We start from the raw sequence: 57,671 nt of genomic DNA on the forward strand, positions 1-57,671 counted from the left end.
GTCGAGCAGGTGCGAAAGCAGGTCATAGTGATCCGGTGGTTCTGAATGGAAGGGCCATCGCTCAACGGATAAAAGGTACTCCGGGGATAACAGGCTGATACCGCCCAAGAGTTCATATCGACGGCGGTGTTTGGCACCTCGATGTCGGCTCATCACATCCTGGGGCTGAAGTAGGTCCCAAGGGTATGGCTGTTCGCCATTTAAAGTGGTACGCGAGCTGGGTTTAGAACGTCGTGAGACAGTTCGGTCCCTATCTGCCGTGGGCGTTGGAGAATTGAGAGGGGCTGCTCCTAGTACGAGAGGACCGGAGTGGACGCATCACTGGTGTACCAGTTGTCTCGCCAGAGGCACAGCTGGGTAGCTAAATGCGGAAGAGATAAGTGCTGAAAGCATCTAAGCACGAAACTTGCCTTAAGATGAGTTCTCCCAGTCTATAAGACTGTAAGGGTTGTTGGAGACTACGACGTAGATAGGCTGGGTGTGTAAGCGGTGTGAGCTGTTGAGCTAACCAGTACTAATTGCCCGAGAGGCTTAACTATACAACGCTCAAGGGTTTTGGCTTGTTTTTGATTGGAAAGAAAGAGTAAGAATAAAGACACTTAGTCGGATAATGGCATAGAAATAAGAGAAGTTATCGACTAAGAGAAATAAAGTAAAGAATCTAAAGAATTATCTTGGCGGCGCTAGTGCAGTGGACCCACCTAAATCCATGCCGAACTTAGAAGTGAAACGCTGTAACGCCGATGGTAGTGTGGGGAATCCCCATGTGAGAGTAGGACACCGCCAGGTTTTGAATGAGAGAAGAACGCCATTGAGGAAACTCCGTGGCGTTTTTTTATTTGTTTTATTTTATATCTCCTATTTTGGGTTTTAATTACACCGCACTTTGGTTTTATGTTTTTCCAGTACAAGCTGATAACTGGCTGGCTTGAAATTAATTTTTGAAAAGTTAAAGTAAAATCTCTATTTTTCTTAATAAGAAGAAAAAGATTTTATCAGAGCGATTTCGTTATTTTTTAGCAGTCGTGTCTTTATAGATTGATATAACGATTACATTATCCCTTATACCCATTCAAAACCTCATTCCAATCCTGTTCTGTAAATTTTATTGCTAGCTTATTTACTTCTTTACTAAAAGAGCGGTGTAATCTGGCGAGATTTTGGGCTTTCCAGTTATTGCCTGATTTTTCGGTGCATTTGTCAAAATCAATCAGCCAGTATTTTTGTTCTGGTGTGGCGAAATGTTGGACTAAAATATTATGGGCGTTAAGGTCGGTGTGGCAGATTTGTCGGTCATGTAATTGGCGGATTAAGCGGCCGATTTGCTGCCAATTTTCAGCGGATAAAGAATGGTGTTGTAAAAGTGCGGTGAGATCTTGCGCATTTTCGATTTTTTCACTCAGTAAATCTGCTTGATAGCAAATGCCCGCTTTACCTTTAATCACTCTTGCTCCAATGGGTTTTGGCACGGGGAGTCCGTCTTGATGTAATTTATTTAACAAATGAAATTCGGCGAAACTGCGCGTGTGCTGAAGATCGTGGAACCAATAACGATCTTTATTCAACTTACCAAATAAACCACCGCGATAATAATGGCGCAAGGCACAATTTACACCAAAAAGATCCGCACTTTGCACAAACCAAGTTGTCCCCCGCCCTTTGGCTGAACCAAGAATACGCTGCTGTTGCTGCCAAAATTGCGGATCAAAATAAGCGCTGGGATCAACAGGTTGTGTTTCCAGATTAAAAATAAAATATTGGTTTTGCTGTTGCAGTTCAAGCATATTGGGCAGATTTCTTATAGAATAGATCAATGAAAATATTCTACTGAAAATAAAAAAGAATGCTACATTAAGCAGAAAAAGTAAGGTAAATCTATGGCACTTTTTTCCACGCCCCCTAAATCTATTTGTATTTTACGCCTTTCCGCGATTGGTGATGTGTGTAATGCGCTGTCAGCGGTACAACAAATTCAGCGTTATTGGAAAGATACTCAAATCACTTGGATTGTGGGCAAAACCGAAATGCAGTTATTGCAAAATGTGAAAGGGATTCGCTTTATTCCGTATGACAAAAAAACCGGCTGGAAAGGCATTTTAGCTTTGTGGAAAACCTTGCGTGGCGAGCATTTTGATGTGCTATTAAATATGCAAACGGCTTTGCGTGCCTCAATGATTTCCTTAGGCATCAAAGCCACTTATAAAGTGGGTTTTAGCAAAAACCGTGCGCGAGAAGGGCAATGGTTATTTACCAATCGTAAAATTAATGAATCAACTAATCCGCACGTTTTAGCGGGATTTTGGGCATTCGTGGAATGTTTAGGCTTGCCCGTGGAAGCCCCAAAATGGGATTTAGCCATTGGTGAAAAAGAAATTTCCGCCGTTCGGCAATTTATTGATCCGACAAGAAAAAATCTGCTCATTTCCCCTTGTTCAAGCAAATCAGAAAAAGATTGGTTGGCTGAACGCTATGCAGAAATTGCCAATATCGCCCATCGTCAAAATATTAATGTGATTTTATGTGGCTCGCCTGCGCCAAGAGAGCAAGCAATGATCGAAAAAATCATCGCATTGTGTGATTTTCAGCCTGTGAATGCGAGCGGCAAAACCTCATTATTGGAATTAAGTGCTTTAATCGGAATGGCGGATTTACTGCTCGCTCCCGACAGCGGCCCTGCGCATATTGCCACCGCTCAAGGCACACCTGTGCTCGGTTTGTATGCCTATCATAATCCGCTACGCACAGGCCCTTATAACAATTTGCCCGAAGTGGTTTCCGTGTATGAACAAAATGCCCTGCAAGAATTTGGCAAGCCTTCTAGCCAATTACCTTGGGCAACCAAATTGAAAGGCAAAGATTTAATGGTACAAATTTCTGTGGCAGACGTATCAGAGAAAATGCGCCAGATGGGCTTTATTCAATAAAACTGTTAAAAAATAGCCAAGCATTCGCTATAATACGCCGATTTTTGTGTTCGCGAATCGACAAAAATAAAGTGCGGTGGAAAATTCTGTAATTTTTCACCGCACTTATCCTTTTATTTTACCTTGCGAACCTTTCTTTTTATTTCTAGGAAAAACAATGTTTAACAAAATTTTTGAATGGTTTGAAAGCCGCCTAAACGCCTATCCAGAGCAATCACCGAAAACGCCCGAAAAAGGTTTAATCCGCTTTATTTGGTCGAATATGGAAGGAATGCGTGGCTGGATTTTGCTACTTGCGTTGCTCACCGTGGGAACGGGGGTGATGGAGGCCGTGTTGTTCCAGTTTATGGGGATCGTGGTGGATTGGCTTGGTAAGTACACGCCAGCCACCTTATGGCAAGAAAAAGGCCATTGGCTTTTGGCGATGGCAGCTTTGCTGGTGTTTAGCATATTTTGGTCATTCACGGCGTCTGCGGTGCGTTTGCAAACCTTGCAAGGTGTATTTCCAATGCGCTTGCGTTGGAATTTCCATCGTTTAATGCTGGGACAAAGCCTGAGTTTCTATCAAGATGAATTTGCTGGACGCGTGTCGGCGAAAGTTATGCAAACTGCCCTTGCGGTGCGTGATACCGTGCTGACCATTGCGGATATTATGGTCTATGTCGTGGTGTATTTCATCACCTCAGGCATTGTGCTTGCTGCGTTAGATGCGTGGTTCTTGCTACCTTTTGCCTTGTGGATTGTGGCATTTATCACGATTTTACGCATTATCATTCCTAAATTAGCTAAAACGGCAGAACGCCAAGCAGATGCGCGTTCTTTAATGACGGGGCGAATTACCGATTCTTACGCCAATATCGCCACCGTGAAATTATTTTCCCACGGTTCAAGAGAAGCCAGTTACGCCAAGCGTTCAATGGAAGAATTTATGGTTACCGTACACGCGCAAATGCGTTTGGCGACCTCTCTAGATACCATCACTTACGCCACTAACATCACCTTAACACTCAGCACGGCAATCCTTGGCATTGTGCTATGGAAGCAAGGCAGCGTTGGAGTGGGGGCAATTGCTACCGCCATTGCAATGGCATTACGGGTGAATTTTATTTCCCGTTGGATTATGTGGGAATCCGCACGTTTATTTGAAAACATCGGTACGGTAAATGACGGAATGAACACGCTTACTAAACCCCATACTATTGTGGATAAACCGCAAGCCTTGCCATTAAAAGTGAGCAAAGGGGAAATTCGCTTCAATGATGTCAGTTTCTCTTACGATCCACAAAAACCATTGCTAAACCACTTTAATCTCACCATTAAACCGGGGGAAAAAGTGGGCTTGATCGGTCGTTCAGGGGCGGGGAAATCCACCATTGTAAATTTGCTCTTGCGTTTTTATGAAGCCAATCAGGGTGAGATCACTATTGATGGGCAAAATGTGTGTGATGTTACGCAAGAAAGTTTACGCAGCCAAATTGGCTTAGTGACACAAGATACCTCATTGCTACACCGTTCTGTGCGTGAAAACATCATTTATGGTCGCCCAACTGCCAGTGATGAAGAAATGATCTCCGCCGCACAGCGTGCTGAAGCATCAGAATTTATTCCTTATTTGAGTGATTCAGAAGGCCGAACAGGCTATGATGCTCACGTTGGTGAGCGCGGTGTGAAACTTTCTGGAGGACAACGCCAGCGTATCGCCATTGCCCGCGTAATGCTAAAAGATGCACCAATTCTGTTGTTAGATGAAGCCACTAGTGCGTTAGATTCCGAAGTGGAAGTGGCGATTCAAGAAAGCCTCGATAAAATGATGGAAGGCAAAACCGTGATTGCGATTGCCCACCGCCTTTCTACCATTGCCGCAATGGATCGCTTAATTGTGCTAGATAAAGGCCATATCGTAGAACAAGGCACGCACAACGAATTGCTTGCCCAAAATGGACTTTACGCCAAACTCTGGCACCACCAAAGCGGTGGTTTTTTGAGTGAAGAATAGATAACACTAAATATCAAAGCAAGATTGCCCAACAATCTTGCTTTTTTTGTGTTTATATTATTTCAACACTTTCCAAGCACGATAGCCGTAAATTGCAATAGCGACAAAGCAGATAAGTGGTAGTACGAAAGAAACATTGACTGCTGGCATTCCAAAAATTTCGCCTTGGTCAATAAGAATACCTTGCAATGGTGGCATTAACGCGCCGCCGACAATTGCCATTACTAAACCAGCTGCCCCCAAGGTAGCTTCTTCTTTTAAGCCATAAAGTGCGATGCCGTAAATGGTTGGGAACATTAGAGACATAAAGGCTGAAGTGAGAATTAAGCAATATAAACCGCCCACGCCGTCAATAAAGATAACACCAAGGATACTGAAGAAGCCGCCTAATGCGAAAAGGTATAGCATTAGTTCTGCTTTGAGATATTTCATAATGCTGGTGCTAATAAAGCGACTTACGATAAAAATACCCATTGCGATAATGTTATAGTTTTGTGCTTCTGCTTTGGTGAAGCCCAAACGTTCTGCATATTGAATAATGAAAGTCCAACACATAATTTGCACACCAACATAGAACACTTGCGCAATCACCCCTTCGCGATATTTTGCTTTTGCAATTAAGCGGTTAAAGGCTTCACGGAAAGACAGTTTTGTGCCTTGTTCAATTTTAGTTGCAGGCATTTTGTATAAACCAATCACTAACATAATCACGACCACCACAAGTCCCACTACTAAATAAGGATTGCGGATAATTTCTAAATCGTGAGTACGCACGGCGGCTTTTTCTGCTGTGGATAAGGTGTTGAAAATCAGATTGCCTGCAGCATCACGTTTGTCAGATTCCAAATTCACTAACACGATTTGTGAGGCAACAAACATCCCTGTAATTGAACCAAGCGGATTAAAAGATTGCGCTAAATTCAAACGGCGAGTTGCAGTTTGTGGATCACCCATTGAAAGGATATAAGGATTCGCTGTGGTTTCCAAAAATGCTAAGCCAAAAGTTAAAATGTAAAGCGAGAATAAAAAGAAGGTAAATTGTTCATAGCGTGCCGCAGGATAGAACAAAAATGCGCCCACAGCATAAAGAGCTAAACCCAGTAATACCCCCGATTTATAGTTATAACGGCTAACAAATAATGCGGCAGGAATGGCCATTGTGCCGTAACCACCATAGAAAGCAAATTGCACTAATGCAGCTTCTGAGGCGGGAATTTCCATTACAGTTTGGAATACCGCAACCATTGGATTGGTAATATCATTGGCAAATCCCCATAGCGCAAATAGCGTGGTAATGAGGATAAATGGAACAACAAATTGCTTTTCAAGAATTTTTGCACTCATAATGTTTCTCCTTGTTTGAGAGCAAACTCACCGCGACTTCTCTTTGCGGTTATGAAATGAGTTTGCTTAATCATCAACTTTTTGTGAAGCAACTGCGCGATAAACTCGCTACTCCTCAATGCGTAATCCATAGGATTTGAATTTTTCTAACACCACTGCCATATCTTGTTCTGATAACAATGGGATAGGTTGTTGGGTTGAGAGTAATTGGATATACCATTTCGCTAACACCTCCACTTCCTGTGCTAACCATAAGGCTTTATCTAAATTTTCTTCAGCCGCGATTAAACCGTGGTGAGCAAGTAAAATCGCCTTGCTTTGCTTAATGCCTTCCCCCACATATTGGGCTAATTTTGCTGTGCCGAAGGTGGCATAAGGGACACAAGGAATATGATCCGTGCCACCTACCGCAATCATATAGTGAATGGGTGGAATGGGTTTTTCCAAGATTGACACTGCGGCGCAATAAGTCGCGTGGTTATGCACCACCGCATTCACATCAGGGCGTGCTTGATAAACGGCTAAATGGAAATGCCACTCGCTCGAAGGCAATTTACCTTCTTCGTGCTGCCCTTGATTGCTGACAAACACAATATCTTGTTCTGTCATTTGCTCATAAGGCATTCCTGTTGGGGTAATCAACATTCCATCTTGGTAACGCACACTGATATTGCCCGCAGTGCCTTGATTTAAACCTAATCTTGTCATTTCAAGGCAAGTATCAATAATCTTGCGGGAAAGTTGTTGTCTGTTCATTTTATTCTTCTCCTTACTACAATTTTTTAGGGAAATACTGGGGTTACCCCTTTTTTCAAAATAATATTGCCGTATTTTGCACATTCGCCTGTAACCACCACGGCATAGGCTTGTTTGGCCCGATCGTAAAAATCAAAACGGTCAATACGGGCTAATTTCGGCAAATTTTGCACCGCACTTTGAGTTTGTGCAGATTTCTGTAATGCCGTTTCAATCGCGTTGAGATAACGGGCTTCCACGCTAGGGTCAAGGCTATCCCCTTGCACGGCTTGCATCATAATCAGTGGCGCATCTACATAGCTGTCAAATTCAAATAACGGCGTGATCCCCGTTAATAACGTATCAATGCCAAGGCCATCAGCACGCAAAATACGATGGTGGACTTGGTGTGCGGGGAAATGCGCATCAGCAAGCACAATTTCATCTCCGTGTCCCATTTCAGCAAGCACCTTCAATAATTCAGGGGAAAGGGCTGGGTGAATACCTTTTAACATGATTTGTTCTCCATCAGTTGTTGATAAAGTGCGGTGTGATTTGAAGGGAAAATACGTTGTTTGTTTGGCTTCATTTCGCCTTGCGCTTGTTGTACATTGTCATACACACCAACACCCGCTAGGGTAAACATTGCCGCACCTAACACTGTGCTTTCTGCCACGTCCACAATATCAATAGGTAAATTCAGCACATCAGCACGAATTTGATTCCATAAACGATTTTTAGAACCTCCGCCCACGCAAATTAAGCTCTCTGCTTTGAAATGGCTAACTTGCTGCAGAATATCTAAGCCTGCTTTAAGTTGATAAGCCATATATTCCAACGCCGCACGATAAATTTGCCCACGCGAGCTGTGCATTGAAAGCCCGACAATTTGCCCGAAACCTTGTCCGTTATCCGCAGGATTAAACTTGCCACTAAAGCGAATGCCCTGTGATCCCACGGTTGCTGCTGCACCCTCTGCGATCATTGTTGGGTAATATTCCTCAGTACCTTTTACATCGGCAAAGAAAGTTTTGCCCACCCATTCCATCACGCCAGATCCAATCCATTGCACTGCAGGATTAAAGCAACGAGATAGTGCGTCAAATTCCGTGGTTAAGCCTTGTGGTACAAATTCAATGTGTGGCTCGGCTTTTTCGGTGCGCGCCATTAAAATCTCCCAAGTGCCTGAACTTAGCACCGGTTGATTTAGCCCTGCGCCTGAGCCAAAAACCGCAAATTGGGTATCGTGTCCGCAAGAAATAACCGGAATAGGATTTAACCCTAGCTGCTGACAAAGTGCGGTAGATAACACGCCAATTTTTTCACCTGCATTCACCATTGGTGGAAAATGCGTTTCTTGTAGCCCTAATACATTTAGCACCGCCGTATCCCAAGTTTGGCTTTGCAAATCGGTCATCATTGAGGTACCAGCCATTGTGCGATCGGTGCTAAAAACACCTGTTAAACGTTGGTTAAGCATTGATGAAATGAACACAAATTTATCCATTTTTTGCAAAATTTCAGGTTCATTTTCTTTTAGCCATAACAGTTTAAATAGGGTGTTAAAACTGTATTGCCCAATCCCGTTCCGTTGATAAAGTGCGTTCACATCAAGGTATTGTGCAAGATTTTCCATAATGGAAATAGTGCGTGGACATTGCCAAGAAATAATCGGGTAAAGCTGATTTCCAGCCTTATCGAAAGGTGCGCCATCTACCCCAAAGGTGGTGACGCCAATCCCCACAATATCTTGCAAAGAATGGGATTGTTTGAGCTGAGTTAAGGTTTTTTCGGCACAAATTAACAACTTCTGCCAGATTTCTTCAATATCCCAAATATAAAAATGCGGATACTGCGGATCAGGTTGAGCACGATTTGGCTGATGATGAGAAGCCAAAATCTTGCCCTTTTGATCAATAGCAATAGTGCGTAAATTGGTTGCGCCACAATCAAAAATCAGTGCGATTGCCATAAAACCTCCGAGAGTTCTACTTTAAAAGTGCGGTCAAAAAACACCGCACTTTTCCTTTAGCGATTATTTATAAAGTGGCCCAAAGTTTGCGCAAGCACGGTAATCTTGCCCTTCTTTGTCTTGACCAAAGCCATTCCACGCACTTGGGCGGAAAATATCTTGTTCAGCCACATTGTGCATACATACAGGAATGCGCAACATTGATGCAAGGGTAATAAGATCCGCACCAATATGGCCATAAGTGGCAACGCAGTGATTTGCGCCCCAGTTCGCCATAACAGAATACACATCAGTGAATGCACCTGTGCCTGTTAAGCGCGGTACGAACCAAGTGCAAGGCCAAGTTTCGTTGGTGCGTTTCATTAGGGTGTCGTGAACCTCAGCAGGTAAATCAATTGACCAACCTTCCGCAATTTGTAGTACAGGGCCAATGCCTCGAATAATATTTAAACGGTGCATCGTAAATGGCATTCCGCCTTTAGTGAGATATTGTGATGAGTAACCGCCGCCACGGAAATATTCATACACCGCAGGACACCAACGGGTGTTTTCCACACAGCGTTTGCCATCTTCTTCCGTTACTTCCCAAGCTGGCTTAATGACAGGATTGCCTTTGTCATCTGTATGCTGACCTGTGCCGTCTAAGGCGGCAGAACCGGAGTTAATCAAATGGATAAAACCACTTTCTGGGCGGAAGCCAGTGGCACGTTCCACCGCATCAGGACTCCAATAGGTGCGTACATCGGCAAAGATTTGTGCTTGCCCAGTAAGCTGATTACCAAACAGCATACATACGCCATTGAGGGAGTCATTTTCCGTAGCAAGAATGTAAGGTGGGCGAACACCGTTCCAGTCGTAGGTGGAGTTAAGAATAGCTTCCATAAAATCACCATTTGGCATATGGTCTGTCCAATGACGTTGTCCTTGGAAACCTGCCGCAATCGCGTTATGTCCAAGAGCTTCTTCGCCATAATTGAGCTGCGCTAATTTTTCATTGCCCGCCATCAGATCACGTGTGATGATTGCCATTTTCACCACGTTTTCCCAAAGCTTCGCTTTTTGTTCTGGGCTATCTTGATGATCTGGGTGATTGACATCAACACCTTCTTTGCAATAGGTTTTCACCCATTGAAGTGCCAGTTCCACTTCTTCCTCATCATAAATTTTGCGGTCAAGACGGCGTTTAATTTCGCTCATATCCACATATTCATTGCGCATTCCTAAATATTCTTGGAAGAATTTTTGATCCACGATAGAGCCCGCAATTCCCATAGAAACAGAACCGATAGAAAGATAGGATTTGCCGCGAATGGTTGCCACAGTCAGTGCAGCGCGAGCAAAGCGTAGGAGTTTTTCTTTAACGTCTTCCGGAATACTGGTATCAGAGGCTTCTTGCACTTCTGTGCCATAAATAGAAAAGGCAGGTAAGCCCATTTGTGAATGGCCGGCTAATGCGGCAGCTAAATAAACAGCACCGGGGCGTTCTGTACCATTGAATCCCCAAATGGCTTTGGGCATATGCGGATCCATATCAATGGTTTCTGAACCATAGCACCAGCAAGGGGTGACGGTAATCACTGCGCCTACATTGGCAAGTTTAAATTTTTCTGCACAAGCAGCGGCTTCGGCCACGCCACCAATACAAGTATCTGCGATAACACATTCCACAAATGAACCGTCCGTATGGCGAATATGGCTTTCTAATAAATTGGCAACGGATTTTGCCATATTCATCGTTTGATCTTCGAGCGATTCACGCACGCCCATACGGCGGCCATCAATGGTTGGACGAATACCAATTCTAATTGGGGCTGATTTTAATACTGTCATTGTGTTTTCCCTCTATACTAAGCCGAGCTTTATTCCGCTATGGGTATTGTGTTGAATAAAGTCAGCAAGATTTATTGAAAAAGTACGACTTGGGTAAAAATGAATTGCTTTCATCGCGCATACGGCAAGAATGGAACGGTGGAGCAATATCGTTATGCAATGTGCTGCATCAACTTTATTGTTCAATAAATCAGAAAAAGAGAATAGTTTTTTAGCAAGTTTGTGTGATTTTTGCGGAATAGATCACAAAAAATGACCGTTTATAGCAAAATAAAATGCCCGATTTAACATTTGATTATTAAATCGGGCATTTTTTACTTTAAAGAGCGGTCAAAAAGCGAGATGAATTTCTTGTTCTTTACAATAATTTTGTAAACTTTCATTCGGTGCTTGATCGGTGAATAAAATGTCTAACTGAGAAAGCTCACCTAATTTTATAAGATTTTTACGCTCAAATTTAGAGCTATCCAATAATAAGAATTTCTGCGCAGACGCATCAATTAATTTGCGTTTGATGGACGCATTTAGTTCATTAGACTCCCAAATTGCCCCACTGCTGTCCACCCCAGTACAAGAAAAAACACATAAATCAATATGCAAACGAAGCAAAAGCTGCTCCGAAAGTGGGCCATAAAAAGCGGCATATTTTGCTGAATAAACACCGCCTGTGGCAATGGTTGTAACATTAGGTTTATTAACTAACGCATTGATATTATGCATAGAATTGGTAACAACGGTGCAAGGAATATCAGGAATCAGCTGCGCAAAGTGCCAGCTACTGGAACTCGCATCTAAGCCGATTACCGCACCCTCAAACACATAATCCACCACCTGCTGCGCTATATACTTTTTCGCTTCAGAATTTAAACGTTGTCTTGCTTGAAATGAGCGGCCAATATCCTTTGATTGGCTACTCATTGCACCTCCGTGTACTCGATGTAATAAGCCTTTTTGATTTAATGCTCGCAAATCTCGGCGAATGGTTTCCACCGACACACCAAACTGCTGAGCAAGCTCATTAACATTCACTTTCCCTACTGAATTGACAAGCTGTAAAATTTGCGACGTTCTTGTTGGCATTATTCCTCCAAACGGTCAAAACAGTCATTCGGGCATTATAAATTAATACCCATTCCCCTGCGCATTCGTTCCTTTCACAATAGCAACGCCAGCGCTTACGCCTAGACGGGTTGCGCCAGCATTGAGCATTGCTAGTGCGGTGGCGGTGTCGCGGATGCCGCCTGAGGCTTTTACTTCCACCTTGTCGCCGACGGTTTGCTTCATCAATGCAACGTCTTCAACCGTTGCGCCGCCGGTGCTAAAACCTGTGGAAGTTTTAACAAATGCCACCTTGAGCGCTTTGCAGATTTCGCAAGCCTTGACGATTTCTTCTTTGGTTAGTAGGCAGGTTTCTAAAATCACTTTTAAGGTTTTGCCTTGGCAAGCCGCAAGCACGGTGGCAATATCTTGTTCCACCGCTTGCCATTGATGGGCTTTGGCAAGGCCAATGTTGATCACCATATCAATTTCATCAGCCCCCGCATTAATGGCTTGCTCCGCTTCAAAGGCTTTCACTTGGCTTAAATTTGCCCCTAAGGGAAAGCCAACAACGGTGCAAATTTTCACCGCACTTTTCTCTTTGCCATTTTGTGTGAGTGCCTGCTTAGCCAGTGGAATATAGGCGGAGTTTATGCACACGGAACAAAATTGGTGTTCAATCGCTTCTTGGCATAAGTTAAGAATATCTTGTGGGGTTTTATCTGCGCCAAGGGCGGTGTGGTCAATGTATTTGGCAATATCTTGTGGTTGCATTGTTTGTCCTTAATCTTGTCTGGATTTGTGCTATATCATAACCTAAAAGCGGTGGTGAGCGCGAAATTTCTTTAGCCCTTATGCGTAAAATCCTTTAGAATAAACAGCAATATTGAAATCAAATGAGGATTGAAAAATGATTATTGTAACTGGCGGCGCAGGCTTTATTGGCAGTAACATCGTAAAAGCGTTAAACGAGATTGGACGCACAGATATTTTAGTGGTGGACGATTTAAAAGACGGCACAAAATTCGTCAATTTAGTGGATTTGGATATTGCGGATTATTGCGATAAAGACGACTTTATTGCCTCCATTATGGCAGGCGATGATTTAGGCGAGATTGATGTGATCTTCCACGAGGGGGCGTGTTCCGCCACCACGGAATGGGACGGTAAATTTGTAATGGAAAACAATTATGAATATTCCAAAGAGTTATTACATTATTGTTTAGATCGCCAAATTCCTTTCTATTACGCCTCCAGCGCTGCCACCTACGGCGACAGCGATACCTTTGTAGAAGCGCGTGAGTTTGAAAAACCGTTGAACGTGTATGGCTACTCAAAATTCTTGTTCGATGAATATGTGCGTAAAATTTTACCTGAGGCACAATCGCCCGTCTGCGGTTTCAAATATTTCAATGTGTATGGGCCAAGAGAGCAGCACAAAGGTAGTATGGCGAGCGTGGCATTCCACCTCAACAATCAAATTTTGAAAGGGGAAAACCCAAAACTGTTCGCAGGTAGCGAGCATTTCTTGCGTGATTTCGTTTATGTCGGCGATGTGGCAGCGGTAAATATCTGGTGCTGGCAACAGGGCATTTCGGGCATTTACAACTGCGGAACGGGCAAAGCGGAAAGTTTTGAAGCCGTGGCTCAAGCTGTCCTAAAATTCCACGGCAAAGGGCAAATTGAAACGATCCCCTTCCCAGAACATTTAAAAAGCCGTTACCAAGAATACACCCAAGCGGATTTAACCAAACTGCGCGCCACGGGCTATGACAAGCCATTTAAAAGCGTTGCCGAAGGTGTCAGCGAATATATGGCGTGGTTGAATAAATAACATAACTACGCAATTAAATCAGATGTAGGGGCGAACCTATGTGTTCGCCCAAAATAACAGGATTAGTCGTAAAAATTAGCAAAATTTTCACCGCACTTTTATTTTTAGCCAAATAAGTGTGGTGGGAAAAGCATGATTTTGATTGGGCGGACACATAGGTCCGCCCCTACGATATGAAATTATTTCGTGATTAAACAAATAATTTTGACTATTTTTGTAGATAAATATAGCAAATTGTAGGGGCGAACCTGCGTGTTTGCCCAAAATAACAGGATTAGTCGTAAAAAATTAGCAAAATTTCCACCGCACTTTTATTTTTAGCCAAATAAGTGTGGGGAAAAGCGTAATTTTTGATTGGGCGGACACATAGGTCCGCCCCTACGATATGAAATTATTTCGTGATTAAACAAATAATTTTGACCATTTTTGCAGATAAACATAGCAAATTGTAGGGGCGAACCTATGTGTTCGCCCGAAATAACAGGATTAGTCGTAAAAATTAGCAAAAACTTCACCGTACTTTTCTTTTTAGCTAAATATAAGTGCGGTTGGAAATTGGCGATTTTTGAGTGAGTGAGCGAACATAGCGTTCCCCCGACAATTGATATAATTCACACATTAATGAGAACCGCAGAATGAACATCTTAGTAATTGGCCCATCTTGGGTTGGCGATATGATGATGTCGCACAGTTTATATCAATGCTTAAAACAGCAATATCCTGATTGCCAAATTGATGTGCTTGCGCCAAATTGGTGTAAACCCTTGTTGGAAAGAATGCCGGAAGTTAGAGGGGCGCTCACAATGCCCATCGGACACGGCACCTTTGGCTTGAAACAGCGCTATGAAATTGGGAAAAGCCTAAGACATCAATATGATATGGCGATTGTATTGCCAAACTCGCTCAAATCTGCGTTTATTCCTGTGTTTGCCAAAATTGCCCGCCGCCGTGGTTGGAAAGGGGAAAGCCGTTATTTCTTTTTGAATGATTTACGCACCAATAAAAATGATTACCCAATGATGGTGCAGCGCTATGTGGCATTGGCTTATGAAAAAAACGCTGTGCCAACGGCAGCACAAATGACCTTTCCTTACCCTTATTTACAGGTGAGTAGCCAACAAATCGAGCAAACCAAAAACCATTTCCACGCACAACTTGCACAGGCAGAAAATCGCTCTGCGATTGGTTTTTGTCCGGGCGCGGAGTTTGGCCCTGCCAAGCGCTGGCCGCATTATCATTATGCTGCGCTTGCTCAAATGCTGATTGAAAAAGGTTACAGCATTCGCCTGTTTGGTTCAGCAAAAGATGAACAAGTGGGTGATGAAATTCGTGCCAGTCTGCCAGAAAATTTACAGCCGTACTGCTTAAATTTAGCGGGGCAAACCAGCCTTAATCAAGCGGTAGATTTAATCGCAGATTGCCAAGGCGTGGTTACCAACGATAGCGGATTAATGCACGTTGCGGCGGCGGTGCAGCGTCCGCTTGTAGCGCTTTATGGCCCAACTAGCCCGCAATACACGCCACCATTATCCCATCACGCGGTGATTATTCGCCTACAAAAAGGCGGATTAGAAAAAATTCGTCATGGCAAAGACAGCGCCGAAGGCTATCATCAAAGTCTTATCGACATCACGCCTGCGATGGTAATGGAAAAATTAAGCGAAATTTTACCGCACTTTGATCTGGCATAAATAAGGCAGCACGATGCGAATTTGCTTAGTAAAAACCTCTTCAATGGGCGATGTGATCCACACCTTGCCCGCATTGACCGATGCGCAAAAAGCTTTGCCTCATTTACAAGTGGATTGGGTGGTGGAAGAAAATTTCGCCGAAATTCCTACTTGGCATTCGGCGGTCAAACAAGTTATCCCCGTTGCCATTCGCCGTTGGCGCAAACAGCTTTTACAACGCAAAACTTGGCAACAATGGCAAGATTATCGTCAATTATTACAACAAAATCAATATGATGCCGTGATTGATGCGCAAGGCTTAGTGAAAAGCGCATTGTTCGCCGTGCGTCTAGCGCAAGGGGCAAAGCACGGCTATGATAAACATTCCGCACGCGAGCCTTTGGCTGCCTTATTTTATGATGAGCGCTACGCCATTGATTACCAGCAACACGCCGTAGAACGCATTCGCCAGTTATTTGCGCAAGCCTTGGGTTATGCGCTTCCGAGCCAACAAGGGGATTATGGCATTGCACAGCATTTCCCCGTGCAACAAAGCCTGCCGCCTTATGTGTTGTTGATTCACGCTACCACGCGCGCGGATAAACATTGGTGTAATCAAGAATGGAAAAAATTAGCGCAAAATCTCACCGCACTTGGGCTTGCCGTGCATTTGCCTTGGGGAAATGAGAAAGAAAAACAGGCTGCAGAATGGATCGCGCAAGGCATTGAAAATTCTATTGTTCTGCCGAAAATGGATCTCACCGCCTTAGCCCAGCATATCGCCAATGCCCAAGCGGTAGTTTCCGTAGATACGGGGTTGGCGCATCTCACTGCCGCCTTGGATAAACCGAACATCACCCTTTATGGTGCAACTAACCCAGATTTAATCGGTACTTACGGCAAAAATCAATATCACTTACAAGCGCCCACAATGGCACAAATTTCTGCCGAAGTCGTATTGCAGCGCTTACGCCCTTTGCTTTAATTTGATTTTAATGCCCCTTGCAAGCGTCCTTGATTTTCACGCAATAATTGCACCGCACTTGGATAATCCAAATCCGCTAGCAACATTAAGATGGCCACTTTTGCATTGTTGTGCGCAGCGTTAAGGGTTTGTTCTGCTTGTTCAGCGGTGCAATCTGTCGCTTGCATTACGATACGCACAGCACGCGCCACTAATTTTTGATTGCTGACTTGCACGTCCACCATTAAATTTTGGTAGCATTTCCCCATTAGCACCATACTGGCGGTGGTGAGCATATTCAGCACCAGTTTTTGTGCCGTGCCAGATTTCAAACGGCTTGAGCCAGTTAGCACTTCCGCACCTACCGCAGTGATAATGGCAATTTCCGCCACCTGTGCCATCGGTGAATTGGCGTTGCTAGCAATGGCCACCGTGGTCGCACCTAAGGATTTTGCATAATCCAAGCCGCCTAGCACATAAGGTGTGCGCCCGCTGGCAGCAATCCCGACCAAAATATCTTTCTCATTAAAATCAATTTCTTGCAAATTTTTCACCGCACTTTGTGGATTGTCTTCCGCCCCTTCAATGGGGTGACGCAAAGCACGTTCGCCCCCAGCGATAATGCCTTTTACCATTTCACTGGAAACCCCAAATGTTGGCGGACATTCTGACGCATCAAGCACGCCCAAGCGCCCACTTGTGCCAGCCCCGATATAAACCAAACGCCCCCCTTGCTGAAACGCCTGCACGATTTTTTCCACCGCAGCGGCAATTTTTGGCAAGCATTTTTCGATAGCCAACGGCACGTTTTTATCTTCCGCATTCATTAATTGCACGATTTCCAACGCCGAAAGCTCGTCCAAATTCATTGAGTTCGGATTACGTTGTTCCGTGCTAAGTTGCGAAAGTTGATTGAGTAATGGGTTGTTTTTCATTTTTTGTCTCTTTGGTTTTTTGAGAGGATTTGCGTAGGGTGGGCTTTAGCCCACCAATGGGAAAATCACATTAAACGGTGGGCTAAAGCCCACCCTATACTGTATTGGCGTATTATCTCGTAGGGGCGGACTGATGTGTCCGCCCATTTAAAATCGCGGTTTATTTTATTAAAAATAAAAGTGCGGTGAAATTTTGCCAGTTTTTCCTGCGATTAATTCTGTCCATTTTGGGCGAACACATAGGTTCGCCCCTAAGAAAATTATTCTTTATAAAATAATATGTTACAGTTATTTTTGGGTTCTAACCCTATTTATTATTCAACAATCCTTAGGATAAATCACCCCTAAACTCACCGCCTTTGTTGCGCCGGTAACGCTAGGTTCGTTGGAGGGTAAATTTTCCATTCGGCGGTAAGCTAACCACGCGAAGGCGGCGGCTTCTAAATAATCTGTGTCTAAGCCGTAATCTGTGGTGGTGGCGATTTGCCAATCGGGCAGTAAACGTTGCAAGTGAGCCATAATAACAGGGTTTTTCGCGCCGCCGCCGCAGACTAATAATAAACAAGGAAGCGTGTTGTGTTGGCTTAAATGTTGCAGATCTTGCGCAGTGCATTGTGCGGTAAATTCTGCTAGCGTTGCTTGCACATCTTGAGGGGAAAGTGCGGTGTGTTTTTGCAGAATTTTTTCTAGCCACGCCAAGTTAAATAATTCTCGCCCAGTGCTTTTCGGGGCAGGCAAGGAAAAATAAGGATCTGCCAGCAAATCTTGCAACAACGCAGGATTACTTCGCCCAGACGCTGCCCATTTGCCATTTTTATCATAGCTTTTCCCTTGATGTTTGGCGATCCAACTATCTAGCAACGCATTGCCCACGCCGGTGTCGTAACCTAGCACGGGCTGGTTTGGGATCAGCACAGAAATATTGCTAATCCCACCAATATTCAGCACCACGGTATTTCGCGTAGGATCAGCAAACACATTGTGGTGGAATGCAGGCACGAGTGGCGCGCCCTGTCCGCCATAAGCCATATCTTTACGGCGAAAATCAGCCACGGTAGTAATACCTGTGCGGGCAGCAATAATATTGGCATCGCCTAATTGCCAAGTAAAGGGCGATTGCCCTTGCGGTGCGTGCCAAATGGTTTGTCCGTGGCAGCCTACTGCCTGAATTTGTTCCGTTTTAAGAGAATGTTTCGCCAAAAATTGGTTGATGCTTTCTGTATAAAGTACGCCAAGTTGATGATCTAGTTCGCCAATTTGCTGTAACGAGCCTTGCCCTTGCTGGCAAAGTGCGGTGATATTTTGGCGCAAATTTTGTGGCATTGGCACAAAATCCGTGGCGACCACTTGCGCAGGCTGAGTGGAAAAATCCATTAGCGCGAGATCCACGCCGTCAAGGCTCGTGCCAGACATCACGCCAAGGTAATAATGGGATTGCATAAACATTTCCATAGAAAATTTGAATTGGCGATATTCTATTATAAAATAGCGCAGATTTTTATCTTAAACCGACAGAACAAGGATTTTTATGAAAAATTTAAGCGTAGTGATTTTGGCTGCAGGCAAAGGCACAAGAATGTATTCCGATTTGCCAAAAGTGTTACATAAAGTTGCAGGCAAGCCAATGGTGAAGCACGTTATTGATACAGCAAAACAGCTCAATGCCGATAATATTCATTTAATTTATGGCCACGGCGCAGAATTATTACAACAACACCTTGCCGATGAAAATGTAAACTGGGTGCTACAACCTGTGCAACTTGGTACAGGACACGCAATGCAACAGGCCGCGCCATTTTTCGCTGATGATGAAAATATCGTAATGCTTTATGGTGATGCTCCACTTATCACCGCGCAAACCTTGCAAAAACTGATTGATGCTAAACCAGAAAACGGTATTGCCTTATTGACTGCGCATTTGGACGATCCAACAGGCTACGGACGGATTATTCGTCAAGATGGCAATGTGGTTGCCATTGTCGAGCAAAAAGATGCCACGCCAGAACAATTAGCCATTCAAGAAGTGAATACAGGCGTAATGGTTTCCAGTGGTGCGAGTTTTAGAAAATGGCTAGCAAAATTGGATAACAACAATGCGCAAGGCGAATATTATATGACCGATGTGATTAAATTTGCCAACCAAGACGGCTGCAAAGTGGCTGCTGTGCAAGCGCAAGATTTAATGGAAGTGGAAGGCGCAAATAACCGCTTACAACTGGCTGAGCTTGAGCGTTATTATCAACGTAAACAAGCGGAAAAATTATTGCTAGCGGGCGTGAGTTTGCGTGATCCCAGCCGCTTCGATCTGCGTGGCGAAATCCTTCACGGTAAAGATGTGGAAATTGATGTGAATGTGATTATTGAAGGCAACGTGAAGCTGGGCGATCGAGTTAAAATTGGTGCAGGTTGCATTATCAAAGATTGCGTGATTGGCGATGATGTGGAAATCAAACCTTATTCCGTGTTTGAAGATGCCGTGATTGGCGAACAAGCTCAAATCGGGCCTTTCTCACGCCTTCGCCCAGGTACAGAACTTGCCGCACAAACCCATATCGGCAACTTCGTTGAAGTGAAGAAATCACACATCGGCAAAGGCTCGAAAGTGAACCACCTCAGCTATGTGGGCGATAGCGAAATTGGCGCAAATTGTAATATCGGCGCAGGTACTATCACTTGTAACTATGACGGCGTAAACAAATTCAAAACCGTGATTGGTGATGATGTGTTCGTGGGTTCAGACAGCCAACTGGTAGCCCCAGTAACCATCGCCAAAGGCGCAACCATCGGCGCTGGCACAACCGTTACCAAAGATATTGCAGAAAACGAACTAGTGATCTCACGCGTTCCACAACGTAATATCCAAGGCTGGAAACGCCCAGAAAAACTCGAGAAAAAATAACATGGTTACTATCATTGCTGGCTGTGATGATTTTTTAGCCAAAAGTGAAGATGAACGGAACATCTTGCCAATCTTTTTGACTAAGTAGCGATGCCGTTATTCAATGTGCATCAATAATAAGCAATGATGCCCTGCGATAAAGTGCGGTGCATTTTGTCGCAGTTTTTTATTTTTAATGATCTAAAGGAAAGTTTATGACAACTGAAAATGCTCAAGCCGCTGAAAATACAGTGGATATTCAAGCGCAAACTTCAGCGTTGATTGAGAAAGTTCACTCAATGGATATGAACACGCTCTTGAATGATTATGTGATCCCTTATGGCACAAAAATTCTGCTTGCGATTGCCATTTATGTGATTGGTAAAAGTATTGCGCGCTTGCTTAGTCGCCTGCTTGGCAAAGCCGTGTTGCATTCCAGCAAAGATGAAATGCTACAAAGTTTCGTTTCCTCGATCAGCTATTTTTTATTTCTCTTAATGGTGATTATTGCCTCGCTGTCCCAACTTGGCATTAATACTTCTTCACTGGTCGCCCTAATCGGTGCGGCGGGTTTAGCGATCGGCTTGGCATTACAAAATTCATTACAAAATTTTGCTGGGGGGGTGATGATTTTGATTTTTAAACCTTTCCGTAAAGATGATGTAATTGAATCTAGCGGAATAGTGGGAAAAGTAGAGAAAATCGGGATATTATTTTTGGAATTACGCACTGGTGATAACAAAACCATCTTAATCCCAAACGGCAAAGTGTTTGGCGACAGCATTACCAACTATTCCAGCAACGCCACACGCCGAATCGACTTTATTTTCGATATCGCCTACAAATCTAACATTGAACAAGCGAAAGCCATTGTAGCCGACATCTTGGCGCAAGATCCACGCGTATTGAAAGACCCAGAACCCACCATTGCAGTGGGCGCACTTGCCGCAAACAGCGTACAGCTAGTGGTTCGCCCTTGGGTAAACACCGCGGATTATTGGGCAGTGCATTTTGATGTCACGGAAAAAGTCAAACTCGCCTTTGACCAAGCCGGCATCGAAATCCCATTCCCACAAATGGATATTCATTTGCCTGAAAATGCTGAATTAAAAGTGGGGCAGAAGTAATTTCCTTATATTCCGTACATAAAGAAAAAACGTATTTGGGGTTTGCTCAAATACGTTTTTTATTTCGTTGATATTCTACATTAGCATTCCACATTTTTTGCCAGCGTAAATCTCGCCAATTTAGGCATTCTTAATTGAATACGTTCGCGGTTGAGTGTTAAGGCGTTTTTTGTGGGCTGGTAATCTTGCCATAGGCTAGGATTTTGTGGTAAATCTTCTGGCCAGAAATATTGCACCTTAAAGCCGCGCGCTTTGCATTCTTGGTGGAGGAGATCGTAGCGGTTTTTGAGAAATTGCAGTTTGTTGAAAAAGAATCGGACGTGTCCTTCGCCTAATTTGTAATCCGCAGGCTGCCCAGTAAGATTGTATTTTCCTTTCGCAACCGCGTTGGGAATGCGAGTGAGTTCGCGATGTTCGGCGAGCAGGTGTTGATCGCAAAGTTCTTGTGGCGGGACAACATTAATCCTTGTCATTATTTTTCCTTATTTATGAAAAGTTTAGTCCTAAATCTAATTCTTTTAATAATTTGTTTTCTGCGATGAGATCATTTCGCACTAAGGGATTCTGCGCTAAATAACTTGGCTCAAATTGAATTGTCCATTGCGCTAAAGTGCGGTCGATTTTTAATGAAATTTTTTCACTCCATACGGTGGCTTGGCGCGATTTATTCAGCAAAATGGCTAAGCGCAGCAAACGCACAACGCACAAGGGCGAGAATATCTTGCTCGGCATAACGAGAAAACTTCGTAAAATCAGTCTGTTTAATATTGTTGATTTGGTAACGTACCAAGGTGGTGAGCAGGCGTTGTTGCTCTTTATCAAAGCCCGGTAGCTCCATATTTTGCAGAATGTAGGCGGAGTGCTTTTGCAAGCCTTTATGATTGATCACAATGCCCACTTCGTGCAGCCGTGCCGCCCAAAGGAGAATGTCCACCATTTCATCTTGTAGTTGGCTGTTTTGCCAAGCGCTGTATTGCGCAGCAAGGCGTTGAGCGCTTTGATAGACTCGCTCAGATTGTGCCATATCAAGGTTAAATTGTTCGGCAAGGGCAAGGGCGGTGCGTTGGCGGATATTGCTCACTTGGAAGTTTTTTTCTAGGCTGTACATCACCCCTTCACGTAATGCCCCATCAGAATATCGCATTTCCTCAATGCCGAAAACCTCAAACACGGCACTTAAAATAGCAAGCCCCGGCACGAAAACATCAGCTCTGTCTTCATTTAATCCTTCTAGCTGAAGTTGGTCAAAATGCGTGGCTTGTAGCACTTTTTCGCGTAGCTGGGCTAAGCGTTGTGGTGTGATAATGCCGTTGGGATCAAGATTGGCGGCAATCACTTGATAAACGGTTTTAATCGTACCTGATGAGCCGAGTACCGATTGCCAGCCCAATTTTCGATATTCAAAGGCTAAATCTTCAATTTTATTCACCGCACTTTGTTCCGTGCGCTGAAAATTTTCGGCGGAAATTTCCCCATTGGGAAAAAATTTCTTTGCAAAGCTTACGCAGCCCATATGGCGACTTTCAGCAATCAGTGGGTGGAAATCTTCGCCGATGATCATTTCTGTTGAGCCACCACCAATGTCCACCACAAATTTTCGTCCTGTTTCAGGCTGAGTGTGAGAAACGCCAGCGTAAATGGTTTTGGCTTCCATTTGCCCGCTGATAATGTTAATCGGGTAAGGGAAAACCTGTTCCGCTTGGCGTAAAAATGCTTCATTGTTTACCGCGGTGCGTAGGGTAAATGTTCCTACCACATTGACATTTTGGGCAGGAAATCCTTGTAGCCGTTCCGCAAATAAGGCTAAACAATTTACCCCTCGTTGAATGGCTTCTTGGCTTAATACATTATTTTCATCTAGCCCTTCGGCAAGCTGTACTTTCTGTTTTAAGCGCGACAGTACTTGGATTGAGCCATTGATAATACGGGCGATGATCATATGAAAGCTGTTTGAGCCTAAATCAATGGCGGCAATTTCTCGCACTTCGCCACGGTGATGGAGATAAGCAGAGGCTTTAGCCAACAGATTTTCGTTATTCATAATGTTCCCTAAAAGTCAAAGTGATAAAGCAGATCCACGGCTTGGTTTACCCCCGAAACGGATTGTAAATAAAGCTGTGGCAATAATTTATAGCGGACGGTAAATTCTGCCAATCCATCAAATAAACCGACTCCATATTTGAGCTGTAAGCGTGGTGTAATGTTGCCGCTCACCGTAACTTTGGAACTGTCGCCCACCCCTTGCGTGCCTAGACTGAGATCTTGCACACCAAAGGCCTCACCAATGCCTCCAACTAATTTTCCACTCTTGGCTAAGCCCATTCCAAGCAGTGCCGCCCCGATTGAACCGCCTGATCCTGCTTCACCGCTATTTTCCAGCGAACGCCCTGTTAGCAAGTAGGAGAGGGCTTCATCTTGCGAGCTAGCAGGATCGGAGAACACCGTAACTTGCGGGGCTGTGGCAATGCCGATTACTTTTACCCCAGCGGTAATATTGCTGTTTTCCATTGCCGTTGGGTTGCGAATGGCTTCAATATTTAGCATTGGTTGAGATGGCAAGCCAGAAAAACTGATTTGCCCTTTGCGAATTAGTAAGTCTTGCCCATAAGCGGCATAGCGCCCATTTTTCAAGTAAATTTGCCCAAATAAACCCAGTTTGCCTTTGTCTTGTTTGACTGAAAGCAAGCCGTTTAAGCTGGTGTTTAAGCCGTAAGCGTTGAGGGTAACATCATCACCGATATTAATTTTCAGATCGGAGCGAATTTCCATACCGCTTTTCGTACGCGCTTTAATTTCACCGTTTTTTAACCCCACTTTGGTTTTGTCTGGGCCGTCTAAAATCACTTCATCACCGCTTACGGCAACGGCGCTGTCTGGCAATTCTTCAATGGCAATTCTTGCCCAAGGAATATCTACTGTACCAGAAATATCAAGCAGTTTTGGATTGGCCGTGAGTTCCACATTTGGGCTAATTTTTAATTTTGCCATTGACGGAATATTCACATTAAAGCGATCTGCTTTGGCTTGCACACGCGTGTTCCAGTGTTCCACATCTTTCCAATCCGCTTCGCCAGTAATATCTAAACGGCTTTCAGGGCTTTGCACATAGCCTTGCAAGGTGGAACGATTGCCGGCAAAACGCATCGATAAATTGCCGTCTTTAATGGTGAATGGCAGGGATTTCATTGTGGCACTTAAACGATTGACATCAAAATTACCGTGAATAAGCGGTGCATTGAGATTGCCGCCTAAGGTGAGGTTGGCAGCAATTTCGCCATTAATTTTTTCGCCACTTGAAAGCAGTTGTTTGGCTAAATTGAGATTTAAGCGCTGAATGCTAATGTTGCCCCCTAAGGTGCGAGATTTTGCCAAGTCTTGCAATTTAAGTGCGGTGGTAATTCGGCCATTTTCCATTAAATCAATGGCGGAATCCAAATTCAGATTGTTGTTTTCCATTTGGGCTTTAATGTCCACTTTCGGAATAGCCAGGTTGAAGGTGCGATAATCAATTTTCTGCGCCACTGATAAATGATTGCCCGCCACTTGCACATTGAGTTTCAGCGGTTTATCGCTAAACCACGCCACCGTTCCCTGACTTTGTAATTGCCCTTTGATTTGCGTTTGGTTTTGTTCTTTATCCAATAGTTTGTTGATTAAGGCTAAATCCAATTTACGCACTTGGAATGGTACTTCGCCGTTTTTCCCTGCGGTGAAATTTTTGGGGAAACATAGCTCAATATCGCTGTTTAACCAACAATGTGAGGAAATGGCGGCTTCGATTTTGTTTTGATTATAAGTTACTGCAACGCCTTGATTGGTTTGCCATTTTCCCACTGGAGATTGAATATCCACACCGCTAATTTGCCCTTTCCAGATTTGCGAAGTGCGGTCGAAATTTCCTGCAATTTTTAAATTAGCCGCCACAGGTTTACCCTGTGATTGCAGCTGTAATTGGTGATTTTTTTCATCACCCGATAACGCAAGGGTCGCTTGGTTAATTTCTACATCAGCATATTTCAAGCCCGTTACATTGGCATTTAAATCACCGCTAATCACGTTCTGCGAACGGATATCCCCTTTAACGGCGAATTTATTCAGCTGTAATTGTTGGAAGCGAATATTGTTACCTGTTAAATCCACGTTTAAATTTGGCTCGCGAATGTCCCCTTTCAATTTTGCATAGCCAAACAGGGTGGCGGAAAGTTCAGGCAGCAAACCACGTAAATTGGGCGCGTGAATATCAAGAGATAAATCGGATTGCTGGCTGATTTCCCCTTGCATTGCAATGCGGTTTTCACCGTAATTGAGCAACAGATTTGGCACTTGCAGCCATTTGTTGTTATCTGCGCTGAGCTTGCCTTTGAGGCTTAATGGCTGGCGAGAAAGCGTACCGTTAATGTCTAAATCGGGGACGTTAATTGTCCAATTTTGCCCATCAACTTGCCCTTGCGAGCTGAAATGACCAGACAGCACCGCAGGCATTGACGGCAAATATTGAGTGATATTTAATTGTGAAAAATCCACCGCACTTTGCCATTGTACGCCTTTTTGCCAGTTTACTTCACCGCTTAAATTCGCCTTGCCTTGTAAGGTGTTAAGCGCAAATTGTGCAATGTTGGCCTGCCAAAGTTTACCGTTAATTTGGCTGGTAATTTGTGTTTTTGGCGTACTCATTCCAGAAACATCGGCATTCAGTTGCGCTTGGTAAGCCAGCAAATCGCCAGTTAGATTGAGCGTTAAATTTTGTACTTTTAGCGGATCTTTTTCTTTTTTATCAAAAGGATATTGCAAGCTTTTACTGGTTAGCTTGAGATCAAAAGGCGTTTTTTCTTGGTTAAGCGCCACATTGCCCACCAGCTCCGCATTAATATCCCCTTTGCTTTGCAAATGAAGCTGCGTTTGCCCACGCAGTTGGCCTGAAAGTTGTAGGCTGAGATCGCCCTGTGGGATATTCAATGGCGCATAGCCTTTCAGTTGGCTGTTAAGCTGAAAATCAAGGGGGAAATCTTCGTCCAGCTGCATTGTGCCTTGCCCTGCCAGCGTTCCCACTGAACTGGCGATATTCAGGTTGTGCAGTTGCACTTGATTGCCTGTGGCATCAGCATTGATTTGCAAAGAGGACACCTCAATTTGCTGTGCAGGGGCAGGCTCGGTTTCAGTTTTTGGTGCCTTATTTTGTGCATTATCTTGCGCCTTATTTGCGCTGTCGAAATGCTGTTGATATTGCCAATTTTTACCTTGAATATCGGTAATATGGAGATCAAAAGGCAGCTCGATTTTATTTAAATTGCCGAGCAAAGCTGGGGTAAGACGTTGTTCTAACTGTTGCCAATCAATGGCTTGCTCTGTTGGTTGAGTGGCTTTGCTTTCCGTTTTTTGTGCGGTTTTTTCTTCTTCTGGAGAGCTGTAAGTTTGTATTAACAAATCATTAATCTGCGTTGGCGCAAGGGTAAAACCGCTTTCATTGTTTAGGCTAAGTGCGGTGGAAAAGTGGGCCAAATTAATCTGCGTTTGATCGATAGTTAAAGCTAAATCCTGCACTTGTACATTGTCTGCTAGCACTGCTACAGGCAGATGAATTTTTTTCATTGGGCTAGGATCTTTGTCCTTTTCTTCGGACGGCGGCAGCTTTGTCGTGTCAATATGAATTTGTGGTTGTTGAATGCTGAGATCTTGCAGGCAAACTTTGGCTTTCAGCAAGCAAGACAAATCCAGTTGCAAATGGGCCTGCTGAATTTGCGTATCCACACCCTCTGACTGAAATTTGACATTATGCAGGGTTAGCCCATTTTGCAAGCCGCCTTCCACCTGCTCAATAGAAAGGCTATCCATTAGCTTATCCACCAGCTGAATCAAACCACGCTGCCCTTGATTGGTGGCAAGGGTGGCGAGCAAGGCAAAAATCGGCAAAAAAATCACCGCACTTATGCACAGCAGTTTTTTCCATAATGGACGTTTTTTCTTCACGGCAGGGGAGTGTTCCGCCTGATTTTCTGTACCTTGGTTTTCAGTGCTTTCGTTTGCCATATTTTGCTTTTCAGTATTTGGGGTGGATTGCGCTTCTTTTGTCATTTTTGTTGCCTATAATTCCGAACCTAAACCAATGTAAAATTGCACGTTTTTGCTGTTGTCTTTGTCACGAATTGGGGTGGCAATATCCAGTTTTACTGCGCCGATAGGTGATGCCCAGCGCACGCCCATTCCCGCGCCATAGCGCAGTTCTTCTAAATCGAAACTGTTCGCCGCAAGCCCTGTGTCGGCAAAGGTGGCGAGCCACCAGTTTTCATAAACTTGGTATTGATATTCCAATGTTCCCGTGGCAAGACGGGTTGCCCCCACCAATTTGCCATCGGCATTTTTTGGTGAGATTTTTTTATAGCCGTAACCGCGCACGCTACGATCGCCCCCAGCAAAGAAACGAAGTGCGGGCGGAATTTTCTCTAAATTTTTGGTCTGTAACCAACCGATCTCACCACGCACTAAGAAACGGTGATTATCGGCAAAGGTGCGAATCCACGCACTGGACGCTTGTACTTTGAAGAAATTCGCATCAGAAAGCCAGATTTTATGCCCAAAATCCACGGTTAAACGCTGTGCATCGCCCCAAGTTGGGAATAAACCGCCCCTTAAGCGGGTACGGCTAATGGACGCAGTGGGGTAAACCAACCAAGTGCGATCAGAATGATTGGCTTGGGTGAAAGAATCATAACGCACACGCAACCCAAGGGCGTGCTGCCAGCCTGATATGCGATTCCAATAACGCAACGCCGCAAAGGTGCCTGATGAGGTTTCTGTGTCGTTAGTTTTTTCCCGTTCGTAACCAGTGGAAAATTCATAATAATAACGCAGCGGATTTTTCAACAATGGCATTTTATACACCGCTTCCACCGTTTGTTTTGGCGCAGAAGCATAAAGATTAAAACGGAAACTATGCCCACGGCTGTTGATCCAAGGCTTTGTCCAGCCCCATTGAAAGCGCGGGCCGACATCAGTGGAATAACCTATCCCCACGTCCATGGCATTTTTTTTACGCGGCGTGAGTAGCACATCAACATTAACAATTTTATTTTCTTCATCAAGGTTAGGCTGCACTAACACCGAGCTAAACCAGTTGGTGGAGGTGTAATCGTTGGTAAAACTGGAAAGGTCATTGATGAGATAAGGTTGCCCTTTTTCAATTTCCATCATATTACGCAAATAATCTTCACGAATTTGCGAGCGTTGAAAGGTGAATTTGCCGAAGCGATAGCGTTCGCCGCTATCAAAGGTGATTTTCCACCAGCCTTGATAAGTGGAAGGGCGCACTAATAATTGGGAAACATCAAAATCGGCATCAAAATAACCGCGTGCCAGAGCAAGGGATTGCAGATCGCTTTTGTAATCTTCGTATTTGGAGTGATAAAGCAATTCGCCAAGTTTAGGCAGTTTTTTATCTAGCGCTTTGAAGGCTTCATCGTCTTTTGCTTGGCCCAAAATTTGAATATCCATTCCGGTGAGCAAAACAGGTTTGCCAGCATTTACATCAGCGATGAGTACAGGGCGTTTGCCTCCTTTGGCAGGTTGCAGGCGAAAATCAATTTTAATGTTGTAGTAGCCATAAACGCGCAAGGCTTTTTTGATGGCTTCACTCACAATATATTGATAGCGATCTGAGCCGTCCGCTTCTTCAGGATCGATCATCTTGGTGTAAATATCCACGTTTTCAATGGCTTTTACCCCTTTTACCCCAATGACTTTGAGATCCACGGTATGTTCGGCATAACTATTGATACTGCTTAAACTCCAAGCGGTAAGTAGGCTTGCATAAAGCCATAAATGGCGTTTTTTTTGTTGCAATAATTTCATACTGTTCCCATTTCGCTGAACCTTGGTTCAAATAAAGTGCGGTGCTTTTTTCGTTATTTTTATGAATGTAATAAATGGCGTTTGCGAATGCCTAAAAGCAATAATGTGCCGCCATAAATCAATGCTGCAAGGGCAATAAGCCAAGCCAGCCAGTGAATGCGAGTGATAAATGTCATTTGTTGCCAGCTTTCTAATGTTGGACAATAGTGCCAAATTACGCTGCCCATTGCCAGCCCTGCAAGTAAAACTTTGGTAAAAAACACCGCACTTTGTTTACTAAAATGATAAATATTTGCCCGAGCCAAGCCACGATAGAGCAAATAGGCGTTTAAGGTGGCAGACATCGCCGAAGCAATGGCAAGCCCCACATAGCTAAACGGAATGGCAAGCAGGTTAAATGCCATATTGCTCACCATTGCGATAATGCCGATTTTCACGGGAGTTTTGGTGTCTTGGCGGGCATAGTAACCATTGGCGAGAATTTTAATCAGCATAAAGCTCAACAGCCCCGCATTAAAGGCAAGCAGGGAATAGGAAGCAGCTTGCACATCAGAAAAGAGGAATTGACCCCGCATAAATAGCACTAGCAACATCGGCTGTGCCAACACGCCAATGCCGATCATCGCAGGCACGCCAAGCAACAAAATCATTCGCACGCCCCAATCCATTGTGTTGCGAAAATCCACCGCACTTTGTTCGGCATTATCCGAACGATTAACGTGGTGGCGGGCGAGGGTTGGCAAGATCACAGTGGAAATGGCGATACCAAAAAGCCCAAGAGGAAATTCGAGCAAACGGTCAGAATAATAAAGCCAGCTGATCGAGCCTGTCATCAAGAAACTGGCAATAAAGGTATCCAGCAGTAAATTGATTTGGCTCACGGAAACCCCGAATAAGGCAGGGATCATCAGCGTGCGGATTTTTTTTACCCCTGCATCATTCCACGCCCATTTTGGTTTCACTAATAAGCCTGCTTGCTTTAAGAAAGGCAACTGAAATAAAAATTGCAACAAACCGCCAATAAAGATCCCAATAGCAAGGGCAAGATCAGGGCTCGATGTGTAGGGCGCAAGGAAAAGTGCGGTGCAAATCATCGCAATATTGAGTAACACGGGCGAAAATGCCATCACGCCAAATTTGCCGAGCGTGTTTAAAATTGCCCCTGATAACGCAACAAAGGTAATAAACCATAAATAGGGAAAGGTGATTTTGAGTAACAGCGAGGCTTGTTCAAACTTCACGCCGTTTACCCCATCATTGAGCCAATCAATAAACCAGCCTGTACCAAAAATGGCGGCGACCACGGGCGAGCCGACCATCGCAAAAAGGGTAACAAGGGTAACCAATCCCCCCAAAGTGCCAGACACTTTGCTGATAAATTGCTGAGTTTTGCTGAGATCGCCGGCTTTTTGGTATTCCGCCAACACAGGCACAAAGGCTTGAGAAAATGCCCCTTCAGCAAATAAACGGCGTAAAAAATTAGGAATACGGTTGGCAAACAAGAACACATCAGCACTTAACCCCGCACCGATGATTTGTGCGATAATCACATCACGCACCAGTCCAAGCACGCGCGATAATAAAGTCATTGCACTGACAATAATGCCAGATTTTAATAATCGTTTACTCAAAATAGCTTTCTCATCAAGAAAAATTTGGCTTAATTGTATAGAAATTTTGTTTTTAAGCTATATTCTAGGCAAAAAAACTGATAAAATTCGCCCACATCGTTTGGGTGGGCTACATTGAAAGCCGCATTTTCAGCGAACGATGCAGACTTTCGGTTGTGTCTCACCGAGTAATCAAGCTAAATTTTGCTAATTGTTTATTGACAATTATGGAACGGAAAGGCATAGTTTACGCCTTTATTTATCTCATAAACTAACAGAAATTTTTAGGAGTTTGACCTTGGCTAATATCAAGTCAGCTAAAAAACGCGCGGTTCAATCAGAAAAACGCCGCCAACACAATGCAAGCCAACGCTCTATGATGCGTACTTACATTAAAAAAGTTTACGCCGCTGTAGCAGCAGGTGAAAAAGCTGTGGCTGAAGCCGCTTTCGTAGAAATGCAAAAAGTTGTGGATCGTATGGCATCTAAAGGCTTAATCCACAAAAACAAAGCAGCGAACCACAAATCTAAATTATCTGCTCAAATCAAAAAATTAGCGTAATTTCAGATTAAAAAATTCAGAAAAATAAAACCGCACTTTAAAAGTGCGGTTTTTTTATGATTTATTTTTTAATCGTCTGCGTCTGCTGTGATAGGTGAAACGACTGGCTGTTTGAGGTTGTTTCTTTTTAGCAGGCTGGGAAAGCTCAAGTTGTTTGCGTTTCACTCGGCGATAACGGCTTAAAAAATAATGAATGGAGCTGGCAAATAATATTCCCGTAAGAAACACGATAATGATCTCACCGTAAAGACGGTTAAAAATCAGATTGATTTTGCTTTGCGTGGTTTGTCCATACTTATTATTAAAGGTTACGCGCAAAAAACCTTCCACGCCGTCAGAAGAATAAATTGGTTCAACAATTTGTTGATTGATGATTTCTTTTGCCACGGGCTGATCAAGCCCTAATTGCAGACGTAATAATGAAGCATTGGAACTCTGCGCTAACAGCTCACCCCGATTAGAATAAATTGAAGCATCAAGGATAAAATCCTCTTTCACAAAATTATCTAAGTTTTCTGTCAGCTGTTCTGATTTTGTATTATTAATCAATAACATTGAAAATAAATTGGCTTGCTGACGCACTAATAAATGGGAAAGATTCGTTACTTGATTGACACTAGCTAATTGTGATCCCAGTTTAAATTGTTGCACACCGAATAAAATCACGCCCATTATGCCAAGGCAAAATAAGATTATGATAACAATCATCGTGATTTTCAGTGCTTTTTCTTTGATGAGTTGCACGTTATTTTCCCCAAGATTTCGCAAAATAGGCTAGAATAAGGCGTTATTTTAGTCTATTTATGTGTTCACGGCACAATAAATCGTAAAAATGCCGATAATTTACAGGATTTTCTATGCAAACACAAAATCTCAACCAATTACAACACCAGTATCCAAATCTGCCTTGCCCAGTGCAACAGACGCAATCCCTTGCCGCAGGACAGAATTATTTTTTGCTTTATGGCGAAACCTTAGATTTGGCTAAATTGCAGAAATTTCAGCAAAAGTGCGGTGAAAATTTCACGCTTTTTGACTATTGGATTGAAGCGCATAACCTTGCGGTGCTGTTGCAAGGCAATTGGCAAGCGCAGTGGCAAGAATATGCTCATCAATTAGAAGTGGATATTGCGCGGCTCAATTTTTCCGCTCGTTTGCAGAAAAAAGGCTTGTTAGTGATGGATATGGATTCTACCGCCATTCAAATTGAGTGTATTGATGAAATTGCGAAATTGGCTGGCACAGGTGAGTTGGTATCTGAAATCACCGAGCAAGCCATGCGCGGAGAGTTAGATTTTGAGCAAAGCCTGCGCCGCCGCGTGGCAACCCTAAAAGGCGCACCTGAAAACATTTTACAACAAGTGCGAGAAAAATTGCCGCTAACTTCAGGATTAGTGGAAACCATTCAAGGCTTGCAGAAATACGGTTGGCGAACTGCCATTGCGTCAGGTGGGTTTACTTATTTTGCGGATTATTTAAAAGCAGAATTAGGGCTTGATGCGGCGGTTTCCAATCAATTCGAGATTGTGGACGGCATTTTGACTGGCGAAGTGCAAGGTGCGGTGGTGGACGCGCAATATAAAGCGGATACCTTGCGTCAATTGAGCGAACAATATCATATTCCAATGGAAAACACCGTTGCCATTGGTGATGGTGCGAATGATTTGCCAATGATGAAAGTCGCCAATCTCGGTGTGGCATTCCACGCCAAGCCGAAAGTGCAACAAGAGGCGCAAATTGTGGTAAACTTTGCCGACTTAACTGCACTATTATGTATTTTAGGTGCAAATGACCGAATAATGAAAAACGAGGAGTAATTATGCCTTCATTTGATATTGTTTCTGAATTAGACGCGCACGAAGTGCGTAATGCGGTGGAAAATGCCAACCGTGATTTAGCTAACCGTTGGGATTTCCGCAACGTGCCTTCTTCTATCGAGTTAAACGAAAAAAACGAAACCATTAAAGTGGCCAGTGAGTCCGATTTCCAAGTGGAGCAGCTGGTGGATATTTTGCGTAATGCCTGCATTAAGCGTGGCATTGATTCTGCGTCATTGGATATTCCAACAGAATATGAACACAGCGGTAAAACCTTTAGCAAAGAAATTAAGCTGAAACAAGGTATCGAAACGGATATGGCGAAAAAACTCACTAAGCTTATCAAAGAATCCAAGCTCAAAGTGCAAACTCAAATTCAAGGGGAGCAAGTGCGCGTAACAGGGAAATCCCGTGATGACTTGCAAGCGGTGATCCAACTGGTGAAAAATGCGGAATTAGGACAGCCATTCCAGTTTAATAATTTTAGAGATTAAAAAAGGAATAATGAATTTATGGCATTACTTGATGTGTTGATTTACCCCGATGAGCGCCTTAAAACGGTGGCGCAGCCGGTGGAAAAATTTGATGAAGAATTACACACTTTGATTGATAATATGTTTGAAACAATGTATCACGAGCAGGGTATTGGCTTGGCGGCAACCCAAGTTGATGTGCATCGCCGTTTGATTGTGATCGACATTGAAGGCACGAAAGAAAATCAAATTGTGTTAATTAACCCTGAAATTATCGAAAGTTCTGGCGAAACGGGCATTGAAGAAGGCTGTTTGTCTTTGCCGGGAATGAATGGCTTTGTACCGCGTAAAGAAAAGCTGACTGTGCGTGCCTTGGACAAAAATGGTAAAGATTTTTTACTGAATGCTGATGGTTTATTGGCGATCTGTATCCAGCACGAAATTGATCATTTAAATGGTATTGTTTTTGCGGATTATCTTTCTCCGCTTAAGCGTCAGCGGATGAAAGACAAACTCACTAAGCTGAAAAAACAGCTACAAAAAGCCTAATTTTTACCATTAGAAAGAAAACCTGCGTTTAAGCAGGTTTTTTATGAGAAAAATTTACGAAAAAAGCACCGCACTTTATTTTAGGGGCTTTTCCTTTTGGGCGGCGTAGGCAGCCCCTTTGGCGAGCATACGCAGTTGTAAAATCACCCGTTCTTTGAGCAACTCACGTTCTTCCTTATTCATATCCAAGGCATTCGCACCAGCGGTGAACACCAGTGTAACGATGCCCTCTGCTTGAATATAAGCAATGTGGCGCGAATAGCCATTGCGTTCGGCAATATATTCTGCCAGTTCGTCAATAAAATGCTTAATTTCCCGTGCTGCGGCGGTGCGGAACGCGTGCGATGTGCCTGAACTTTCACGCAGCAATAAGCGGAAAACATTGGTGCTGTGGGTGATAAATTCAAAAAACGTATTCACCGAAATCACGATAACGCTACCGCCATTTTCCAACCGTTTTCGTGCTTGGCGCATTAATTGGCGCAGCATTAGGCCTGCTTCGTCCACCATTTCTAAGCCGAGTTCGTCCATATCACGAAAATGGCGATAAAAAGAGGTAGGCGCAATGCCTGCTTCTCTTGCCACTTCACGCAGACTGAGATTAGAAAAACTTTTCTCTGCACTGAGCTGATTAAACGCGGCGCTGATCAACGCGCGTCTAGTTTTTTCTTTTTGAATTGCACGAACGCCTGCCATTTTGCCCTCTTATTTTTGTTGAAGGATCGGGGTGATGATATTGCTAATGGTATTTGCCACCCGTTCATAACGCATTCTTAGTGGTGAACCGGGGCGATAAATTAATGCTACGGTACGTGAGGGTTCTGGCACACAAGGGAGATATTTTACTCCTGTGCGATTGCCTTCGTTTAACACCGCAAGCTCTGGCATTAAGGTTATTCCTGCGTTGGCGGAAACCATATTGCGTAAGGTTTCAAGACTGGTGGCTTGGAAATGGGGATTTTCCTTTGCCCCAGCGGTGAAACAATAGCCCAGAGCTTGATCTCGCAAGCAATGGCCGTCATCAAGCATTAGCATTTCACAGCCTTTGAGTTTGTCCATTGGGATACTCTTCTCTTTTGCCCAAGGATGCTCTTGGGAAATCGCAAGCAACATTTTTTCTTTAAATAATGGCACTTCAATAAAGGCTTCGGTTTCTGGCACGGTGGCAAGAATGGCACAGTCTAAACGTCCACTTTCCAGTTGTTCTAACAACTGGTGAGTTTGCGCTTCATATAAAAATAGCTCTAAATCAGGAAAGGCTTGTTTCAGTGCAGGCATAATATAAGGCAGCAGATAAGGCCCAAGGGTTGGGATCATTCCTATATGCAATGGCCCAGTCATTTCTTTGCCTTGATTGCTTGCCATTTCTTTCAGCACTTTGACTTCGCGCAACACGGTGCGAGCTTGTTCCACAAGGAGCAAGCCCGATTGGGTAAATAGCACTTTACGGCTGGTGCGCTCTAGTAAAATAATGCCCAGTTCGTCTTCCAATTTGCGGATTTGTCCGCTTAAGGTTGGTTGGCTAACGTGGCAGGCATCTGCGGCTCGGCGAAAATGTTTGTGTTCGGCGAGCGCCACTAAGTATTCTAAATCACGGATATTCATATTTTCTCTGCTTCCTCCATCATAGAAAGGAACAATTAAAAGGATAGGTATTAATCGTTTGTAACTATATCACGATTTTCACTATAATTCACCCCGTCAATAAGAAATCATTATTTTAATCGCAATAGGAGAAAGATTATGACAGCAACAATGGAAGGAAAAAAAGTTCCTCAAGTAACATTCCATACTCGTCAAGGTGATCAATGGGTTGATGTAACCACTTCAGAATTATTTGATAACAAAACCGTCGTGTTATTTTCATTACCAGGTGCATTTACCCCAACTTGTTCATCAACACACTTACCACGTTATAACGAATTAGCGTGCGAATTCAAAGCCTTAGGTGTGGACGATATTATCTGTTTATCTGTAAACGACACTTTCGTAATGAACGCGTGGAAAGCGGATCAAGAAGCAGAAAACATTACCGTAATCCCAGATGGTAACGGTGAATTTACTGAAGGTATGGGTATGCTTGTGGATAAAGATGACCTTGGCTTTGGTAAACGTTCTTGGCGTTATTCAATGCTTGTGCGCAATGGCGTGGTGGAAAAAATGTTCATCGAGCCAAACGAGCCGGGCGATCCGTTCAAAGTGTCTGATGCAGATACAATGATCAAATACTTAAAACCTGATTGGCAAGCAAAACCTTCAGTGTCTATCTTCACTAAACCAGGCTGCCCATTCTGTGCAAAAGCAAAAGGTTTGTTAAAAGTGAAAGGTTACACCTTTGAAGAAATCGTATTAGGCCGCGATGCAAGCACCATCTCTGTGCGTGCGATCACAGGTAAAACCAGCGTGCCACAAGTATTCATCGGTGGGGAGTACATCGGTGGAAGCGAAGATTTAGAAAAATACTTCGCGAACCAAAACTAACTCCATAGCATAATTAGAACTTCCTATAAAAACCTTTGGCTAATCCTTGTGATTAGCCTTTTTTATGCCGTTAATAATGCGGTGGCGGGGTTTCTTCTGCTTGGCTTGCAATATTAGAGGGTTGTAAATCTTTTAACTTCGCCGCTAAATGACGCAGTTGCAACTGCATTTTCTCTAGCATAAATTGTTGTTCCACCAAGGCTTGGTTTAATTCTTCAATGGCGTGTTCCTGAAACGCCACTTTTGTTTCTAATTCGGCAATTTGTTTTGCTTGCTCAAGTTGAATTTGCATAAATAATCCTTAGCGTTATGTTTAAAATGTATAATGAATTATCAATAGACCCTAAATAATGGTTGTTAAATTGCTCAATACAATTTAACCTATCAAACATTCCGACTCATTATAAAGGATGATAAACAATGTTAAAAATTCAAAAATTCTCTCTTATCACACTCGCATTAAGTGCGGTGGTTTCTGGCTCAGTTTTTGCTGATCAAGCAGCGGACAAAAAATTCAATGATGAAGCCTCTTATGTGGTGGGGTATGCCACAGGAAAACAATTCCTTGAAACCTTAATCAACGATCAAAAAGATGTGATCAGTTACGACAAAGCTCGCGTATTACAAGGCGTGAACGATGCCTTAGAGGGCAAAGGCGATTTAACGGATCAACAAATCCAAGAAAAATTAAAAGCCATTGGCGACAAAGTGTATGAAGCGCGCCAAGCGAAAGTACAAGCTGAAAACGAAAAATTCACTGCGGACTTTATGAAAAAAGACGGTGCGAAAAAAACTGCGTCTGGCTTAATGTACCGCATTGAAAAAGCAGGTGAAGGTGCGGCAATCAAACCTGATGATATGGTCAAAGTGCATTACACAGGAAAATTAGCCGATGGCACGGTGTTTGACAGCTCCGTAGAACGTGGTCAGCCAGCAGAATTCAAATTAAATCAAGTGATTAAGGGCTGGACAGAAGGGCTTCAGTTAGTCAAAAAAGGCGGCAAAATTGCCCTGCTTATCCCAGCAGATTTAGCCTATGGAAAACAAGGCGCAGGCCCAATTCCACCTAACTCAACCCTTTATTTTGATGTGGAAGTATTAGACGTTACCCCTGAGAAAAAATAAGAAAAAACCACCGCACTTTATATCCATTGAAAGAAAAGTGCGGTGGATTTTTCCATCATTTTGAGATAAACCCAATGCTAACGGATAGACGCCCTTTTACTGATGAAGATCGTGCGATTTTAAATTCCTATGTGGCGGTGGTGGACGGCGTGAGTGCCTTAATCGGCAGTCATTGCGAAATCGTACTGCATTCTCTCGAAGATTTTGAACATTCTGCCATTTGCATTGCCAACGGGCATAACACCCACCGCAAAGTGGGATCGCCAATCACCGATTTTGCCTTGAAATCGCTCAAAACAATGCAAACGGAGAATGTTTCCAAGCCTTATTTTACCCGCGCAAAAGGCACGGCGTTGATGAAATCCGTCACCATCGCCATTCGCAATCAAGAAAAACGCATTATTGGTTTGCTGTGCATTAATATTAATTTAGATGTGCCGGTAACCCAATTTATCCAAGCCCTTATGCCGCCTGCGGAGCAACAATCTGCTTCTGAAGTGAATTTTGCCAGCTCGGTGGAAGAACTGGTTAGCCAAACCATCGAACAAACGGTGCAAGAGATCACCGCCGATCGCTTGGTGGCAAACAATAATAAAAATCGCCAAATTGTGCTTTCGCTCTATGAAAAAGGCATTTTTGACATCAAAGATGCCATCAACCTAGTGGCTGAGCGGCTGGATATTTCACGCCATACGGTGTATTTGTATATTCGCCAAATCAAGCAAGACGAGATGAAATAATGCGCTATGTGATTACAGTAAAACAGCCTGTTTATGGCTCGCAAGGGGCATTTTTAGCCTATCAACTTGCCCACGCCTTGCTTGAAAAGGGGCATCAAATTAGCCAAGTTTTTTTTATGCAAAATGGCGTAAGTAACGGCAACGGTTTTGTGTGTCCTGCTAATGACGAGTTTAATTTGCAACAACATTGGCAAGCCTTGAGTGAGCAGCACCATATCCCTTTGCATCTTTGCATCGCAGCTTCGCAACGCCGTGGCGTGGTGGACGCTTTAACGAGCAAAGATAAACAGCAAAATAATCTGGCAAAAGGCTTTGTGTTAGCAGGATTGGGCGAATTTAGCCAAGCCGTGTTGCAAGCAGATCGAGTGATAACCCTATGATTAAACTGGCTTTTGTGTTTACCCAACCGCCTTATGGCACGGCCGCTAGCCGTGAGGGCTTAGATGCACTCCTTGCTGCCACCGCCTTTTGTGATGAAAGCGAAATTGCGGTCTTTTTTCTTGATGACGGGGTTTTCAATCTCATCGCCAGTCAACAAAGCGAAAAAATCTTACAGAAAAATGTTAGCCAGCCTTTCAAATTACTGGAATTATACGACATCGAACAGCGTTACCTGTGCCAACAATCCGTACAAGCCTTACACCTTGAAAAAGCAAATTGGCTATTGGATTGCGAAATATTGCCCCGCGCGGCGTTAATGGAAAAATTACAACAAGCAGAAAAAGTGCTGACTTTTTAGCGCACTTTTTCATTCTTTTTGCAGGAAATGATGATGCTTTATACCTTTGCCAAAGCCGATTACGACAGCCAAACCCTCGCTCGCTATTTTGAGAATTTTACTGAACAAGATTGCCTTGTGCTATGGCAAGACGGCGTGCTACTTCCCTTCAAACACCAAGAACTTTTCACCCAACTCGCCGTGCCTTGCTATGCGCTAGAAAACGACATCTACGCCAGAAATCTACAAGAAATTGCACCGCACTTTGTTAATTGCGATGAAAATAATAAAAGCAAAGTGCGGTTGATTTCTCTGCAAGATTTTGTGGTGTTGACCGAGCGGTATTTCCCGCAGGTGGGGTTGTAAGCAAATTAATAATCAGACAAAGACTTTGTCCTTTGCCTGTTCTATGACTTGACATTCTTAGTGCCCAAGATTAAAATTCGGCGTCTATCTATTCTAAGGTAGAACAAAAAGTAAACATTCTTTTATGAATAACAACTATTAAACTGGAGCTTTTTTAATGGCAACTATCAACCAATTAGTACGCAAACCGCGTGTGAAAAAGGTTGTAAAAAGCAACGTTCCTGCATTAGAGGCTTGCCCGCAGAAACGTGGCGTGTGTACTCGTGTGTACACAACTACACCTAAAAAACCGAACTCAGCATTACGTAAAGTGTGCCGTATTCGTTTAACAAATGGTTACGAAGTAACTTCTTATATCGGCGGTGAAGGTCATAACCTTCAAGAGCACAGCGTTGTGCTTATCCGTGGCGGTCGTGTTAAAGATTTACCAGGTGTGCGTTATCACACTGTGCGTGGTGCATTAGACTGTGCCGGCGTTAAAGATCGTAAACAAGGTCGTTCTAAATACGGCGTTAAACGTCCTAAAGCTTAATGGTTCTCCGTTAAGTAAGGCCAAACGCTAATTAAATTAAATAATTATCATAAACTCCAGTAAACGTAAGATCTCTTACACAAAGAGTTTTGGATAATCCTGAAGATTAAAAAACGGAGAAATTGCAATGCCACGTCGTCGTCGTATTGAACCACGCAAAATTCTTCCAGATCCAAAGTTCGGATCAGAATTACTTGCGAAATTTATTAATGTATTAATGGTAGATGGTAAAAAATCTATCGCAGAATCAATCGTTTATGGTGCGTTAGATACCTTAGCTCAACGTACAGGTAAAGAAGCTTTAGAAGCATTTGAAATCGCACTAGAAAACGTACGTCCAACCGTTGAGGTTAAATCTCGCCGTGTTGGTGGTTCTACTTATCAAGTGCCAGTTGAAGTGCGCCCAGCTCGTCGTAACGCATTAGGTATGCGTTGGATCGTTGAAGCAGCACGTAAACGTGGTGATAAATCAATGGCTTTACGTTTAGCAAACGAATTATCTGATGCATCAGAAAACAAAGGTGCAGCAGTGAAAAAACGTGAAGACGTTCACCGTATGGCTGAAGCTAACAAAGCGTTTGCTCATTACCGTTGGTAATCAGTTAATCAAACGATTTTTAGGCTTCATCACATTTTGCTATGCGGTGAAGCCTTATCCATATTTAAAATTTTAATTTATTGAATTCCAAACAAGGAAATAATAATGGCTCGTGTAACTCCTATTGAGCGCTATCGTAATATCGGTATTAGTGCTCACATTGATGCTGGTAAAACAACAACCACAGAGCGTATTCTATTCTATACAGGTGTTAGTCACAAAATTGGTGAGGTGCATGATGGTGCAGCTACCATGGACTGGATGGAACAAGAACAAGAGCGTGGTATTACCATTACTTCTGCGGCAACAACGGCTTTCTGGTCTGGTATGTCTCAGCAATATCCACAACACCGTATCAACGTTATCGATACTCCGGGACACGTTGACTTTACTATCGAAGTAGAACGTTCAATGCGTGTTCTTGATGGTGCGGTAATGGTTTACTGTGCAGTAGGTGGGGTTCAACCTCAGTCTGAAACTGTATGGCGTCAAGCAAATAAATATAAAGTACCTCGTATCGCGTTCGTAAATAAAATGGACCGTACTGGTGCAAACTTCCTACGCGTTGTTGAGCAAATAAAAACTCGTTTAGGTGGTAATGCTGTTCCTTTACAACTTCCAATCGGCGCAGAAGAAAACTTCAAAGGTGTTGTTGACTTAATCAAAATGAAAGCAATCAACTGGAATGAAGCGGATCAAGGTATGACATTTACCTATGACGATATTCCTGCAGATATGGTTGAATTATGTGAAGAATGGCACCAAAACCTTGTTGAAGCAGCTGCAGAAGCTTCAGAAGAGTTAATGGAAAAATACCTTGGTGGTGAAGATTTAACTGAAGAAGAAATCAAAGGTGCGTTACGTCAACGTGCGTTAGATACTGAGATCATTCTTGTAACTTGTGGCTCAGCGTTCAAAAATAAAGGTGTTCAAGCAATGCTTGATGCGGTAATTGATTACTTACCAGCACCAACAGACATCGCTTCAATCAAAGGGATCAACCCTGATGAAACTGAAGGTGAGCGTCACGCAGATGATAATGAACCATTTGCAGCACTTGCATTCAAAATTGCAACTGACCCATTTGTAGGTAACTTAACCTTCTTCCGTGTATATTCTGGTGTGGTTGAGTCTGGTGCGACAGTATTGAACTCGGTAAAAGATAAACGTGAGCGTTTTGGTCGTATCGTTCAAATGCATGCAAACAAACGTGAAGAGATCAAAGAAGTTCGTGCGGGAGACATCGCAGCAGCAATCGGCTTAAAAGATGTTGGTACAGGTGATACATTATGTGCTATCGATGCGCCAATTATCCTTGAGCGTATGGAATTCCCTGAGCCAGTAATCTCTGTTGCGGTAGAACCAAAAACCAAAGCAGACCAAGAGAAAATGGGCTTGGCATTAGGTCGTCTTGCACAAGAAGACCCTTCATTCCGTGTTCACACTGATGAAGAATCAGGTGAAACCATTATTTCAGGTATGGGTGAGTTACACTTAGACATTATCGTTGACCGTATGAAACGTGAGTTTAAAGTGGAAGCGAATATCGGTAAACCACAAGTGTCTTACCGTGAAACTATCCGTACTCGTGTGAACGATGTTGAAGGTAAACACGCAAAACAATCTGGTGGTCGCGGTCAATATGGTCACGTTGTTATCGACTTGTACCCATTAGATCCAGAAGGTCCAGGTTACGAATTTATCAACGAAATCAAAGGTGGTGTAATTCCTGGTGAATATATCCCTGCGGTTGATAAAGGTATCCAAGAACAACTTAAATCTGGTCCATTAGCGGGTTACCCAGTGGTTGATATCGGTGTTCGTTTACACTTCGGTTCATACCACGATGTGGACTCATCTGAGTTAGCATTTAAACTTGCTGCATCATTAGCATTTAAAGCAGCGTTTAGCAAAGCAAACCCAGTATTACTTGAGCCAATTATGAAAGTGGAAGTTGAAACTCCACCAGAGTATGTGGGTGATGTAATTGGTGATTTAAGCCGTCGTCGTGCTATGGTAAATGGCCAAGAAGCAAGCGAATTTGTTGTTAAAATCAATGCAGAAGTTCCACTTTCTGAAATGTTTGGTTATGCAACAGATCTTCGTTCACAAACTCAAGGTCGTGCATCATACTCAATGGAACCATTGAAATATGCTGAAGCACCTTCAAGTGTTGCAGCTGCAGTAATTGAAGCACGTAAAAAATAATTTTTGATTCAATAAAACTTCGTAGCATCTCAAGGTGCTACGAAATTTCACATAAAGGAAACATTAGCAATGTCTAAAGAAAAATTTGAACGTACAAAACCGCATGTAAACGTGGGTACAATCGGCCACGTTGACCATGGTAAAACAACTTTAACAGCAGCAATCACCACAGTATTAGCGAAACACTACGGTGGTGCGGCACGCGCATTTGACCAAATCGATAACGCGCCAGAAGAAAAAGCGCGTGGTATCACCATCAACACCTCACACGTTGAATATGATACTCCAACACGTCACTACGCACACGTTGACTGCCCGGGACACGCGGACTATGTTAAAAACATGATTACTGGTGCGGCGCAAATGGACGGTGCAATCTTAGTAGTAGCAGCGACAGACGGCCCAATGCCACAAACTCGTGAGCACATCTTATTAGGTCGCCAAGTAGGTGTACCATACATCATCGTATTCTTAAACAAATGCGATATGGTAGATGACGAAGAGTTATTAGAATTAGTAGAAATGGAAGTGCGTGAACTTCTTTCTCAATATGATTTCCCAGGTGATGATACACCAATCGTACGTGGTTCAGCGTTAAAAGCGTTAGAAGGCGATGCGCAATGGGAAGAAAAAATCCTTGAGTTAGCAAACCACTTAGACACATACATTCCAGAGCCAGAGCGTGCGATTGACCAACCATTCTTATTACCAATCGAAGACGTATTCTCAATCTCAGGTCGTGGTACAGTAGTAACAGGCCGTGTAGAGCGTGGTATTATCCGCACTGGTGATGAAGTAGAAATCGTAGGTATCAAAGAAACTGCGAAAACTACCGTAACAGGTGTTGAAATGTTCCGTAAATTACTTGACGAAGGTCGTGCAGGTGAAAACATCGGTGCATTATTACGTGGTACAAAACGTGAAGAAATCGAACGTGGTCAAGTATTAGCGAAACCAGGTTCAATCACACCACACACAGACTTCGAATCAGAAGTTTACGTATTATCAAAAGAAGAAGGTGGTCGTCACACTCCATTCTTCAAAGGTTACCGTCCACAATTCTATTTCCGTACAACTGACGTAACAGGTACAATCGAGTTACCAGAAGGCGTGGAAATGGTAATGCCAGGCGATAACATCAAAATGACCGTAAGCTTAATTCACCCAATCGCGATGGACCAAGGTTTACGCTTTGCGATTCGTGAAGGTGGACGTACAGTAGGTGCGGGTGTTGTAGCGAAAATCATCAAATAATGATGATTGCTAGGTAACACTAGAAAGCTAAAAGCTAAGAGAGGGCATCGAAAGATGCCCTTTTGTTTTACTTGGATTTTTGAATGAAAAATCTGGAAAAAATGCCCGCACTTTTGTTATAAAAGAATAAATAAAGTGCGGTATAAATTTTAGGGATTTTTTCTTCGTGTAGATTTCTGTCCTTATTGTATGAAATCACGAAAATTTCTCTTATTTTTAATAGGCAACAAAATAAGAAAATGCTACAATTCCCCGTTCAAAACAGCATCCCGATTTTAATTGAATAATGGATACAATTATGGCGTCAAATATTGATAAAAAGAAACACGCTGAACAAGCGGAACATCTTCAAAAATCGAAAGGACTAAATACCTTTTTATGGCTACTCGGCATTGTTATTATTGCCGTTGCAGCAGTGGGAAATATTTATTTTGCAGATCAATTTTCTACTCCAATCCGTGTGGTTGCGGTAGTGATCTTATTACTTGTTGCTTTGGGAATTTTAGCAATTACTAACCAAGGAACAAAAGCACGAGCCTTTTTAAAAGACTCTAGAACAGAATTAAGAAAAATTGTATGGCCAACACGTTCTGAGGCGATGCAAACAACCTTGATTGTAATGGCTGTTACAATGATTGTTTCCCTAATTTTGTGGGGGCTTGATTCTATTATTGTTTCTGTAATTAATTTCTTAACAAATTTGAGGTTCTAAGATGACAGAGAATACTCCAAAAAAACGCTGGTATGTGTTACAAGCATTTTCTGGCTTTGAAGGCCGTGTAGCAGCAACATTACGCGAATATATTAAATTGCACCAAATGGAAGAGCAATTTGGTGAAGTGCTTGTGCCGACAGAAGAAGTGGTTGAGAATGTTGGTGGTAAACGCCGTAAAAGTGAACGTAAATATTTCCCAGGCTATGTATTAGTACAAATGGAAATGAATGATTACACTTGGCAGTTGGTGCGCAGTGTGCCACGTGTAATGGGCTTTATCGGCGGTACGCCAGATAAACCTGCTCCGATCAGCAATCGCGAAGCAGATATTATCTTAAATCGCCTTGAGCAAAATTCTGATAAGCCGAAACCAAGAACCGTATTCCAACCGGGTGAAGATGTACGCGTTAAAGAAGGTCCATTTGCTGACTTTAACGGAATAGTGGAAGAGGTCGATTACGATAAAGGTCGCCTAAAAGTTTCTGTTTCAATCTTTGGTCGTGCAACACCTGTTGAGTTAGAGTTTGGACAAGTAGAGAAAAATAATTAGTGTACAAAAAGGTAAGCAATGCTTACCTTTTTTATTTGGTTTTTATCATTTTGAACAGAATAAAAATATTTGAAACTATTTTTTGTGGAAGCTGTCCTTCTTCTTTCTTGATAAAAGATGACATTCTGAAAAATGGAATAGTGTGAGGAGGAAGATTTATAATCTCTAAAAGACAATATTGTTATGTTTTGTTTGAAGCAGAAAACTGTTCAGGTGGTGATTATGAGCTTAGCAAAAGAGTACCACCTCTAAAAGTAATAAAGAAATCTAGTCTCTTGGGAATGTTTTTTAAAGAAAAAATGACCGTATTTTAAAGAAATAAAGGTATTGTTTTATTCTTTTTTCAATAATAGGATAATTTCTTCTAATTGTTTAATCTCTTTCTCTTTTTGTTTTAGCAGTTCTTCCTTGTGTGTGATGATAAGCTTGAGTTTTTCATTTTCTTGTGCAACGGCATCGCTGTTTGCATAATATACAGAATTATTTTGGCTATTTTCGCTGAATAAACAAAAAAATCCTTTTTCTGTTGCAGAGTATAATTCAGAAACGTTAATGTGAAAAATTTCAGCAATCTTTTCTAATTTTTCTAGGCTTAATTTTGAAATGCCGCGTTCCAGTTTCGAATATCCATTCAGTGAAATTCCCAACTTCTCAGCCATTTCTTCTTGGGTGAATTGGTTGATTTCTCGCATTGTCCTTACTGTTTCGTGGATTTTCATATTTATCTCTCTTAAGTTGAATTTTTCTTACTAATACGGTCAAATTTAATACTTTGAGTTGGTGTTGTCTATGGTTATAAGAGTATATCATATAATCTCATTAATCATGTATTACATAGAGGTCATTATGGGATTTTTAGGGACAATTTTTTCTACGATAACTAATAAATGGACTGACACAGCCACTTATCTTGAAGCCACAGATTGTAGAGGTGAAGGGCACAGAGTTAGAATTATGAAAGAGGATGGTAAGTTTAGGATTTATCCTAATTACCAGCTTTTGAATTTATTGAAAAAAGATCCAGAGATAATTATGCAATTCTCAGTTAATGGTAGTATATTAAATGCAATGAATTTTAATATGGTAATTAAAGGCGATTATCTTGAGTCTAAATTTGCAAGTGCATTATTATTTGATTTTGAGAGAGTATTATATAAGCATGGGGTGATTCAAATTGGGTTAAATGGAATTAGTGCTGGAATGTATAATAGCAAAGGTTATTTCTAATATTTTTGTTGTAACTCTGCTTAAAGTTATTGTATAATTCGCAGTCTATCACGAGCAAGTCATCTTGCTCGTGGTTTTTTGTAAAGCATCTTTGATGTGTTTCAATTAACGGGGAGCTGAAAAGCGTTATCACCCATAACGAGGAAATTAAAATGGCAAAGAAAGTTCAAGCCTATATTAAGTTGCAAGTTGCAGCAGGTATGGCTAACCCTTCACCACCAGTTGGTCCAGCATTAGGTCAACAAGGTGTGAACATTATGGAATTCTGTAAAGCATTCAACGCACGTACTGAGAGCTTAGAAAAAGGTTTACCGATTCCAGTAGTGATCACTGTATATGCAGACCGTTCATTCACTTTTGTTACTAAAACTCCACCAGCAGCGGTATTATTGAAAAAAGCAGCTGGCATTAAATCTGGTTCTGGTAAACCGAACAAAGATAAAGTAGGTAAAGTAACTCAAGCACAAATCCGTGAAATCGCAGAAACTAAAGCAGCGGATATGACTGGTGCAACAATCGAAACTAAGATGAAATCTATTGAAGGTACTGCGCGTTCAATGGGTTTGGTAGTGGAGGACTAATCAATGGCTAAACTAACCAAACGTATGAAAGCAATCAAAGCGGGTGTTGATTCAACCAAAGCTTATGAAATCAATGATGCGATCGCAGTATTAAAACAATTTACTAGCCCTAAATTCGTAGAAAGCGTTGATGTGGCAGTAAATTTAGGTATTGATGCACGTAAATCTGACCAAAACGTTCGTGGTGCGACTGTGTTACCAAACGGTACAGGTCGTAACGTTCGCGTTGCTGTGTTCACTCAAGGTGCTAACGCAGAAGCTGCGAAAGAAGCGGGTGCAGATTTAGTGGGTATGGAAGATTTAGCAGAGCAAATCAAGAAAGGCGAAATGGACTTTGATGTTGTTATCGCTTCTCCTGATGCAATGCGTGTTGTAGGTCAGTTAGGTCAAATCTTAGGGCCACGTGGCTTAATGCCAAACCCGAAAGTGGGTACTGTAACTCCAAACGTTGCTGAAGCAGTGAAAAATGCAAAATCTGGTCAGGTTCGTTACCGCAATGATAAAAACGGTATCATTCACACCACAATCGGTAAAGCAGACTTCACCCCTGAGCAATTAAAAGAAAACTTACAAGCATTACTAGCCGCCTTAACAAAAGCAAAACCTGCTTCTGCGAAAGGTGTATTTATTAAGAAAGTAAGTCTTTCTACCACTCAAGGTGCAGGCGTTGCAGTAGATCAAAGCAGCCTATAATTTGAGTTTTGAAAACGGCTTATCAAATGGAATAAGCCGTTTTTTATGATTGGCATTTAGATATAAAAATTAATGGTTAGAACTTTTTGTTTACATTGATTATAAATATATCTATAATGCCCGACCTAAATCTGCTTAGGTAGATTTTTGATGGTGCTTACTATCAAGCCCCATCCAAGACCGTAGGCGAAATGATGCGAATCATTTCTTAATTTTAACGCCTGCGTAGATGGTGGACAGACAGAATTTTCTGCTTCTGGACACCTTAGCCTCAAAAAAGAAATTGCCTTGCAGTAAAAGCGCGGTGGATTTTTTGAGATTTTTTAGAAGTTCCGCTTAGGCGGAGTGTATCAGGAGCTAACAGCCAATGGCATTAAATCTTCAAGACAAACAAGCAATTGTTGCTGAAGTAAATGAAGCAGCCAAAGGTGCCCTATCAGCAGTTATCGCAGATTCTCGTGGTGTAACCGTTGATAAAATGACTGAATTACGTAAAGCAGCTCGTGAAGCTGGTGTTTCAATGCGTGTTGTGCGTAACACTTTATTACGCCGTGCAGTTGAAGGCACTGATTACGAATGCTTGAAAGATGCGTTTGTAGGTCCAACACTTATCGCATTCTCTACTGAACACCCAGGTGCAGCAGCACGTTTGTTCAAAGATTTTGCAAAAGCAAATGATAAGTTTGAAATTAAAGGTGCAGCCTTTGAAGGTAAGATCCAAGATGTTGAATTCTTAGCAACATTACCGACTTACGAAGAAGCAATTGCACGTTTAATGGGTACAATGAAAGAAGCTGCGGCAGGCAAACTTGTTCGCACTCTTGCAGCATTACGCGACAAATTACAAGAAGCAGCTTAATCCAAGCGTTTCTTACCAGGTTTAACTTATTTACTTTAGGAATTGATTGTTATGTCATTAACTAACGAACAAATTATTGAAGCGATCGCTTCTAAATCAGTAACTGAAATCGTAGAATTAATCTCTGCGATGGAAGAAAAATTCGGTGTTTCAGCAGCAGCGGCTGCAGTAGCAGTAGCAGCTGGCGGCGACGCTGGTGCAGCAGAAGAAAAAACTGAATTCGATGTAGTTCTTGCAGCAGCAGGTGCTAACAAAGTAGCAGTTATCAAAGCAGTACGTGGTGCAACTGGCTTAGGCTTAAAAGAAGCTAAAGACTTAGTTGAATCTGCTCCAGCAACCTTAAAAGAAGGTGTAGCGAAAGCTGAAGCTGAAGCACTTAAGAAAGAATTAGAAGAAGCTGGCGCACAAGTAGAAATCAAATAATTTTGATTTTTCCGCGACCAATTCTGGTTCTAAAAACCCCGATAGGAATATCGGGGTTTTTGTTTATATGATTTTTAGTTGCTTGACTTTTATTTATTTATTCTTATATAATATCCAGCCATTTTTAATTCACAAACCTTTTTGGATTAAAAATATACTGAATAATCACCGTTTTGTTGCGTGAATCAGGCTAGTTTTCTGGTAGTTTGATGGCAACCCGCTCATCAGAAGTAAGGTTCAGAGTGCGGTATCTGAAAACGGATTCATCATTGATATGATAAAAATGCGTGAAAAAATCACCGCACTTTTCTTTTATATCAACTCGGTCTCACTAAAATTTACTGAGGAAAACCAATGGGTTACTCCTATACTGAGAAAAAACGTATTCGTAAAGACTTCGGCAAACGTCCGCAAGTTTTAAATGTACCTTATTTATTAACTATTCAACTTGATTCTTTCGATAAATTTATCCAAAGAGATCCAGATGGTCAGCAAGGCTTAGAAGCCGCATTCCGTTCTGTATTTCCAATTGTCAGCAACAATGGCAATACGGAATTACAATATGTGAGCTATCGCTTAGGCGAGCCAGTATTTGATGTGCGTGAATGTCAAATTCGCGGCACCACTTATGCTGCGCCATTGCGTGTGAAATTACGTCTTGTTAGCTATGACAAAGATGCCGCGCCAGGCACAATTAAAGATATTAAAGAACAAGAAGTTTATATGGGTGAAATCCCATTAATGACAGATAACGGAACATTTGTGATTAATGGTACTGAGCGTGTAATCGTTTCGCAATTACACCGTAGCCCAGGCGTATTCTTTGATAGCGACAAAGGTAAAACGCACTCATCAGGAAAAGTGCTTTATAACGCACGTATTATTCCTTACCGTGGTTCTTGGTTAGATTTTGAGTTTGATCCAAAAGATAACTTATATGCGCGTATTGACCGCCGCCGTAAATTGCCGGCAACCATTATTTTGCGTGCATTAAACTATACAACAGAAGAAATTTTAGACTTATTCTTCGATAAAGTCGTTTTCCAAATTGAAGATAACAAATTATTAATGACCTTAGTGCCAGAAAGATTGCGTGGTGAAACGGCAACTTTCGATATTGTGGCAAATGGAAAAACTTATGTTGAAGTCGGTCGCCGTATTACAGCTCGTCATATCCGCGCCCTTGAAAAAGACAATGTGACTCAGGTTGAAGTGCCAACAGAATACATTGTGGGTAAAGTGGCAGCGAAAGATTATGTTGATCTTGAAACTGGCGAAGTGATTTGCCCTGCCAATGGCGAAATTACGCTAGAGATTTTAGCGAAACTCGCTCAAGCAGGTTACAAAACGATCGAAACCCTATTTACTAACGATTTAGACTACGGCCCATATATTTCAGATACCTTACGCGTTGATCCAACTACTGATCGCTTAAGTGCATTGGTTGAAATCTATCGTATGATGCGTCCAGGTGAGCCGCCAACAAAAGAAGCGGCAGAAGGTTTATTTGATAACCTGTTCTTCTCACCAGATCGCTATGATTTATCTGCGGTAGGTCGTATGAAATTCAACCGCTCTTTAGGCATTGAAGAAACCACTGGCAGCGGCATTTTAAGCAAAGAAGATATCGTTAATGTAATGCGTAAATTAATCGATATCCGTAACGGTCGTGGCGAAGTAGATGATATTGACCACTTAGGTAACCGCCGTATTCGTTCAGTAGGTGAAATGGCAGAAAACCAATTCCGTATTGGTTTAGTGCGTGTTGAGCGTGCGGTGAAAGAGCGTCTTTCTTTAGGCGATCTTGAAGCAGTTACACCACAAGATTTAATCAATGCCAAACCAATTTCGGCAGCGGTGAAAGAATTCTTTGGTTCATCACAACTTTCCCAGTTTATGGATCAAAATAACCCGCTTTCAGAAGTAACCCATAAACGCCGTATTTCAGCCTTAGGGCCAGGTGGTTTAACCCGTGAACGTGCAGGCTTTGAGGTGCGAGATGTTCAAGCAACTCACTATGGTCGCGTGTGTCCAATCGAAACCCCTGAAGGTCCAAACATCGGTTTGATCAACTCTTTAGCGGTGTATGCGCGTACTAACGATTATGGTTTCTTAGAAACACCATATCGTAAAGTGGTAAATGGCCAAGTTACTGAAGAAATTGAATATTTATCGGCCATTGAAGAAGGCAAATATATTATCGCGCAGGCGAACTCAAACTTAGATGATGAGTTACGTTTTACCGATACTTTCGTAACCTGTCGTGGTGAACACGGTGAGTCTGGTTTATACCGTCCAGAAGAAATTCACTATATGGACGTATCGACCCAACAAATCGTTTCTGTGGCAGCCGCACTTATCCCGTTCCTTGAACACGATGATGCGAACCGTGCCTTGATGGGGGCGAACATGCAACGCCAAGCGGTACCAACCTTGCGTGCGGATAAACCATTAGTCGGTACAGGTATGGAAAAACCGGTGGCGTTAGACTCTGGTGTTGCGGTTGTAGCAAAACGTGGTGGAACAATCCAATACGTTGATGCTTCACGTATCGTGGTGAAAGTTAATGAAGATGAAACCGTAGCAGGTGAAGCAGGTATTGATATTTACAATCTTGTGAAATATACCCGCTCTAACCAAAACACCTGTATTAACCAAATTCCTTGCGTGAAATTAGGTGAGCCAATTGAACGTGGTGAAATCCTTGCGGACGGGCCATCAACGGATCTTGGTGAACTTGCCCTCGGTCAAAATATGCGTGTGGCATTTATGCCTTGGAATGGTTATAACTTTGAAGACTCAATGTTAGTGTCTGAGCGTGTGGTGCAAGAAGATCGTTTCACTACCATTCACATTCAAGAGCTTTCTTGTGTGGCACGCGATACTAAATTAGGTTCTGAAGAAATCACTGCAGATATTCCAAACGTAGGTGAAGCGGCATTAAGCAAACTTGATGAATCAGGGATTGTGTATATCGGTGCGGAAGTAAAAGGCGGCGATATTCTTGTGGGTAAAGTGACACCAAAAGGTGAAACGCAATTAACCCCAGAAGAAAAATTATTACGCGCAATCTTTGGTGAAAAAGCGTCTGATGTAAAAGATTCTTCATTACGTGTACCAAACAGCGTATCTGGTACAGTTATTGACGTTCAAGTGTTCACTCGTGACGGCGTAGAAAAAGATAAACGCGCCTTAGAAATCGAAGAAATGCAGTTAAAACAAGCGAAGAAAGATCTTGTGGAAGAATTAGAGATCTTAGAAGCAGGCTTGTTTGCTCGTGTTCGCAACTTATTGATTTCAGGCGGAATTGACGCTGCGCAATTAGATCAATTAGAACGCACCAAATGGTTAGAACAAACCCTTTCAGACGAAGAAAAACAAAGCCAGTTAGAGCAACTTGCGGAGCAATATGAAGAGCTTCGTAAAGACTTTGAGCATAAACTCGAAGTGAAACGTGGCAAAATCATTCAAGGTGATGATCTTGCACCGGGCGTGTTGAAAGTGGTGAAAGTGTACCTCGCGGTGAAACGCCAAATCCAACCGGGTGATAAAATGGCAGGTCGCCACGGTAACAAAGGGGTTATCTCAAAAATCAACCCAGTTGAAGATATGCCGTATGACGAAAATGGTCAGCCAGTAGATATCGTATTGAACCCACTGGGCGTACCTTCGCGTATGAACATCGGTCAGATCCTTGAAACGCACTTAGGTTTAGCGGCGAAAGGAATTGGTGATCAAATCAATGCAATGATTAAACAAAAACAAGATGTTGAGAAATTGCGTGGTTATATCCAAAAAGCCTATGACTTAGGTGGTGGTTCACAAAAAGTGGATCTTTCAACCTTTACCGATGAAGAAGTGATGCGTTTAGCGCAAAACTTACGCAAAGGTTTACCATTGGCAACGCCAGTATTTGATGGTGCGCACGAAGAAGAAATTAAAGGCTTATTAGAGCTAGGTGGATTGCCAACTTCAGGTCAAATCACCTTATACGATGGTCGCACAGGTGAGAAATTTGAACGTCCAGTAACCGTAGGTTATATGTATATGCTCAAATTGAACCACTTAGTTGATGACAAAATGCACGCGCGTTCAACAGGTTCTTATAGTCTTGTTACGCAGCAACCATTGGGTGGTAAAGCACAGTTCGGTGGTCAGCGTTTCGGTGAGATGGAGGTTTGGGCGCTTGAAGCTTATGGTGCCGCTTACACCTTACAAGAAATGCTTACCGTTAAATCCGATGATGTGAACGGCCGTACGAAGATGTACAAAAACATCGTGAGCGGTAACCAACAAATGGATCCGGGTACACCAGAATCTTTCAACGTAATTATGAAAGAAATTCGTTCACTCGGTATCAATATCGACTTAGACGAAGAATAATCTGATAAGCGAAAGCTAAAGTACGCTCAAGTGCGGTGAAAAAATTCAAAATTTTACACCGCACTTGGATAAGTTTAACTCCGACAGGAGCAAAATCTGTGAAAGACTTAGTTAAGTTTTTAAAAGCACAATCTAAATCCAGCGAAGATTTTGATGTGATCAAAATTGGTTTAGCCTCACCGGATATGATCCGTTCTTGGTCATTTGGTGAAGTTAAGAAACCTGAAACCATCAACTACCGTACGTTTAAACCAGAGCGTGACGGACTTTTCTGTGCGCGTATTTTCGGGCCAGTAAAAGACTACGAATGTTTATGCGGAAAATATAAACGCTTAAAACACCGTGGGGTAATTTGTGAAAAATGTGGCGTAGAAGTGACACAAGCAAAAGTTCGCCGTGAACGTATGGGTCATATTGAGCTTGCTTCACCTGTTGCTCATATCTGGTTCTTAAAATCTTTACCGTCCCGTATCGGCTTATTATTAGATATGCCGTTGCGTGATATTGAACGTGTACTTTATTTTGAATCTTACATTGTTACTGAGCCAGGAATGACTGATCTTGAAAAAGGTCAATTATTAACGGAAGAACAATATATAGACGCAGAAGACCGTTGGGGCGATGAATTTGAAGCTAAAATGGGTGCAGAAGCGATCCAAGCGTTATTGCGTGATATGGATCTAGAAGTGGAATGTGAAACCTTGCGTGAAGAGTTGCAAGAAACCAATTCAGAAACCAAACGCAAAAAAATCACTAAGCGCTTAAAATTATTAGAATCTTTCATTCAATCAGGTAATAAACCTGAATGGATGGTGATGACCGTATTGCCAGTGTTACCACCAGATTTACGTCCATTAGTTCCACTTGATGGCGGACGTTTTGCCACTTCAGATTTGAACGATTTATATCGCCGTGTGATCAACCGTAATAACCGTTTAAAACGCTTATTAGACTTGATTGCGCCAGATATTATCGTGCGTAACGAAAAACGTATGTTACAAGAATCTGTTGATGCATTATTGGATAATGGTCGCCGTGGCCGTGCAATTACCGGTTCTAACCGCCGTCCATTGAAATCACTTGCGGATATGATCAAAGGTAAACAAGGTCGTTTCCGTCAAAACTTATTGGGTAAACGTGTAGATTACTCAGGCCGTTCTGTAATCACCGTAGGGCCATACTTACATCTACATCAATGTGGTTTACCGAAAAAAATGGCGTTGGAATTATTCCGTCCATTTATTTATGCCAAATTAGAAAGCCGTGGCTTTGCAACTACAATCAAAGCAGCGAAGAAAATGGTTGAGCGTGAAGACGCAATCGTATGGGATATTTTGGCAGAAGTAATTCGTGAACACCCAATCCTATTGAACCGTGCGCCGACCTTGCACCGTTTGGGTATTCAAGCCTTTGAGCCGATTTTAATTGAAGGTAAAGCGATTCAATTGCACCCTTTAGTGTGTGCGGCGTTCAACGCGGACTTCGATGGTGACCAAATGGCGGTTCACGTGCCATTAACCCTTGAAGCACAGCTTGAAGCACGTGCCTTGATGATGTCAACCAACAACATTCTTTCACCAGCAAATGGTGAGCCGATTATCGTACCATCACAGGACGTTGTATTAGGTCTTTACTATATGACTCGTGATAAAGTGAACGGTAAAGGCGAAGGAATGTTATTGCAAGATCCACGCGAAGCGGAGAAAGCTTACCGTACAGGTCAAGCGGAATTACATTCTCGTGTGAAAGTGCGTATCACAGAATATGTGAAAGATGCCTCTAACGAATTTGTGCCGCAAACCAGCCTTGTGGATACCACAATTGGTCGTGCCATTTTATGGATGATCGCACCAAAAGGTATGCCATTTAGCTTGTTCAACCAAACCTTAGGCAAAAAAGCGATTTCAAAATTAATTAACGAAAGCTATCGCCGTTTAGGGTTGAAAGCGAGCGTATTGTTTGCTGACCAAATTATGTACACTGGTTTCGCTTACGCTGCACGTTCAGGTTCATCAGTAGGTATTGACGATATGGTGATCCCAGCGAAGAAATATGAAATTATTTCAGCCGCAGAACAAGAAGTTGCAGAAATCCAAGAGCAATTCCAATCAGGTTTGGTAACAGCAGGTGAGCGTTATAACAAAGTAATCGATATTTGGGCAGCAGCGAATGAACGTGTTGCCAAAGCGATGATGGAAAACCTTTCTCAAGAAGAAGTAATGAACCGTGAAGGGGAGTTAGAAAAACAAGCTTCATTTAACAGCATCTTTATGATGGCTGACTCAGGGGCGCGTGGTTCTGCGGCTCAGATTCGTCAGCTTGCAGGTATGCGTGGTTTGATGGCGCGTCCAGACGGCTCAATCATCGAAACGCCAATTACCGCGAACTTCCGTGAAGGTTTGAACGTACTTCAGTACTTTATTTCAACCCACGGTGCGCGTAAAGGTTTGGCGGATACCGCATTAAAAACTGCGAACTCTGGTTACTTAACCCGCCGTTTAGTAGATGTGGCACAAGATTTAGTAATCATCGAAGATGACTGTGGCACTTACGAAGGTATCGTAATGACCCCATTAATCGAGGGGGGAGATGTAAAAGAACCTCTGCGTGATCGTGTGTTAGGTCGTGTGGCGGCAGAAGACATCTTAAAACCGGGTACAGACGAAGTTTTAATTCCGCGTAATACTTTATTAGATGAAAAACTTTGTGATCTGATTGATGAAAATTCCGTAGATAGCATTAAAGTACGCTCTGTTGTAACCTGTGACACCAACTTTGGTGTGTGTGCGAAATGTTACGGACGCGATCTTGCACGCGGACACCTTATCAACCAAGGTGAAGCCGTGGGGGTTATCGCTGCGCAATCAATCGGTGAGCCGGGTACACAGCTAACGATGCGTACGTTCCATATCGGTGGTGCGGCATCTGCGGCAGCGAAAGAATCAAGCATTCAAGTTAAGAATAACGGTACTTTACGTTTAGCCAACGTGAAATTCGTGACGAATAAAGAAGGCAAATTGGTCTTAACTTCGCGTAACACGGAATTAACCATTATTGACGCATTTGGTCGTACCAAAGAGCATTATAAAGTGCCTTACGGTGCAGTGTTAAACAAAGCAGATGGCGATGAAGTGAACGCAGGCGAAATCGTAGCGAACTGGGATCCACATACAATGCCAGTGGTTTCTGAAGTATCAGGTTTCGTGAAATTCGTAGATATTACTGACGGTGTAACTGTAACTCGTCAAACTGATGAATTAACTGGTTTATCTTCAATCGTAGTACAAGATGTGGGTGAACGTGCAACAGCAGGTAAGGATTTACGTCCAACCATTAAACTTGTTGATGCGCAAGGCAACGACATTCTTGTTGCAGGTTCAGATATACCAGCACAGTACACCTTGCCAGGTAAAGCGATTGTAACCCTTGAAGATGGTGCGGAAGTTCACGTGGGGGATTCTCTTGCGCGTATTCCACAAGAATCAGCGGGAACAAAAGATATTACCGGTGGTCTTCCACGCGTAGCGGATCTCTTTGAAGCACGTAAACCGAAAGAGCCAGCAATTCTAGCAGAAATTTCGGGTATTGTTTCTTTCGGTAAAGAAACCAAAGGTAAACGCCGCTTACTCATCACGCCAACTGAGGGCGAAGTGTACGAAGAAATGATTCCAAAATGGCGTCAGCTCAACGTATTTGAAGGTGAAATGGTAGAACGTGGGGATCTCATTTCTGATGGTGCAGAAACGCCACACGATATTCTACGCTTGCGCGGTGTACACGCAGTAACTGATTACATCGTAAACGAAGTGCAAGAAGTTTACCGCTTACAAGGGGTAAAAATTAACGATAAACATATCGAAGTGATCGTTCGCCAAATGTTGCGTAAAGCCATCATCACTAAGGCTTATGACTCTGAGTTCTTAGAGGGTGAGCAAGTGGAAGTGGCACGCGTGAAAATGGTTAACCAAAAACGCGAAGCGGAAGGAAAACCATTAGTGGAATTTGAGCGTGAATTATTGGGTATCACCAAAGCCTCATTGGCGACAGAATCCTTTATCTCAGCGGCCTCATTCCAAGAAACCACCCGCGTGCTTACAGAAGCCGCAGTGGCAGGT

49 protein-coding genes, 2 rRNA genes and 1 pseudogene (2 of these 52 only partly in view) are annotated in these 57,671 nt (G+C 42.8%); 32 read left to right on the forward strand and 20 right to left on the reverse strand.

What is annotated here, in order from left to right; all coding sequences use genetic code 11:
• Both ELZ61_RS01980 and rrf read left to right on the forward strand, forming a co-directional pair.
• Positions 1 to 539 (forward strand): 23S ribosomal RNA (locus ELZ61_RS01980); it begins 2,584 nt to the left of the window's first position.
• 134 nt (positions 540 to 673) lie between these two features.
• Positions 674 to 789 (forward strand): 5S ribosomal RNA (rrf, locus tag ELZ61_RS01985).
• Positions 790 to 1,055: 266 nt separating this feature from the next.
• Here rrf and ELZ61_RS01990 read toward each other — a convergent pair.
• Positions 1,056 to 1,784 carry a 3-deoxy-D-manno-octulosonic acid kinase gene (locus tag ELZ61_RS01990; protein WP_126371067.1) on the reverse strand — a complete coding sequence of 243 codons (729 nt, stop codon included), beginning with the start codon at positions 1,782 to 1,784 and terminating at the stop codon, positions 1,056 to 1,058.
• A gap of 93 nt (positions 1,785 to 1,877) precedes the next feature.
• Here ELZ61_RS01990 and ELZ61_RS01995 point away from each other — a divergent pair, with 93 nt between their 5' ends.
• Positions 1,878 to 2,924 (forward strand): glycosyltransferase family 9 protein, encoded by a 1,047-nt coding sequence (locus ELZ61_RS01995; RefSeq protein WP_126371069.1) that lies wholly within the window; start codon positions 1,878 to 1,880, stop codon positions 2,922 to 2,924.
• A 157-nt stretch (positions 2,925 to 3,081) separates the two neighbouring features.
• The gene (locus ELZ61_RS02000) at positions 3,082 to 4,920 is read left to right on the forward strand and encodes an ABC transporter ATP-binding protein (protein WP_126371071.1); all 1,839 of its coding nucleotides are present in this window, start codon (positions 3,082 to 3,084) and stop codon (positions 4,918 to 4,920) included.
• Positions 4,921 to 4,977: 57 nt separating this feature from the next.
• Here ELZ61_RS02000 and fucP read toward each other — a convergent pair whose 3' ends face one another.
• The 7 genes from fucP to deoC all read right to left on the reverse strand — a co-directional run bounded on the left by fucP (position 4,978) and on the right by deoC (position 12,613).
• Positions 4,978 to 6,264 carry an L-fucose:H+ symporter permease gene (gene fucP / locus ELZ61_RS02005; RefSeq protein WP_126371073.1) on the reverse strand — a complete coding sequence of 429 codons (1,287 nt, stop codon included), beginning with the start codon at positions 6,262 to 6,264 and terminating at the stop codon, positions 4,978 to 4,980.
• Positions 6,265 to 6,372: 108 nt separating this feature from the next.
• Positions 6,373 to 7,020, reverse strand: a complete 648-nt coding sequence (gene fucA, locus ELZ61_RS02010) for an L-fuculose-phosphate aldolase (protein WP_126371075.1) — start codon at positions 7,018 to 7,020, stop codon at positions 6,373 to 6,375.
• Positions 7,021 to 7,046: 26 nt separating this feature from the next.
• On the reverse strand, positions 7,047 to 7,514 hold the full coding sequence (gene fucU / locus ELZ61_RS02015) for an L-fucose mutarotase (RefSeq protein ID WP_126371077.1): 468 nt from the start codon (positions 7,512 to 7,514) through the stop codon (positions 7,047 to 7,049).
• A complete protein-coding gene (fucK, locus tag ELZ61_RS02020; protein ID WP_126371078.1) occupies positions 7,508 to 8,971 on the reverse strand; it encodes an L-fuculokinase in 1,464 nt (487 codons plus the stop codon). The genes fucU and fucK overlap by 7 nt, the downstream gene beginning before the upstream one ends.
• A 63-nt stretch (positions 8,972 to 9,034) precedes the next feature.
• Positions 9,035 to 10,801: an L-fucose isomerase gene (fucI, locus tag ELZ61_RS02025; RefSeq protein WP_126371080.1), complete on the reverse strand. Its 1,767-nt coding sequence runs from the start codon at positions 10,799 to 10,801 to the stop codon at positions 9,035 to 9,037.
• Between the two features lie 330 nt (positions 10,802 to 11,131).
• Positions 11,132 to 11,881, reverse strand: coding sequence for a DeoR/GlpR family DNA-binding transcription regulator (locus ELZ61_RS02030; RefSeq protein ID WP_103853483.1), 750 nt, complete (start codon positions 11,879 to 11,881; stop codon positions 11,132 to 11,134).
• Between the two features lie 42 nt (positions 11,882 to 11,923).
• Positions 11,924 to 12,613, reverse strand: a complete 690-nt coding sequence (gene deoC / locus ELZ61_RS02035; RefSeq protein ID WP_126371082.1) for a deoxyribose-phosphate aldolase — start codon at positions 12,611 to 12,613, stop codon at positions 11,924 to 11,926.
• A gap of 136 nt (positions 12,614 to 12,749) precedes the next feature.
• Between deoC and rfaD the strand changes: the two genes are divergently transcribed.
• The 3 genes from rfaD to rfaC all read left to right on the forward strand — a co-directional run bounded on the left by rfaD (position 12,750) and on the right by rfaC (position 16,328).
• Positions 12,750 to 13,673, forward strand: a complete 924-nt coding sequence (rfaD, locus tag ELZ61_RS02040) for an ADP-glyceromanno-heptose 6-epimerase (RefSeq protein WP_126371084.1) — start codon at positions 12,750 to 12,752, stop codon at positions 13,671 to 13,673.
• A 635-nt stretch (positions 13,674 to 14,308) separates the two neighbouring features.
• A complete protein-coding gene (waaF, locus tag ELZ61_RS02045; protein WP_126371086.1) occupies positions 14,309 to 15,364 on the forward strand; it encodes a lipopolysaccharide heptosyltransferase II in 1,056 nt (351 codons plus the stop codon).
• A gap of 13 nt (positions 15,365 to 15,377) precedes the next feature.
• Positions 15,378 to 16,328, forward strand: a complete 951-nt coding sequence (gene rfaC / locus ELZ61_RS02050; RefSeq protein ID WP_126371088.1) for a lipopolysaccharide heptosyltransferase RfaC — start codon at positions 15,378 to 15,380, stop codon at positions 16,326 to 16,328.
• Here the strand turns inward: rfaC and murQ are convergent.
• The gene (gene murQ, locus ELZ61_RS02055) at positions 16,325 to 17,242 is read right to left on the reverse strand and encodes an N-acetylmuramic acid 6-phosphate etherase (protein WP_126371090.1); all 918 of its coding nucleotides are present in this window, start codon (positions 17,240 to 17,242) and stop codon (positions 16,325 to 16,327) included. The genes rfaC and murQ overlap by 4 nt on opposite strands.
• A 318-nt stretch (positions 17,243 to 17,560) precedes the next feature.
• Complete coding sequence (locus tag ELZ61_RS02060; RefSeq protein WP_126373541.1) at positions 17,561 to 18,688, reverse strand: anhydro-N-acetylmuramic acid kinase; 1,128 nt, start codon at positions 18,686 to 18,688, stop codon at positions 17,561 to 17,563.
• 82 nt (positions 18,689 to 18,770) lie between these two features.
• Here ELZ61_RS02060 and glmU point away from each other — a divergent pair, with 82 nt between their 5' ends.
• On the forward strand, positions 18,771 to 20,141 hold the full coding sequence (glmU, locus tag ELZ61_RS02065; protein WP_422386254.1) for a bifunctional UDP-N-acetylglucosamine diphosphorylase/glucosamine-1-phosphate N-acetyltransferase GlmU: 1,371 nt from the start codon (positions 18,771 to 18,773) through the stop codon (positions 20,139 to 20,141).
• A gap of 194 nt (positions 20,142 to 20,335) precedes the next feature.
• Complete coding sequence (locus tag ELZ61_RS02070; RefSeq protein ID WP_126371095.1) at positions 20,336 to 21,247, forward strand: mechanosensitive ion channel family protein; 912 nt, start codon at positions 20,336 to 20,338, stop codon at positions 21,245 to 21,247.
• Between the two features lie 80 nt (positions 21,248 to 21,327).
• Here the strand turns inward: ELZ61_RS02070 and ELZ61_RS02075 are convergent, their stop codons facing one another.
• The 5 genes and pseudogenes from ELZ61_RS02075 to murJ all read right to left on the reverse strand — a co-directional run bounded on the left by ELZ61_RS02075 (position 21,328) and on the right by murJ (position 30,723).
• A complete protein-coding gene (locus ELZ61_RS02075; protein ID WP_126371097.1) occupies positions 21,328 to 21,720 on the reverse strand; it encodes a pyrimidine dimer DNA glycosylase/endonuclease V in 393 nt (130 codons plus the stop codon).
• Between the two features lie 13 nt (positions 21,721 to 21,733).
• Positions 21,734 to 23,288, reverse strand: a pseudogene (gene ppx, locus ELZ61_RS02080) (exopolyphosphatase).
• 8 nt (positions 23,289 to 23,296) lie between these two features.
• Positions 23,297 to 27,274 (reverse strand): autotransporter assembly complex protein TamB, encoded by a 3,978-nt coding sequence (gene tamB / locus ELZ61_RS02085; RefSeq protein ID WP_126373543.1) that lies wholly within the window; start codon positions 27,272 to 27,274, stop codon positions 23,297 to 23,299.
• Between the two features lie 54 nt (positions 27,275 to 27,328).
• Positions 27,329 to 29,092, reverse strand: coding sequence for an autotransporter assembly complex protein TamA (gene tamA / locus ELZ61_RS02090; protein ID WP_126371099.1), 1,764 nt, complete (start codon positions 29,090 to 29,092; stop codon positions 27,329 to 27,331).
• A gap of 59 nt (positions 29,093 to 29,151) precedes the next feature.
• Complete coding sequence (murJ, locus tag ELZ61_RS02095) at positions 29,152 to 30,723, reverse strand: murein biosynthesis integral membrane protein MurJ (protein WP_126371101.1); 1,572 nt, start codon at positions 30,721 to 30,723, stop codon at positions 29,152 to 29,154.
• A gap of 277 nt (positions 30,724 to 31,000) precedes the next feature.
• Here murJ and rpsT point away from each other — a divergent pair, with 277 nt between their 5' ends.
• Positions 31,001 to 31,264 (forward strand): 30S ribosomal protein S20, encoded by a 264-nt coding sequence (rpsT, locus tag ELZ61_RS02105; RefSeq protein ID WP_017805402.1) that lies wholly within the window; start codon positions 31,001 to 31,003, stop codon positions 31,262 to 31,264.
• 54 nt (positions 31,265 to 31,318) lie between these two features.
• On the opposite strand, the gene ELZ61_RS02110 is transcribed toward rpsT, so the two are convergent.
• A complete protein-coding gene (locus ELZ61_RS02110; RefSeq protein WP_126371104.1) occupies positions 31,319 to 32,008 on the reverse strand; it encodes a YtjB family periplasmic protein in 690 nt (229 codons plus the stop codon).
• A 113-nt stretch (positions 32,009 to 32,121) separates the two neighbouring features.
• Here ELZ61_RS02110 and serB point away from each other — a divergent pair, with 113 nt between their 5' ends.
• From serB to def, 3 genes are read left to right on the forward strand one after another with little or no spacing between them, the layout of a single operon-like run.
• Complete coding sequence (gene serB, locus ELZ61_RS02115; RefSeq protein WP_126371106.1) at positions 32,122 to 33,081, forward strand: phosphoserine phosphatase; 960 nt, start codon at positions 32,122 to 32,124, stop codon at positions 33,079 to 33,081.
• 2 nt (positions 33,082 to 33,083) lie between these two features.
• Positions 33,084 to 33,575, forward strand: coding sequence for a YajQ family cyclic di-GMP-binding protein (locus ELZ61_RS02120; protein WP_126371108.1), 492 nt, complete (start codon positions 33,084 to 33,086; stop codon positions 33,573 to 33,575).
• Between the two features lie 18 nt (positions 33,576 to 33,593).
• On the forward strand, positions 33,594 to 34,103 hold the full coding sequence (def, locus tag ELZ61_RS02125; protein ID WP_103853500.1) for a peptide deformylase: 510 nt from the start codon (positions 33,594 to 33,596) through the stop codon (positions 34,101 to 34,103).
• 75 nt (positions 34,104 to 34,178) lie between these two features.
• Here def and fabR read toward each other — a convergent pair whose 3' ends face one another.
• Positions 34,179 to 34,799 (reverse strand): HTH-type transcriptional repressor FabR, encoded by a 621-nt coding sequence (gene fabR / locus ELZ61_RS02130; protein WP_103853501.1) that lies wholly within the window; start codon positions 34,797 to 34,799, stop codon positions 34,179 to 34,181.
• Between the two features lie 9 nt (positions 34,800 to 34,808).
• On the reverse strand, positions 34,809 to 35,708 hold the full coding sequence (gene oxyR, locus ELZ61_RS02135) for a DNA-binding transcriptional regulator OxyR (protein WP_126371109.1): 900 nt from the start codon (positions 35,706 to 35,708) through the stop codon (positions 34,809 to 34,811).
• A 138-nt stretch (positions 35,709 to 35,846) separates the two neighbouring features.
• On the opposite strand from oxyR, the gene ELZ61_RS02140 reads away from it, so the two are divergent.
• Positions 35,847 to 36,584: a glutathione peroxidase gene (locus ELZ61_RS02140; protein WP_126371111.1), complete on the forward strand. Its 738-nt coding sequence runs from the start codon at positions 35,847 to 35,849 to the stop codon at positions 36,582 to 36,584.
• Positions 36,585 to 36,654: 70 nt separating this feature from the next.
• On the opposite strand, the gene ELZ61_RS02145 is transcribed toward ELZ61_RS02140, so the two are convergent.
• Positions 36,655 to 36,876 (reverse strand): SlyX family protein, encoded by a 222-nt coding sequence (locus ELZ61_RS02145; RefSeq protein WP_103853504.1) that lies wholly within the window; start codon positions 36,874 to 36,876, stop codon positions 36,655 to 36,657.
• A gap of 128 nt (positions 36,877 to 37,004) precedes the next feature.
• Between ELZ61_RS02145 and ELZ61_RS02150 the strand changes: the two genes are divergently transcribed.
• From ELZ61_RS02150 to nusG, 11 genes are all read left to right on the forward strand, one after another.
• Positions 37,005 to 37,709 carry an FKBP-type peptidyl-prolyl cis-trans isomerase gene (locus ELZ61_RS02150; protein WP_126371113.1) on the forward strand — a complete coding sequence of 235 codons (705 nt, stop codon included), beginning with the start codon at positions 37,005 to 37,007 and terminating at the stop codon, positions 37,707 to 37,709.
• A 74-nt stretch (positions 37,710 to 37,783) separates the two neighbouring features.
• Positions 37,784 to 38,449, forward strand: a complete 666-nt coding sequence (locus ELZ61_RS02155; RefSeq protein ID WP_115248826.1) for a helix-turn-helix transcriptional regulator — start codon at positions 37,784 to 37,786, stop codon at positions 38,447 to 38,449.
• Entirely contained in the window at positions 38,449 to 38,829 is a 381-nt protein-coding gene (tusD, locus tag ELZ61_RS02160; RefSeq protein ID WP_126371115.1) for a sulfurtransferase complex subunit TusD, read from the forward strand. Before ELZ61_RS02155 ends, tusD begins: the two co-directional genes overlap by 1 nt.
• A complete protein-coding gene (gene tusC, locus ELZ61_RS02165; RefSeq protein ID WP_126371117.1) occupies positions 38,826 to 39,188 on the forward strand; it encodes a sulfurtransferase complex subunit TusC in 363 nt (120 codons plus the stop codon). The genes tusD and tusC overlap by 4 nt, the downstream gene beginning before the upstream one ends.
• A gap of 27 nt (positions 39,189 to 39,215) precedes the next feature.
• Entirely contained in the window at positions 39,216 to 39,533 is a 318-nt protein-coding gene (locus ELZ61_RS02170) for a DsrH/TusB family sulfur relay protein (protein ID WP_241969716.1), read from the forward strand.
• Positions 39,534 to 39,690: 157 nt separating this feature from the next.
• Positions 39,691 to 40,065: a 30S ribosomal protein S12 gene (rpsL, locus tag ELZ61_RS02175; RefSeq protein WP_013745731.1), complete on the forward strand. Its 375-nt coding sequence runs from the start codon at positions 39,691 to 39,693 to the stop codon at positions 40,063 to 40,065.
• 127 nt (positions 40,066 to 40,192) lie between these two features.
• Positions 40,193 to 40,663 (forward strand): 30S ribosomal protein S7, encoded by a 471-nt coding sequence (gene rpsG, locus ELZ61_RS02180; protein ID WP_126371119.1) that lies wholly within the window; start codon positions 40,193 to 40,195, stop codon positions 40,661 to 40,663.
• A gap of 105 nt (positions 40,664 to 40,768) precedes the next feature.
• Entirely contained in the window at positions 40,769 to 42,871 is a 2,103-nt protein-coding gene (gene fusA / locus ELZ61_RS02185; protein ID WP_126371122.1) for an elongation factor G, read from the forward strand.
• Positions 42,872 to 42,940: 69 nt separating this feature from the next.
• On the forward strand, positions 42,941 to 44,125 hold the full coding sequence (gene tuf, locus ELZ61_RS02190; RefSeq protein WP_046097610.1) for an elongation factor Tu: 1,185 nt from the start codon (positions 42,941 to 42,943) through the stop codon (positions 44,123 to 44,125).
• A 298-nt stretch (positions 44,126 to 44,423) separates the two neighbouring features.
• Complete coding sequence (gene secE / locus ELZ61_RS02195) at positions 44,424 to 44,837, forward strand: preprotein translocase subunit SecE (RefSeq protein WP_103854411.1); 414 nt, start codon at positions 44,424 to 44,426, stop codon at positions 44,835 to 44,837.
• 1 nt (position 44,838) lies between these two features.
• A complete protein-coding gene (gene nusG / locus ELZ61_RS02200; protein WP_126371124.1) occupies positions 44,839 to 45,390 on the forward strand; it encodes a transcription termination/antitermination protein NusG in 552 nt (183 codons plus the stop codon).
• Positions 45,391 to 45,722: 332 nt separating this feature from the next.
• On the opposite strand, the gene ELZ61_RS02205 is transcribed toward nusG, so the two are convergent.
• A complete protein-coding gene (locus tag ELZ61_RS02205) occupies positions 45,723 to 46,109 on the reverse strand; it encodes a helix-turn-helix domain-containing protein (protein ID WP_126371126.1) in 387 nt (128 codons plus the stop codon).
• 127 nt (positions 46,110 to 46,236) lie between these two features.
• Between ELZ61_RS02205 and ELZ61_RS02210 the strand changes: the two genes are divergently transcribed.
• The 7 genes from ELZ61_RS02210 to rpoC all read left to right on the forward strand — a co-directional run.
• A complete protein-coding gene (locus ELZ61_RS02210; RefSeq protein ID WP_126371128.1) occupies positions 46,237 to 46,617 on the forward strand; it encodes a hypothetical protein in 381 nt (126 codons plus the stop codon).
• Positions 46,618 to 46,769: 152 nt separating this feature from the next.
• Positions 46,770 to 47,198 carry a 50S ribosomal protein L11 gene (rplK, locus tag ELZ61_RS02215; RefSeq protein ID WP_103854413.1) on the forward strand — a complete coding sequence of 143 codons (429 nt, stop codon included), beginning with the start codon at positions 46,770 to 46,772 and terminating at the stop codon, positions 47,196 to 47,198.
• 3 nt (positions 47,199 to 47,201) lie between these two features.
• Positions 47,202 to 47,891 carry a 50S ribosomal protein L1 gene (gene rplA, locus ELZ61_RS02220; protein ID WP_103854986.1) on the forward strand — a complete coding sequence of 230 codons (690 nt, stop codon included), beginning with the start codon at positions 47,202 to 47,204 and terminating at the stop codon, positions 47,889 to 47,891.
• A gap of 367 nt (positions 47,892 to 48,258) precedes the next feature.
• Positions 48,259 to 48,750, forward strand: a complete 492-nt coding sequence (gene rplJ / locus ELZ61_RS02225; RefSeq protein ID WP_103854415.1) for a 50S ribosomal protein L10 — start codon at positions 48,259 to 48,261, stop codon at positions 48,748 to 48,750.
• A 51-nt stretch (positions 48,751 to 48,801) separates the two neighbouring features.
• The gene (gene rplL, locus ELZ61_RS02230; RefSeq protein WP_103854416.1) at positions 48,802 to 49,173 is read left to right on the forward strand and encodes a 50S ribosomal protein L7/L12; all 372 of its coding nucleotides are present in this window, start codon (positions 48,802 to 48,804) and stop codon (positions 49,171 to 49,173) included.
• Positions 49,174 to 49,527: 354 nt separating this feature from the next.
• Positions 49,528 to 53,556, forward strand: a complete 4,029-nt coding sequence (gene rpoB, locus ELZ61_RS02235; RefSeq protein ID WP_126371130.1) for a DNA-directed RNA polymerase subunit beta — start codon at positions 49,528 to 49,530, stop codon at positions 53,554 to 53,556.
• A gap of 98 nt (positions 53,557 to 53,654) precedes the next feature.
• Positions 53,655 to 57,671, forward strand: the 5' portion of a protein-coding gene (gene rpoC / locus ELZ61_RS02240; protein ID WP_126373548.1) for a DNA-directed RNA polymerase subunit beta'. Its footprint extends 246 nt past the window's final position; 4,017 of the gene's 4,263 nt are visible here — the first part of the coding sequence; its start codon is at positions 53,655 to 53,657; its stop codon lies beyond the right edge, outside the window.

The sequence above is a fragment of the Avibacterium volantium genome, assembly GCF_900635775.1.
Taxonomy (GTDB): domain Bacteria; phylum Pseudomonadota; class Gammaproteobacteria; order Enterobacterales; family Pasteurellaceae; genus Avibacterium; species Avibacterium volantium.

Coding starts and splice junctions, on each gene's coding strand:
- secE (WP_103854411.1), top strand. CDS start 44,424: ATGGCGTCAAATATTGATAAAAAGAAACACGCTGAACAAGCGGAACAT.
- ELZ61_RS02145 (WP_103853504.1), bottom strand. CDS start 36,876: ATGCAAATTCAACTTGAGCAAGCAAAACAAATTGCCGAATTAGAAACA.
- ELZ61_RS02155 (WP_115248826.1), top strand. CDS start 37,784: ATGCTAACGGATAGACGCCCTTTTACTGATGAAGATCGTGCGATTTTA.
- ELZ61_RS02060 (WP_126373541.1), bottom strand. CDS start 18,688: ATGTTTATGCAATCCCATTATTACCTTGGCGTGATGTCTGGCACGAGC.
- ELZ61_RS02070 (WP_126371095.1), top strand. CDS start 20,336: ATGACAACTGAAAATGCTCAAGCCGCTGAAAATACAGTGGATATTCAA.
- rfaD (WP_126371084.1), top strand. CDS start 12,750: ATGATTATTGTAACTGGCGGCGCAGGCTTTATTGGCAGTAACATCGTA.
- fucU (WP_126371077.1), bottom strand. CDS start 7,514: ATGTTAAAAGGTATTCACCCAGCCCTTTCCCCTGAATTATTGAAGGTG.
- rpoB (WP_126371130.1), top strand. CDS start 49,528: ATGGGTTACTCCTATACTGAGAAAAAACGTATTCGTAAAGACTTCGGC.
- ELZ61_RS02205 (WP_126371126.1), bottom strand. CDS start 46,109: ATGAAAATCCACGAAACAGTAAGGACAATGCGAGAAATCAACCAATTC.
- fucP (WP_126371073.1), bottom strand. CDS start 6,264: ATGAGTGCAAAAATTCTTGAAAAGCAATTTGTTGTTCCATTTATCCTC.
- fucA (WP_126371075.1), bottom strand. CDS start 7,020: ATGAACAGACAACAACTTTCCCGCAAGATTATTGATACTTGCCTTGAA.
- glmU (WP_422386254.1), top strand. CDS start 18,771: ATGAAAAATTTAAGCGTAGTGATTTTGGCTGCAGGCAAAGGCACAAGA.
- def (WP_103853500.1), top strand. CDS start 33,594: ATGGCATTACTTGATGTGTTGATTTACCCCGATGAGCGCCTTAAAACG.
- rplL (WP_103854416.1), top strand. CDS start 48,802: ATGTCATTAACTAACGAACAAATTATTGAAGCGATCGCTTCTAAATCA.
- tusD (WP_126371115.1), top strand. CDS start 38,449: ATGCGCTATGTGATTACAGTAAAACAGCCTGTTTATGGCTCGCAAGGG.
- deoC (WP_126371082.1), bottom strand. CDS start 12,613: ATGCAACCACAAGATATTGCCAAATACATTGACCACACCGCCCTTGGC.
- tamA (WP_126371099.1), bottom strand. CDS start 29,092: ATGAAATTATTGCAACAAAAAAAACGCCATTTATGGCTTTATGCAAGC.
- oxyR (WP_126371109.1), bottom strand. CDS start 35,708: ATGAATATCCGTGATTTAGAATACTTAGTGGCGCTCGCCGAACACAAA.
- ELZ61_RS02170 (WP_241969716.1), top strand. CDS start 39,216: ATGATGATGCTTTATACCTTTGCCAAAGCCGATTACGACAGCCAAACC.
- fucK (WP_126371078.1), bottom strand. CDS start 8,971: ATGGCAATCGCACTGATTTTTGATTGTGGCGCAACCAATTTACGCACT.
- waaF (WP_126371086.1), top strand. CDS start 14,309: ATGAACATCTTAGTAATTGGCCCATCTTGGGTTGGCGATATGATGATG.
- tusC (WP_126371117.1), top strand. CDS start 38,826: ATGATTAAACTGGCTTTTGTGTTTACCCAACCGCCTTATGGCACGGCC.
- ELZ61_RS02140 (WP_126371111.1), top strand. CDS start 35,847: ATGACAGCAACAATGGAAGGAAAAAAAGTTCCTCAAGTAACATTCCAT.
- fabR (WP_103853501.1), bottom strand. CDS start 34,799: ATGGCAGGCGTTCGTGCAATTCAAAAAGAAAAAACTAGACGCGCGTTG.
- fucI (WP_126371080.1), bottom strand. CDS start 10,801: ATGACAGTATTAAAATCAGCCCCAATTAGAATTGGTATTCGTCCAACC.
- ELZ61_RS02030 (WP_103853483.1), bottom strand. CDS start 11,881: ATGCCAACAAGAACGTCGCAAATTTTACAGCTTGTCAATTCAGTAGGG.
- rplA (WP_103854986.1), top strand. CDS start 47,202: ATGGCTAAACTAACCAAACGTATGAAAGCAATCAAAGCGGGTGTTGAT.
- rpsL (WP_013745731.1), top strand. CDS start 39,691: ATGGCAACTATCAACCAATTAGTACGCAAACCGCGTGTGAAAAAGGTT.
- ELZ61_RS01995 (WP_126371069.1), top strand. CDS start 1,878: ATGGCACTTTTTTCCACGCCCCCTAAATCTATTTGTATTTTACGCCTT.
- rplJ (WP_103854415.1), top strand. CDS start 48,259: ATGGCATTAAATCTTCAAGACAAACAAGCAATTGTTGCTGAAGTAAAT.
- ELZ61_RS02150 (WP_126371113.1), top strand. CDS start 37,005: ATGTTAAAAATTCAAAAATTCTCTCTTATCACACTCGCATTAAGTGCG.
- ELZ61_RS01990 (WP_126371067.1), bottom strand. CDS start 1,784: ATGCTTGAACTGCAACAGCAAAACCAATATTTTATTTTTAATCTGGAA.
- ELZ61_RS02075 (WP_126371097.1), bottom strand. CDS start 21,720: ATGACAAGGATTAATGTTGTCCCGCCACAAGAACTTTGCGATCAACAC.
- serB (WP_126371106.1), top strand. CDS start 32,122: ATGCAAACACAAAATCTCAACCAATTACAACACCAGTATCCAAATCTG.
- rpsG (WP_126371119.1), top strand. CDS start 40,193: ATGCCACGTCGTCGTCGTATTGAACCACGCAAAATTCTTCCAGATCCA.
- fusA (WP_126371122.1), top strand. CDS start 40,769: ATGGCTCGTGTAACTCCTATTGAGCGCTATCGTAATATCGGTATTAGT.
- ELZ61_RS02000 (WP_126371071.1), top strand. CDS start 3,082: ATGTTTAACAAAATTTTTGAATGGTTTGAAAGCCGCCTAAACGCCTAT.
- ELZ61_RS02120 (WP_126371108.1), top strand. CDS start 33,084: ATGCCTTCATTTGATATTGTTTCTGAATTAGACGCGCACGAAGTGCGT.
- tuf (WP_046097610.1), top strand. CDS start 42,941: ATGTCTAAAGAAAAATTTGAACGTACAAAACCGCATGTAAACGTGGGT.
- murQ (WP_126371090.1), bottom strand. CDS start 17,242: ATGAAAAACAACCCATTACTCAATCAACTTTCGCAACTTAGCACGGAA.
- tamB (WP_126373543.1), bottom strand. CDS start 27,274: ATGGCAAACGAAAGCACTGAAAACCAAGGTACAGAAAATCAGGCGGAA.
- nusG (WP_126371124.1), top strand. CDS start 44,839: ATGACAGAGAATACTCCAAAAAAACGCTGGTATGTGTTACAAGCATTT.
- rfaC (WP_126371088.1), top strand. CDS start 15,378: ATGCGAATTTGCTTAGTAAAAACCTCTTCAATGGGCGATGTGATCCAC.
- rplK (WP_103854413.1), top strand. CDS start 46,770: ATGGCAAAGAAAGTTCAAGCCTATATTAAGTTGCAAGTTGCAGCAGGT.
- ELZ61_RS02210 (WP_126371128.1), top strand. CDS start 46,237: ATGGGATTTTTAGGGACAATTTTTTCTACGATAACTAATAAATGGACT.